This is a genomic window from Variovorax sp. FW301-JW7 (assembly GCF_058788795.1).
The window spans coordinates 1-55,471 of sequence record NZ_JBYTBC010000019.1; the positions used below are offsets into that span (position 1 = coordinate 1).

The 55,471-nt window shown below is 70.2% G+C and carries 54 protein-coding genes and 1 pseudogene; 38 read left to right on the forward strand and 17 right to left on the reverse strand.

Annotation, left to right across the window (positions count from 1 at the left end; genetic code table 11):
* From AC3WQM_RS29980 to AC3WQM_RS30000, 5 genes and pseudogenes are all read right to left on the reverse strand, one after another.
* A pseudogene (locus AC3WQM_RS29980) lies at positions 1-154 on the reverse strand (superoxide dismutase [Fe]); the annotation flags it as partial.
* Positions 155-200: 46 nt separating this feature from the next.
* Positions 201-866 carry a helix-turn-helix transcriptional regulator gene (locus tag AC3WQM_RS29985; protein WP_070063058.1) on the reverse strand — a complete coding sequence of 222 codons (666 nt, stop codon included), beginning with the start codon at positions 864-866 and terminating at the stop codon, positions 201-203.
* Positions 867-901: 35 nt separating this feature from the next.
* Positions 902-2,344: an efflux transporter outer membrane subunit gene (locus AC3WQM_RS29990; RefSeq protein ID WP_492683597.1), complete on the reverse strand. Its 1,443-nt coding sequence runs from the start codon at positions 2,342-2,344 to the stop codon at positions 902-904.
* Positions 2,345-2,356: 12 nt separating this feature from the next.
* Positions 2,357-5,455, reverse strand: a complete 3,099-nt coding sequence (locus AC3WQM_RS29995) for a MexW/MexI family multidrug efflux RND transporter permease subunit (RefSeq protein ID WP_492683598.1) — start codon at positions 5,453-5,455, stop codon at positions 2,357-2,359.
* The gene (locus AC3WQM_RS30000) at positions 5,452-6,558 is read right to left on the reverse strand and encodes an efflux RND transporter periplasmic adaptor subunit (RefSeq protein WP_492683599.1); all 1,107 of its coding nucleotides are present in this window, start codon (positions 6,556-6,558) and stop codon (positions 5,452-5,454) included. The genes AC3WQM_RS29995 and AC3WQM_RS30000 overlap by 4 nt, the downstream gene beginning before the upstream one ends.
* A 287-nt stretch (positions 6,559-6,845) precedes the next feature.
* On the opposite strand from AC3WQM_RS30000, the gene AC3WQM_RS30005 reads away from it, so the two are divergent.
* Positions 6,846-7,172: an ArsR/SmtB family transcription factor gene (locus AC3WQM_RS30005; RefSeq protein ID WP_062473861.1), complete on the forward strand. Its 327-nt coding sequence runs from the start codon at positions 6,846-6,848 to the stop codon at positions 7,170-7,172.
* 37 nt (positions 7,173-7,209) lie between these two features.
* Here AC3WQM_RS30005 and AC3WQM_RS30010 read toward each other — a convergent pair whose 3' ends face one another.
* On the reverse strand, positions 7,210-7,623 hold the full coding sequence (locus AC3WQM_RS30010; protein WP_492683600.1) for a DsrE family protein: 414 nt from the start codon (positions 7,621-7,623) through the stop codon (positions 7,210-7,212).
* A 156-nt stretch (positions 7,624-7,779) separates the two neighbouring features.
* Here AC3WQM_RS30010 and AC3WQM_RS30015 point away from each other — a divergent pair, with 156 nt between their 5' ends.
* The 22 genes from AC3WQM_RS30015 to kdpE all read left to right on the forward strand — a co-directional run bounded on the left by AC3WQM_RS30015 (position 7,780) and on the right by kdpE (position 27,703).
* Positions 7,780-8,694: an MBL fold metallo-hydrolase gene (locus AC3WQM_RS30015; RefSeq protein WP_492683601.1), complete on the forward strand. Its 915-nt coding sequence runs from the start codon at positions 7,780-7,782 to the stop codon at positions 8,692-8,694.
* Positions 8,691-9,164, forward strand: a complete 474-nt coding sequence (locus tag AC3WQM_RS30020; RefSeq protein WP_492683602.1) for a thioredoxin fold domain-containing protein — start codon at positions 8,691-8,693, stop codon at positions 9,162-9,164. The genes AC3WQM_RS30015 and AC3WQM_RS30020 overlap by 4 nt, the downstream gene beginning before the upstream one ends.
* Before the next feature lie 144 nt (positions 9,165-9,308).
* The gene (locus AC3WQM_RS30025) at positions 9,309-9,626 is read left to right on the forward strand and encodes a c-type cytochrome (protein ID WP_101491419.1); all 318 of its coding nucleotides are present in this window, start codon (positions 9,309-9,311) and stop codon (positions 9,624-9,626) included.
* A gap of 19 nt (positions 9,627-9,645) precedes the next feature.
* Positions 9,646-11,010, forward strand: a complete 1,365-nt coding sequence (gene soxC / locus AC3WQM_RS30030; protein ID WP_492683603.1) for a sulfite dehydrogenase — start codon at positions 9,646-9,648, stop codon at positions 11,008-11,010.
* Positions 10,994-12,037, forward strand: coding sequence for a c-type cytochrome (locus AC3WQM_RS30035; RefSeq protein WP_492683604.1), 1,044 nt, complete (start codon positions 10,994-10,996; stop codon positions 12,035-12,037). Before soxC ends, AC3WQM_RS30035 begins: the two co-directional genes overlap by 17 nt.
* A gap of 19 nt (positions 12,038-12,056) precedes the next feature.
* On the forward strand, positions 12,057-12,515 hold the full coding sequence (soxY, locus tag AC3WQM_RS30040; protein WP_492683605.1) for a thiosulfate oxidation carrier protein SoxY: 459 nt from the start codon (positions 12,057-12,059) through the stop codon (positions 12,513-12,515).
* Between the two features lie 45 nt (positions 12,516-12,560).
* A complete protein-coding gene (gene soxZ / locus AC3WQM_RS30045) occupies positions 12,561-12,872 on the forward strand; it encodes a thiosulfate oxidation carrier complex protein SoxZ (protein WP_172438442.1) in 312 nt (103 codons plus the stop codon).
* A 75-nt stretch (positions 12,873-12,947) separates the two neighbouring features.
* Positions 12,948-13,751: a sulfur oxidation c-type cytochrome SoxA gene (gene soxA / locus AC3WQM_RS30050; RefSeq protein ID WP_062473848.1), complete on the forward strand. Its 804-nt coding sequence runs from the start codon at positions 12,948-12,950 to the stop codon at positions 13,749-13,751.
* A gap of 12 nt (positions 13,752-13,763) precedes the next feature.
* A complete protein-coding gene (gene soxX / locus AC3WQM_RS30055; protein ID WP_095747116.1) occupies positions 13,764-14,417 on the forward strand; it encodes a sulfur oxidation c-type cytochrome SoxX in 654 nt (217 codons plus the stop codon).
* 19 nt (positions 14,418-14,436) lie between these two features.
* Complete coding sequence (gene soxB / locus AC3WQM_RS30060; protein WP_492683606.1) at positions 14,437-16,161, forward strand: thiosulfohydrolase SoxB; 1,725 nt, start codon at positions 14,437-14,439, stop codon at positions 16,159-16,161.
* A gap of 42 nt (positions 16,162-16,203) precedes the next feature.
* Positions 16,204-17,319, forward strand: coding sequence for a YeeE/YedE family protein (locus AC3WQM_RS30065; RefSeq protein ID WP_492683607.1), 1,116 nt, complete (start codon positions 16,204-16,206; stop codon positions 17,317-17,319).
* Between the two features lie 184 nt (positions 17,320-17,503).
* Positions 17,504-18,499, forward strand: coding sequence for a DUF3829 domain-containing protein (locus AC3WQM_RS30070; RefSeq protein ID WP_492683608.1), 996 nt, complete (start codon positions 17,504-17,506; stop codon positions 18,497-18,499).
* Between the two features lie 8 nt (positions 18,500-18,507).
* On the forward strand, positions 18,508-18,855 hold the full coding sequence (locus AC3WQM_RS30075; protein ID WP_492683609.1) for a hypothetical protein: 348 nt from the start codon (positions 18,508-18,510) through the stop codon (positions 18,853-18,855).
* 113 nt (positions 18,856-18,968) lie between these two features.
* Complete coding sequence (locus AC3WQM_RS30080) at positions 18,969-19,109, forward strand: hypothetical protein (protein WP_169805043.1); 141 nt, start codon at positions 18,969-18,971, stop codon at positions 19,107-19,109.
* The gene (gene kdpF / locus AC3WQM_RS30085) at positions 19,106-19,204 is read left to right on the forward strand and encodes a K(+)-transporting ATPase subunit F (protein WP_056576794.1); all 99 of its coding nucleotides are present in this window, start codon (positions 19,106-19,108) and stop codon (positions 19,202-19,204) included. The genes AC3WQM_RS30080 and kdpF overlap by 4 nt, the downstream gene beginning before the upstream one ends.
* 1 nt (position 19,205) lies before the next feature.
* Entirely contained in the window at positions 19,206-21,005 is a 1,800-nt protein-coding gene (gene kdpA / locus AC3WQM_RS30090) for a potassium-transporting ATPase subunit KdpA (protein WP_492683610.1), read from the forward strand.
* 13 nt (positions 21,006-21,018) lie between these two features.
* Complete coding sequence (kdpB, locus tag AC3WQM_RS30095) at positions 21,019-23,127, forward strand: potassium-transporting ATPase subunit KdpB (RefSeq protein WP_492683611.1); 2,109 nt, start codon at positions 21,019-21,021, stop codon at positions 23,125-23,127.
* 13 nt (positions 23,128-23,140) lie between these two features.
* The gene (gene kdpC / locus AC3WQM_RS30100) at positions 23,141-23,740 is read left to right on the forward strand and encodes a potassium-transporting ATPase subunit KdpC (protein ID WP_492683612.1); all 600 of its coding nucleotides are present in this window, start codon (positions 23,141-23,143) and stop codon (positions 23,738-23,740) included.
* Between the two features lie 53 nt (positions 23,741-23,793).
* Positions 23,794-24,111, forward strand: a complete 318-nt coding sequence (locus AC3WQM_RS30105; RefSeq protein WP_492683613.1) for a hypothetical protein — start codon at positions 23,794-23,796, stop codon at positions 24,109-24,111.
* A complete protein-coding gene (locus AC3WQM_RS30110) occupies positions 24,101-24,232 on the forward strand; it encodes a hypothetical protein (protein ID WP_255221096.1) in 132 nt (43 codons plus the stop codon). Before AC3WQM_RS30105 ends, AC3WQM_RS30110 begins: the two co-directional genes overlap by 11 nt.
* 13 nt (positions 24,233-24,245) lie before the next feature.
* Complete coding sequence (locus AC3WQM_RS30115; RefSeq protein WP_492683614.1) at positions 24,246-26,993, forward strand: DUF4118 domain-containing protein; 2,748 nt, start codon at positions 24,246-24,248, stop codon at positions 26,991-26,993.
* A gap of 8 nt (positions 26,994-27,001) precedes the next feature.
* Positions 27,002-27,703, forward strand: coding sequence for a two-component system response regulator KdpE (kdpE, locus tag AC3WQM_RS30120; RefSeq protein WP_062480698.1), 702 nt, complete (start codon positions 27,002-27,004; stop codon positions 27,701-27,703).
* Between the two features lie 70 nt (positions 27,704-27,773).
* Here the strand turns inward: kdpE and AC3WQM_RS30125 are convergent, their stop codons facing one another.
* From AC3WQM_RS30125 to AC3WQM_RS30140, 4 genes are all read right to left on the reverse strand, one after another.
* A complete protein-coding gene (locus AC3WQM_RS30125; RefSeq protein WP_492683615.1) occupies positions 27,774-28,895 on the reverse strand; it encodes a zinc-binding dehydrogenase in 1,122 nt (373 codons plus the stop codon).
* Positions 28,896-28,984: 89 nt separating this feature from the next.
* Positions 28,985-29,212 carry a tyrosine-protein phosphatase gene (locus AC3WQM_RS30130; protein WP_492683616.1) on the reverse strand — a complete coding sequence of 76 codons (228 nt, stop codon included), beginning with the start codon at positions 29,210-29,212 and terminating at the stop codon, positions 28,985-28,987.
* A gap of 307 nt (positions 29,213-29,519) precedes the next feature.
* Positions 29,520-30,020 (reverse strand): hypothetical protein, encoded by a 501-nt coding sequence (locus AC3WQM_RS30135; RefSeq protein ID WP_307637607.1) that lies wholly within the window; start codon positions 30,018-30,020, stop codon positions 29,520-29,522.
* Entirely contained in the window at positions 30,017-31,159 is a 1,143-nt protein-coding gene (locus AC3WQM_RS30140) for an MGDG synthase family glycosyltransferase (protein WP_492683617.1), read from the reverse strand. Before AC3WQM_RS30140 ends, AC3WQM_RS30135 begins: the two co-directional genes overlap by 4 nt.
* A 165-nt stretch (positions 31,160-31,324) precedes the next feature.
* Here AC3WQM_RS30140 and AC3WQM_RS30145 point away from each other — a divergent pair, with 165 nt between their 5' ends.
* The 5 genes from AC3WQM_RS30145 to AC3WQM_RS30165 all read left to right on the forward strand — a co-directional run bounded on the left by AC3WQM_RS30145 (position 31,325) and on the right by AC3WQM_RS30165 (position 35,849).
* A complete protein-coding gene (locus AC3WQM_RS30145; RefSeq protein ID WP_492683618.1) occupies positions 31,325-32,149 on the forward strand; it encodes a pseudouridine synthase in 825 nt (274 codons plus the stop codon).
* A gap of 10 nt (positions 32,150-32,159) precedes the next feature.
* Positions 32,160-33,272 (forward strand): winged helix DNA-binding domain-containing protein, encoded by a 1,113-nt coding sequence (locus tag AC3WQM_RS30150; protein ID WP_492683619.1) that lies wholly within the window; start codon positions 32,160-32,162, stop codon positions 33,270-33,272.
* Between the two features lie 86 nt (positions 33,273-33,358).
* On the forward strand, positions 33,359-34,015 hold the full coding sequence (locus AC3WQM_RS30155; RefSeq protein WP_062480678.1) for a response regulator: 657 nt from the start codon (positions 33,359-33,361) through the stop codon (positions 34,013-34,015).
* Complete coding sequence (locus tag AC3WQM_RS30160; RefSeq protein ID WP_492683620.1) at positions 34,012-35,370, forward strand: sensor histidine kinase; 1,359 nt, start codon at positions 34,012-34,014, stop codon at positions 35,368-35,370. The genes AC3WQM_RS30155 and AC3WQM_RS30160 overlap by 4 nt, the downstream gene beginning before the upstream one ends.
* Before the next feature lie 140 nt (positions 35,371-35,510).
* A complete protein-coding gene (locus AC3WQM_RS30165) occupies positions 35,511-35,849 on the forward strand; it encodes a hypothetical protein (protein ID WP_492683621.1) in 339 nt (112 codons plus the stop codon).
* 24 nt (positions 35,850-35,873) lie between these two features.
* Here AC3WQM_RS30165 and aqpZ read toward each other — a convergent pair whose 3' ends face one another.
* Together aqpZ and AC3WQM_RS30175 are read right to left on the reverse strand one after the other, a co-directional pair.
* On the reverse strand, positions 35,874-36,578 hold the full coding sequence (gene aqpZ, locus AC3WQM_RS30170; RefSeq protein WP_095747097.1) for an aquaporin Z: 705 nt from the start codon (positions 36,576-36,578) through the stop codon (positions 35,874-35,876).
* Positions 36,579-36,766: 188 nt separating this feature from the next.
* Positions 36,767-37,780: a zinc-dependent alcohol dehydrogenase family protein gene (locus AC3WQM_RS30175; RefSeq protein ID WP_492683622.1), complete on the reverse strand. Its 1,014-nt coding sequence runs from the start codon at positions 37,778-37,780 to the stop codon at positions 36,767-36,769.
* A 101-nt stretch (positions 37,781-37,881) separates the two neighbouring features.
* Between AC3WQM_RS30175 and AC3WQM_RS30180 the strand changes: the two genes are divergently transcribed.
* Together AC3WQM_RS30180 and AC3WQM_RS30185 are read left to right on the forward strand one after the other, a co-directional pair.
* Positions 37,882-38,790, forward strand: coding sequence for a LysR substrate-binding domain-containing protein (locus AC3WQM_RS30180; RefSeq protein WP_492683623.1), 909 nt, complete (start codon positions 37,882-37,884; stop codon positions 38,788-38,790).
* Between the two features lie 57 nt (positions 38,791-38,847).
* Positions 38,848-39,897, forward strand: coding sequence for an ABC transporter substrate-binding protein (locus tag AC3WQM_RS30185; RefSeq protein ID WP_492683624.1), 1,050 nt, complete (start codon positions 38,848-38,850; stop codon positions 39,895-39,897).
* Positions 39,898-39,933: 36 nt separating this feature from the next.
* Here AC3WQM_RS30185 and AC3WQM_RS30190 read toward each other — a convergent pair whose 3' ends face one another.
* A complete protein-coding gene (locus tag AC3WQM_RS30190) occupies positions 39,934-40,428 on the reverse strand; it encodes a DUF3761 domain-containing protein (RefSeq protein ID WP_492683625.1) in 495 nt (164 codons plus the stop codon).
* A gap of 224 nt (positions 40,429-40,652) precedes the next feature.
* Between AC3WQM_RS30190 and htpG the strand changes: the two genes are divergently transcribed.
* From htpG to AC3WQM_RS30230, 8 genes are read left to right on the forward strand one after another with little or no spacing between them, the layout of a single operon-like run.
* Complete coding sequence (gene htpG, locus AC3WQM_RS30195; protein ID WP_492683626.1) at positions 40,653-42,689, forward strand: molecular chaperone HtpG; 2,037 nt, start codon at positions 40,653-40,655, stop codon at positions 42,687-42,689.
* On the forward strand, positions 42,686-43,240 hold the full coding sequence (locus AC3WQM_RS30200; protein ID WP_492683627.1) for a hypothetical protein: 555 nt from the start codon (positions 42,686-42,688) through the stop codon (positions 43,238-43,240). Before htpG ends, AC3WQM_RS30200 begins: the two co-directional genes overlap by 4 nt.
* Positions 43,241-43,298: 58 nt before the next feature.
* Positions 43,299-44,645 carry an SWIM zinc finger family protein gene (locus tag AC3WQM_RS30205; protein WP_492683628.1) on the forward strand — a complete coding sequence of 449 codons (1,347 nt, stop codon included), beginning with the start codon at positions 43,299-43,301 and terminating at the stop codon, positions 44,643-44,645.
* Positions 44,642-46,201, forward strand: coding sequence for a DUF5691 domain-containing protein (locus AC3WQM_RS30210; protein WP_492683629.1), 1,560 nt, complete (start codon positions 44,642-44,644; stop codon positions 46,199-46,201). Before AC3WQM_RS30205 ends, AC3WQM_RS30210 begins: the two co-directional genes overlap by 4 nt.
* Positions 46,198-47,277 (forward strand): AAA family ATPase, encoded by a 1,080-nt coding sequence (locus AC3WQM_RS30215; RefSeq protein ID WP_492683630.1) that lies wholly within the window; start codon positions 46,198-46,200, stop codon positions 47,275-47,277. Before AC3WQM_RS30210 ends, AC3WQM_RS30215 begins: the two co-directional genes overlap by 4 nt.
* 13 nt (positions 47,278-47,290) lie before the next feature.
* Positions 47,291-49,639 (forward strand): DUF5682 family protein, encoded by a 2,349-nt coding sequence (locus AC3WQM_RS30220; protein WP_492683631.1) that lies wholly within the window; start codon positions 47,291-47,293, stop codon positions 49,637-49,639.
* Entirely contained in the window at positions 49,636-50,841 is a 1,206-nt protein-coding gene (locus tag AC3WQM_RS30225; protein WP_492683632.1) for a VWA domain-containing protein, read from the forward strand. Before AC3WQM_RS30220 ends, AC3WQM_RS30225 begins: the two co-directional genes overlap by 4 nt.
* Positions 50,838-51,845 carry a Bug family tripartite tricarboxylate transporter substrate binding protein gene (locus AC3WQM_RS30230; RefSeq protein WP_492683633.1) on the forward strand — a complete coding sequence of 336 codons (1,008 nt, stop codon included), beginning with the start codon at positions 50,838-50,840 and terminating at the stop codon, positions 51,843-51,845. The genes AC3WQM_RS30225 and AC3WQM_RS30230 overlap by 4 nt, the downstream gene beginning before the upstream one ends.
* Before the next feature lie 5 nt (positions 51,846-51,850).
* Here the strand turns inward: AC3WQM_RS30230 and AC3WQM_RS30235 are convergent, their stop codons facing one another.
* Genes AC3WQM_RS30235 through AC3WQM_RS30250 form a run of 4 tightly spaced genes read right to left on the reverse strand, consistent with a single transcriptional unit; the run spans position 51,851 to position 55,455 of the window.
* Entirely contained in the window at positions 51,851-52,999 is a 1,149-nt protein-coding gene (locus tag AC3WQM_RS30235) for a CaiB/BaiF CoA transferase family protein (protein WP_492683634.1), read from the reverse strand.
* Positions 52,996-53,442, reverse strand: a complete 447-nt coding sequence (locus tag AC3WQM_RS30240; RefSeq protein WP_492683635.1) for a PaaI family thioesterase — start codon at positions 53,440-53,442, stop codon at positions 52,996-52,998. The genes AC3WQM_RS30235 and AC3WQM_RS30240 overlap by 4 nt, the downstream gene beginning before the upstream one ends.
* 16 nt (positions 53,443-53,458) lie before the next feature.
* On the reverse strand, positions 53,459-54,427 hold the full coding sequence (locus AC3WQM_RS30245; protein ID WP_492683636.1) for a tripartite tricarboxylate transporter substrate binding protein: 969 nt from the start codon (positions 54,425-54,427) through the stop codon (positions 53,459-53,461).
* A 38-nt stretch (positions 54,428-54,465) separates the two neighbouring features.
* Positions 54,466-55,455, reverse strand: a complete 990-nt coding sequence (locus tag AC3WQM_RS30250; RefSeq protein WP_492683637.1) for a Bug family tripartite tricarboxylate transporter substrate binding protein — start codon at positions 55,453-55,455, stop codon at positions 54,466-54,468.
* Between the last annotated feature and the right edge of the window lie 16 nt (positions 55,456-55,471).

Here is a 55,471-nt window from a genome sequence, read left to right on the forward strand (position 1 = left end):
TCATCGCTTCGAACTCGGTGCCCTTTTGCAGGTTGTTCAGGTTCACCACGTAGGCGTTGTGGTGCTTGCCGTGGTGGTACTCGAGCGTTTCCTTCGAATACTCGGGAGCCAGCGCGTCGATGGCGTACGGCAGCGGGGGAAGGGTGTGTTCCATGGTGGAGTCTTTCTTTCTAGTTGGTGGATAAAAACAAAAGGATGGCTCAGGCGCGGGCCTTGGGCACGATGCGGTAGGCGCAGCGCCGCGCGCCCGCGAGCACGTGCTCGACACGGCTCACGTCGGCCTCGGGCCCCAGCACCTCGTCGAAGAGCTGCAGCTCGCTGCGGCAAAAGCCCGTGCAGGCCTGCGCCGCGGTGCAGATGGGGCAGTGGTTCTCGATGAAGAGAAAGCCGTCGCCCTCGGCGCGGTACTCGGCCATGTAGCCCTCGCGGCTGCGGATGTCCGCGAGCCGCTCGAGCCGCGTCTCGAGGTTGCGCGCGCCGCGCATGGCCTCGGTGTAGGTGGCGCGCATCGTGGCTTCGCGCGCGCCGATGAGCTGGTCCATGCCCTTTTCGCCGAACACGCTGATCACGGCGCTGATCATCTGCACCGTCATCTCGGCGTGCGTGTCGGGAAAGCGCCTGTGGCCCTCGCCGGTGAGCCGCCAGATCTGGGTCGGACGGCCGCGGCCGCTGGAGCGGCTCTCGGCGTCCACCAGCCCTTCGGTCTCGAGCTTGGACATCTGCTGGCGCACCGCCTCGACCGTCACGTGCAGCACCTTGGCGATGTCGGGGATGCCGAGCGCGCCACGGGTCTTCAGCGTGGAGAGGATGCGGTCTGCCGGCTGGTGCGGCATCCAGGTGGGCTTGGTGGCATCGGGGGCGGACATGGCAGCTTCGGTCGTGGGGAAAAACAGCGTCATTGTCAGGTGGTTGGGCCTCCCCTCACATCTGTGGGCGCTTGCCACCCTCCGCCGAGCGCTTTGTAAAGCGCGACGAGGCTGGTGAACGAAGCGGTTTCGGCCTCGGCCACGGCATCCTGCGCGCGCAGCAGGGTGCGCTGCGCGTCGAGCACGCTCAGGTAGGGTGCGGCGCCTTCGCGGTAGCGCACTTCGGCCAGCTCGGCGGCGCGGCCGCTGCGGGCCGAGGCCTCCAGCAGCCGTTGCAGGCGCAGCTGGTTCTGGCCGTAGCCGGTGAGGGCGCTTTCGACGTCCTCGATGGCGCGCAGCACGGTCTGTTCGTAGACGGCGCGCTCGCCCTCGGCACGGGCCTCGGCGCCGCGCAGGCGGGCCTTGACCGAGCCCAGCCGCCACGCGGGCCAGCTCACGCCGGGCGTGACGCTGAAGGCGCGGCTCGACGAACTGCCCAGGTCGGCCCCGCGCAGCGCGATGAAGCCCAGGAAGCCGCCGATGTCGACGCGCGGGTACAGCTCGGCCGTGGCCGCGCCCACGTCGGCGGTGCTGGCGGCCAGGCCGCGCTCGGCGCGCAGCACGTCGGGCCGGCGGCGCAGCAGTTCGCCCAGGTCGCCGATGGGCAGGCGCTTGTCGAGCACGCGCAGCGGGTGCGGCTGGAGCATGGGCGCCAGCTCGGCCGGGCGCAGGCCCGCCAGCACGGCGACGCGGTGCGCGGCCTGGCGGCGCGTGGTCTCGAGCGCGGGCAGCTGGCTCTCGGTGCTGGCCAGGTTGGCCTGCGCGCTCGCCAGGTCGCCTTCGAGGCCGCGCCCGGTGCGCACCTGCGCCTCGGTCACGCGCAGGCTCAGGCGCAGGCTCTCGAGGGTGCGCTGCGTCACGGCCAGGCGCTGCTCGGCGCCACGCATCTCGTAGTAGTTGCGCGCCAGTTCGGCCACGGCCACGATGCGCACCTGTTCGAGGTCGGCCGCGCTGGCCTGGGCGCGCGCGGTGGCGGCTTCGTCGAGGCGCTGCAGGCGGCCGAACAGGTCGATCTCCCAGCCGGCGTCGAAGCCGGCGCGGCTGCTCTGGGCCAGCGTGCGGGCGTCGGCCGGCACACCGTTGCCCTGGGCGATGCTGCGCGTCTTGCTGGCGCCCAGCGTCACCACGGGCAGGCGGTCGAGCTCGGCCTCGGTCTGCATCGCACGCGCTTCCAGCAGCCGTGCGTGGGCGATGCGGATGTCGTGGTTGCCGGCCAGTGCGCGTTCGATGAGCGCGTCGAGCTGCGGGTCGTCGAGCTGGCGCCACCAGTCGCGCTGCACTGCGTCGGGCGCGAACAGCGCGCGCTCGGGGGCGGCGATGGCCACCGGCGCGTCGTTCGGCGCGGCGTACTTCGGCCCGACCGCGCAGCCGGCCAGCACCAGCAGGCTGAGGGCGAACGGTGCAGCGTAGGAGAAGGGTCTTCTTGTCGTCATGGTCATGCTCCCGGTGTCTCAGACGGTGTCGCCCGCGGGCTCGCGCGCCACCAGCGCCTCGAGTTCGGCGGCACGCTGCGAGCGGCCCACCGTGCGGTGGTCGCGCGCCAGCAGCGTGTACATGGTGGGCAGCACGAACAGCGTGAACAGCGTGCCCACCAGCATGCCGACCACGATCACCAGTCCGATGCTGAAGCGGCTGTTGGCGCCCGCGCCGCTGGCGAACAGCAGCGGCACCAGGCCCACCACCATCGCGGCCGTGGTCATCAGGATCGGGCGCAGCCGGATGCGCGCGGCCTGCTCGATGGCGGCGCGGCGCTCCAGGTTCAGGCGCTCCTGGATCTCGTTGGCGAACTCCACCATCAGGATGCCGTGCTTGCTGATGAGCCCGATGAGCGTCACCAGCCCGATCTGCGTGTAGATGTTGATGGTGGCAAAGCCCAGCGCCAGCGGCACCAGCGCGCCGCAGATCGACATCGGCACGCTGACCAGGATGATCAGCGGGTCGCGCAGGCTCTCGTACTGCGCGGCCAGCACCAGGTAGATCACCACGATCGCGAACACGAAGGCCATCACCAGGGCAGAGCCTTCCTGCGTGAACTGGCGCGCGTCCGACTGCCAGTCGTAGCTGAAGCCGGCCGGCAGCTTCTTCGCCTCTTCGCTCAGGAACGCCACGGCGTCGCCCATGGTCACGCCCGGCATCGGAATGGCCTGGAAGGTCGCGGCGTTGAGCTGGTTGAACTGCGTGAGCTTGTTGGGCCCGACGCTGGTCGACAGCGTCACCAGGTTGGCCAGCGGCACGGGCTGGCCGCTCGCGCTCTTCACGAAGTAGCGCGACAGAGCCTCGGCCGTGAGCCGCTGGTCGCGCGGCGACTGCGGGATCACGTCGTACGAGCGGCCGTCCATGCCGAAGCGGTTGACGTAGTTCTCACCCACCAGCACGGCCAGCGTGTCGCCGATGGCCTTCATGGTCACGCCCATGCTGTTGGCCTTGGCGCGGTCCACGCGCACTTCGGTCACGGGGTTGTTGAACTCCAGGTCGCTGTCGACCACGGCGAACTTGCCGCTCTCGCGCGCCGCCTTCTTCAGCGTCTCCATCGCCTCGAACACGCTGCGGTGGTCGCCCGCGCTGCGGATCACCATCTGCACCGGAAGCCCACCGGTCGAACCGGGAAGCGACGGCAGCTGAAAGGCGAACACGCTGCTGCCCTCGACCTCGTTCATGCCTCCCTGCACGTCGCCCTGGATCTGGTCGGCGTTGCGCTGGCGAGCGTTCCAGTCGGACAGCTGCACGCCGCCGATGCTGTTGGAGACGCCGTCCGAGCCGTTGATGAGCCAGCGGCCGGTGTTCTCGGGCAGCTTGGCCAGCACCTCGTCCCACTTCTGGCCGAACTTTTCGACGTAGTCGATGTTGGCGTGCTGCGGCGACTTGATGACGGTCATCACCATCGCCTGGTCTTCGCCCGGCGCCAGTTCGCGCTGCGCCGCGTTGTACAAAAAGGGCAGGCTCACGAGCACGGCCGCGGCCAGCAGGCCCGTGACCCAGCGGTGGTGCAGCGACACGTCGAGCAGCCGCCCGTAGGCCGTGGCCAGCTTGTGGAAGAAGGCCTCGGCATAACGCGCCATGCGGCCTGCCGTGGCGTCCTGCGGCAGCAGGAACGAGCTCATCACCGGCGACAGCGTGAGCGCGATCACGCCCGACACCACCACCGCGCCCGCCAGCGTGAAGGCGAACTCCTTGAACAGCGACCCCGTGAGCCCGCCCATGAGGCCGATGGGCGCGTACACCGCGGCCAGCGTGAGCGTCATCGCGATCACCGGGCCGGCCACTTCGCGCGCGCCGATCAGCGCGGCCTGCACGCGCGACTTGCCTTCTTCGATGTGGCGGTGCACGTTTTCGACCACCACGATGGCGTCGTCCACCACCAGGCCGATGGCCAGCACCATCGCCAGCAGCGTGAGCAGGTTGATGCTGAAGCCGAACAGCAGCATCAGCGCCGCCGCGCCCAGCATCGACAGCGGAATCGTCACCACCGGAATGAGCACCGCGCGCAGCGAGCCCAGGCACAGGAAGATCACCAGCACCACGATGGCGATGGCTTCGAGCAGCGTCTTCTGCACCTCGTCGATCGAGGCCTCGATGAAGCGCGCCAGCTCGAAGGGCAGCTGCACCTCCACGCCCGGCGGCAGGTTCTGCTTGATGCCGGGCAGCAGGTCGCGGATGCGCTTCACGATCACCAGCGGGTTGCCGTTGGGCGCGGCCTGCAGGCCCAGGTAGATGGCCTTGTCGCCGTCCATGGTCGCGCTGCTGTCGGCGCTGGCCGCGCCGAGCTCTACCGTGGCCACGTCGCCCAGGCGCACGATGGCATCACCGTCGCGCTTGATGACCATGTCGCGGAACTCGGCCACGTTCACCAGGTCGGTGTTCACGCGGATGTTCGACACCACGTACAGGCCCTTCACCTGCCCGGGTGCGGCCTGCACGTTGTTCTGGCGCAGCGCGTCGGCCAGCTCGCCGGCCGAGATGCCGCGCGCGGCCATGCGGTTGGCGTCCAGCCACACGCGCATCGCCAGCGTCTGCCCGCCCGACACCTCGACGCCCGAGACGCCCTCGATCGACGCGAACTGCGGCTGCACCACGCGCGAGAGGTAGTCGGTGAGCTGCGGCACGGGCATGGTCTTGCTCGAGAAGCCCACGTACGCGACGGCCGTGGCCTCGCCCGCCGACTTGAGGATCACCGGGTCGAAGGCCTCGGCCGGCAGCCGGTACTTCACCTGGCTGACCTGCGCCATCGCCTGCGTGAGCGCCTGGTTGGCGTCGGCGTTGAGCTTCATGCGCACGCTGATCACGCTGCGGCCCAGCGTGGACGACGACGAGAGGTAATCGACGTTCTCGATGGTCGCCACCGCCTGCGCGATGGGCTGCGTGACGAAGCCCTGCATCAGCTCCGGCGAGGCGCCGGGGTACTGCGTGGTGATGGTGAGCGTGGTGCTCTCGGTGAGCGGGTACTGGCGCACCGGCAGGTCGCCCAGCGCACGCGCGCCGAGCAGCAGGATGAGCGTGCTCACCACCAGCGCCAGCACGGGCCGGCGCACGAAGAGGTCGGTGAACTTCATGACTTCGGCTCCGTGAGGGCCAGCGTGTCCTTCGCTGCCGGGGCCACGGCCGCGCCGTTGTACAGGCGCAGCTGGCCCGAGGTGACGACCTGCTCGCCGGCCTTCAGGCCTTGCTCGACAACCACCAGGCCATCTTGCCGCTCGCCGGTCTTCACGAACACCTGCTGCACCGAGAAGCCGTCGCCCTTGTCGCCGGCGCGCACCACGAACACCGAGTCGCCGTGCGTGCTGTAGGTGATGGCGGTTTCAGGCACCGCGATGGCGTCGGCGCGCGCGGGCAGCGCCACCTTGGCGTTGACGTACATGCCGGGCGTGAGCGCGCCGTCGGCGTTGTCGACCGTGGCCTGCAGCCGCACGGTGCGCGTGTCGCTGCCGATCATGGGCTCGATGGCGCTGAGCTTCGCGGGGAACACGCGGCCCGGGTAGGCATCGACCGCGAGCGCCACCGCCTGGTTGCGCTTGAGCGCCGGCAGCGCGTTCTCGGGCAGCGTGAGGTTGGCGAACAGCGTGCGCGCATCGGTGAGCGACACCAGCGCATCGCCGGCGCGCACGAACTGGCCGAGGTTGACCTTGCGGATGCCCAGCACGCCGTCGAACGGCGCCTTGATGTGCTTCTGCTCGATGAGCGCCTGCACGCGGCGCAGCTCGCCGCTGGCCTGGTCGAAGGCGGCTTGCGCCTGTTCCATCTGCTCCTGCGTGGCGGCCTGCTGCGGCAGCAGGCGGCGCGTGCGTTCGAGCAGAGCCCTGGCATTGGCCTGCTGGGCGCGCAGCCGTTCGAGGTCGCCCTGCTCGGGCGCGTCGTTCAGCTGCACCAGCAGCTGGCCGGCACGCACCTGCGCGCCCGGCGTGAACAGGATCTTCGCGACCCGTCCCTCCACCTCGGCCGGCACCTCGACCTGCCGGTTGGCCTCCAGCGTGCCGATGCCGCCGAGAAAGCGCGCCATCTCGGTCTGCCGTGCGGGGGCCACCGCCACCTTGGCCGGCGGCATGGCGCCGCCCTGTGCATGGGCCGGCTGGAACTTCGCCACGAGCCCGTAGCCCGCCGCGCCCAGCACCGCGACCGTGAGACCGGCGCCGAGCCAGGTCCTGGTTTGTTTGTTCATACGCAACCTGCTTTTTTATCAAAGAAAGTGCTTTGATTATTAGATCGCGTCCGAACGCTGTCGAGAAAGACGTGGCAATGGCCCCGATAGGGCAGGGCTATCTTTGGCGTGGCGTGCATGCGGGGTGCTCCGGGTGGTTGCGCGGGGACATCCCCGCACCCCGAAGACGGGCAGTGCGTCGCTTTTGTGACGCGGCGGGCGCGTGCAATCGCCGTACGGCCGCCGGGACATCGCTCGCTGCGCCAGGCGCCGATGTACATTGCGACCTGCGCATGAACCTATTCAGCATGGCCACCAAACCCCGTAAGAAGTCCGCGGCTGTCACCGAGGACGAGGTCTTCGACATGGCCGCCGACCTGTTCCGGGCCATGGCCGCGCCCATGCGGCTGAAGATCGTGAGCCTGCTGTGCAACGGCGAGAAGAACGTGAGCGAGCTGCTCGCGCAGATCGACACCACGCAGCCCAACATGTCGCAGCACCTGAACACGCTCTACCAAGCGGGCGTGCTCGCACGACGCCGCGACGGCGTGAGCATCTACTACAGCATCGCGAACGAAACCGTGGTGGCGCTGTGCCGCAGCATCTGCGTGCAGATCGCCATCGAACAGGAATAAGAAGAGAAGAAGGCCGGCGTCAGCCGGCTTTCGCGCCTCAGGGCTTCAGGTAGACGTAGCCTTCCTTCGCCTGCAGCCGCGCCACCTCGGCCACGCCCGAGGGCACCACCTTGGTTTCCATCAGCAGCTTGCTCGCGTCGATGTTGCGCGTGGTCAGCGTGTTGTTGCACACCTTGAACTCCACGCCGCGCCCCGCCAGTACGCTCACCGGGCCGCTGAATTCGCGGCCCTTGCTGTCCTTGGCGTCGTTCAGCAGGAAGTCGATGCCGGGGCCGTGCGTGACCACCACGATCTTCGCCTTCGGGTCGGCGTTCAGGTGGTTCGTGATGTTCGCCAGGATGGCGGCGCTGCTCTCCACGCCGGTGTTGACGTGGTAGACCACCTTGGTCTCCTGCGCGCCCGCGAACGTGGCGACCATGGCGAGCAGGAAAGCGATGAATGCGTGTCTCATGGGGAAACCCTCTGGCTGTTGTCGTTGCCCGCAAAATATCATCTTCTGCTTATATTTACAGCCGGGCAAGCCCGCGGCCCTCGCCGCCCAGCCCGCAGGAGACGACCCACGATGTTCCCGTGCCGGCCCACCGCCGTTCGCGCGAAGGCGCTGTTGATGTGCGCTGCGCTCTGGCTGAGCGCCAGTGCCGCGTTCGCCGCGCCCGAGATCCGCCCGCTGCCGGTGGCGCCCGACATCTACTACGTGCAGGGCATCCCCGCGCTGGGCTCGAAGGAGAACCAGAACTTCATCTCCAACGCCGGCTTCGTCGTCACGCGCGACAGCGTCGTGATGATCGACGCGCTCGGCTCGCCCGCCGTCGCCGAGCGCATGGTGGAAGAGATCCGCAAGCTCACGCCCAAGCCGATCAGCCACGTCATCCTCACGCATTACCACGCCGACCACATCTACGGCCTGCAGGTGTTCAAGGCGCTGGGCGCGCAGATCGTGGCGCACGCGCGGGGCAAGAGCTACCTCACGTCCGACACCGCGCGGCTGCGGCTCGAGGCCTCGCGCCAGGAACTCGCGCCGTGGATCGACGAGCGCACGCGGCTGGTGCCGGCCGACGTGTGGATCGACGGGCGCACCGAGCTCACCATCGGCGGCACGCGCTTCGTGATCCAGCCCGCCGGCCCCGCGCACACGCCCGAAGACCTGGCCATCTTTTTGCCGCAGCAGAAGGTGCTGTTCACCGGCGACATCGTGTTCCGCAACCGCACGCCCTACGTGGGCTCGGCCGACAGCCGGCACTGGATCGCGTCGCTCGACGCGCTGCTCGCGCTCGACGCACGCACCATCGTGCCGGGCCACGGCCCCGCGTCGGACGACCCGGCGCAAGACCTGCGGCAGACGCGCGACTACCTCGTCTTCCTGCGCGGCGCGATGCAGAAGGCCGCCACCGAGATGACGCCCTTCGACGAGGCCTACGCCGCCACCGACTGGTCGCGCTTCGAGGCCTGGCCGCTGTTCAAGGTGGCCAACCGCATGAACGCCTACAACACCTACCTGCTGCTGGAGCAGGAGGCGCGATGAGCGGCGACCGCACGCGCCGGCAGCTTCTCGCGGGTCTCGCTGCGTGGTGCGTGGCGCCGGTGGCGGTGCATGCGGCTGAGGTGCAGCAACTGCCCGCGCCCGTCTCGCTGGCCGGTGCGCTCGCCGCGGCGCTGGCCCGCGCGCAACCGCTGGTCGTCATGGCCAGCCTGCACGGCTGTCCCTTCTGCAAGATCGTGCGCGAGCACTACCTCATGCCCGAACTCGCCGCGGGCCTGCCCGTGGTGCAGATCGACTTTCGCGACGCGCGCACCGTGCGCGACTTCGACGGTTCAACACGCACGCACGACGCACTCATCAAGGCGTGGCACGTCAGCGTCGCGCCGACCGTGCTCTTCTTCGGCCGCAACGGCCGCGAGGTCGCCGAGCGCTTGACCGGCGGCGACTCGGACTTCTACGGCGCCTACCTCGACACACGCCTGCAGCAAGCACGCACCGCCGTGCGCGGCTGACGTTATGCATGGCGAAACCGAACGGGTTTCCCCCAAGAGCAAAGCCCTTCCCTTGTTCACGATCGTCCCTAAAATCAATACATAGCGATTTACTTATTTAACGATGAAACCGGCCGCTTCGGGGCGCGTTTCGAGGAGACCGAATTGAAGTTGCTGTTGCCGTCGCTCGCCGTCGCTGTCACCGCCTTGCTGCTGTCGACACCGGCCCTTGCCAACAAGGAACTGGCCCAGAAGAACGCCTGCCTCGCCTGCCACGCAGTCGACAAGAAGCTGGTCGGCCCGGCCTACCTCGACGTCGCGAAGAAGTACACCGGCCAGGCCGACGCGCTCGCCGTGCTCACCGCGAGCATCCAGAAGGGCAGCACCGGCAAGTGGGGCGCCGTGCCCATGCCCGCGCAACCCGCGATGAGCGAGGCCGATGCCAAGGCGCTGGCCGCCTGGGTGTTGGGCGGCGCCAAGTAAGGCCCACGGACGCGACGCGATGAGCGGCAGCATCCAGCAGACCGGGCAGGTGCGCAAGGCACCCGAGAACTTTCTCGACGCGCAAGGCGTGCGCGCCGTCTTCGCCGAAGCCGGCAAGGGGCGGCGCGACTTCATCCGCAACGCCTTCGCAGCAGCCGTTGCAGGCACAGCAGCAACGTCGTCCGCGCTCGCGCAATCGCGCCCTGCCGTGGGCGACGGCGACCCCGCTATCCTGAACCTGCCCGCGCACAGCACGGGCCTCGGCCAGCCGGTGGTCACCGACGGCTATGGCAATCCTTCCAAATACGAGGCCAACGTGCAGCGCCGCCAGAGTCCGGGGCTCACGCCGACCGCGCAGGCCTCGGTGTCGTTCGCGCCGCTGCAGTCGCTGTTCGGCATCGTCACGCCCAGCGGCCTGCACTTCGAGCGGCACCACCAAGGCTGGTGGGACATCGATCCGTCCAAGCACCGCCTGATGGTCAACGGCATGGTGAAGACGCCGAAGGTCTTCACGCTCGACGAGCTGATGCGCCTGCCCTCGGTGTCGCGCTTTCACTTCATCGAATGCGGCGCCAACACCGGCATGGAGTGGGGCAACGTCGCCGTGCCCACGGCCCAGTACACGCACGGCATGCTGTCGTGCAGCGAGTTCACCGGCGTGCCGCTGATCACGCTGCTCGAGATGGCGGGCGCCGATCTGAAGGGCGAGCGCTTCGTGCTCGCCGAAGGGGCCGACGGTTCGTCGATGACGCGCACCATTCCCATGAGCCTCATTCGCTCGGGCGAGGTGCTCGTGGCCTACGGCCAGAACGGCGAGATGCTGCGGCCCGAGCAGGGCTACCCGCTGCGGCTCGTGGTGCCCGGCGTGCAGGGCGTGAGCTGGGTCAAGTACCTGCGCCGCATCGAACTCGGCGACCAGCCCTACGGCGCCAAGGACGAGACCGTGCACTACGTCGACCTCATGCCCGACGGCCAGCACCGCCAGTACACCAGCATCCAGGAATGCAAGAGCGTCGTGACCACGCCCTCGGGCGGGCAGATGCTGCTCGACAAGGGCTTCTACAACATCACCGGCCTCGCATGGTCGGGCCGCGGCAAGGTCAAGCGCGTGGACGTGAGCGTGGACGGCGGGCGCAACTGGCGCACCGCGCGGCTCGAATCGCCCGTGCTCTCGAAGTGCCTCACGCGCTTCAACATCGACTGGGTGTGGGACGGCACGCCCGCCATCATCCAGAGCCGCGCGATGGACGACACCGGCTACGTGCAGCCCAGCTACAAGCAGCTGCGCGCGGTGCGCGGCACGCGCTCGATCTATCACAACAACGCCATCCAGTCGTGGCAGGTGCAGGCGAACGGGGAGGTGGCGAATGTCCAGCTTTCCTAAGCGCGCGCTGCTGTTGCTGGTCCTCGCTTGCGGCGCAGCCGCATGGGCACAGCCCAAGACGGCAGGCTACGCCGGCATCGGCCGCGACGCCACGCCCAAGGAAGTGGCCGCGTGGGACATCGACGTGCGCCCCGACTTCAAGGGCCTGCCGCCCGGCTCGGGCTCGGTCACGCGCGGGCAGGACCTGTGGGAAGGCAAGTGCGCCTCGTGTCACGGCGTGTTCGGCGAATCGAACCAGGTGTTCAGCCCCATCGTCGGCGGTACCACGGCCGAAGACATCAAGAGCGGCCACGTCGCGCGCCTGAAAGACCCGGCGTTCCCGGGCCGCACCACGCTGATGAAGGTCACGAGCCTGTCGACCGTGTGGGACTACGTGTACCGCGCCATGCCGTGGAACCAGCCCAAGTCGCTGACGCCCGACGACGTGTACGCCGTCACCGCCTACATGCTGAACCTCGGCGGCATCGTGCCCGACGACTTCACGCTGTCCGACAAGAACATCCGCGAGGTGCAGGCCCGCATGCCCAACCGCAACGGCGGCACCACCGCGCACGCGATGTGGCCCGGCAGCGAGTTCGGCCGCGCGGCCAAGCCCGACGTGTCGGCGGTGGCCTGCATGCGCGACTGCGTGCCGGCGGCGTCGTCCGTCGCGCAACTGCCGCCGCATGCGCGCGGCAGCCACGGCAACCTCGCCGACCAGAACCGGTTGGTGGGCGCGCAGCGCGGCATCGCCACCGCGGCGCCCACCGCCGTGAAGACCAGCGCACCGGCCGCGGCACCGAAAGTGCCCGTGGCGCTGCTCGAGAAGAACAGCTGCACCGCCTGCCACGGCATGACGCAGAAGCTCGTCGGCCCCGCCTTCTCGGACATCGCGAAAAAGTACCCCGGCCAGACCGACCACTTGCTGCAGAAGATCAAGGCGGGCAGCACCGGTGTCTGGGGGGCGATCCCGATGCCGCCGCAGACCCTCGGCGACGATGATGCCAAGGCCATCGCTCGCTGGCTCGCCGACAGCGCCGGACCATGATTCGACAGGAGACAACCCCATGAAAAACCGCAGACAGATGCTCACGCAGTCCGCCGCCCTCGCAGGCCTGGCGGCCGCCGCCGGCTGGCTCCCCGCCACCGCCCTCGCGTATTCGAAAGACGCCTTCGACGCCAAGAGCGTGGCCGATGCGCTCAAGGCCGTCGGCGTCACCGGCGCGCCCACCGAGAGCAAGGACGTCACCATCACCGGCCCCGACATTGCCGAGAACGGCGCCGTGGTGCCGCTCAGCGTGGCCACCGCCTTGCCCGGCGTGAAGCAGCTCATGCTGCTGGTCGAGAAGAACCCCAACGCCGTGGTCGCGATCTTCAACACCTCGGAGTTCGTCGAGTCGAACTTCACCACGCGCGCCAAGCTGGGCCAGTCGTCCGACGTGTACGCGATCGCGGTCATGAACGACGGCAAGGCGCTCTTCGCCAAGAAGGAAGTCAAGGTCACGCTCGGCGGCTGCGGCGGCTGAGCGACGGCTTCACACACAGAACACGACGAGAAGAAGGAGACCACCATGGCAGATCCCATGCGCATCCGCGCCCAGGCCGCGGGCGACAAGACGACCGTGCGCATCCTCATGGCGCACGAAATGGAAACCGGCCAGCGCAAGGACGCCGCCGGCAAGACCATCCCCGCCTGGTTCATCCAGGAGGTCACGGCCTCGCTCAACGGCAAGACCGTGCTCACGGCCGACTGGGGCCCGGCGGTGTCGAAGAACCCCTTCATGCAGTTCACGCTGAAGGGCGCGAAGGCCGGCGACAAGATCGCCGTGACCTGGAAGGACAACCGCGGCGACACCCGCACCGACGAAGCCACCGTCAGCTGACGCTTTCTTCGACCACGCGAGCGATCGATTGATCGTTCGCGTGTTGTGTTCCCCACGAGAAAAAAAGGCGGCCCCATGAGGACAACCACATGCCTGAGCCTGCTGGTGCTGGCCGGCAGCATCGCACTGCCCGCCGCGGCGCAGAAGACCACGGCCGAAGGCATCGCCGAGTACCGCGCGCTGCTGCAGGACGGCAACCCCGCCGAACTGTTCGAGGCCAAGGGCGAAGACCTCTGGAAACAGAAGCGCGGCCCCAAGGCCGCGTCGATGGAGAAGTGCGACCTCGGCAAGGGCCCGGGCGTGGTGAAGGGCGCGTTCGCCGAATTGCCGCGCTACTTTCCCGACACCGGCCGCGTGCAGGACATGGAGTCGCGCCTGCTCACCTGCATGGAAACGCTGCAGGGCTTCGACGCCGCCGCCATCGCCAAGACGCCGTTCGGCCAGGGCGAGCAGAAGAACCTCGAGGGGCTGGTGGCATGGATCTCGGCCGAATCGAAAGGCCTGCCGCTGAACCTGCCGCAGTCGCATGCGAGCGAACGCCGCGCCTACGAAGTGGGCAAGCGCCTGTTCTTCCTGCGCGCCGGCCCGCACGACTTTGCCTGCGCCACCTGCCACGGCGCCGACGGCAAGCGCATCCGCCTGCAAGACCTGCCCAACCTCACGAAGAACCCCGGCGCCGGTGAAGGCTTCGGCGCCTGGCCGGCCTACCGCGTGTCGTCGGGCGAGCTGTGGGGCATGCAGCGCCGTCTCAACGACTGCTTCCGCCAGCAGCGCTTTCCGTACCCGGGCTACGCCAGCGACGTGACCGTGGCGCTGGCCGTGTACATGGGCGTCAACGGCAAGGGCGGCAAGACCACCGCGCCGGCCATCAAGCGCTGAAGGAGCCACGCCATGAAGTCTGATCATTTCTTCGGCCTGGCCGCCGTGGCTTGCGCGCTCACCGTGTTCGGTTGCGCGTCCGTCGACAGCGCCGCCGAGCTCGACAAGCTCACCGCCGATGCGCTGCAGCGTTCCTTCCGCGACCAGGGCATCGCCAAGGTCGACCGCCTCGTGCAAGACCCGGCCAACCTCGCGTGCAGCGAAGCCGAGGCCAGCGGCAAGCCACTCGATGAGCAGCGCACCAAGGAGATCGAGGCCGCCAACATGAAGACCGTGCGCTGGCCTTCCGATGGCAAGTTCGTCGGCGACTGGCGCGAGGGCGAGAAGATCGCGCAGAACGGCCGCGGCCTCACCTGGACCGACGCGGCCAACGCCGCCAACGGCGGCAATTGCTACAACTGCCATCAGATGTCGAAGGAAGAAATCTCCTTCGGCACGCTCGGCCCGAGCCTGTACCACTACGGCAAGCTGCGCGGCGTGAGCGACCCGGCCAGCGCCGCGTCCAAGCCCATCGTCGAATACACCTGGGGCAAGCTGTGGAACGCGCGCGCCTACAACGCCTGCTCGAACATGCCGCGCGTCGGCCACTCCGGCATCCTCAACGAGAAGCAGATCCGCGACGTGATGGGCTTGCTGCTCGACCCCCAGTCTCCCGTCAACCGCTGAACGCCCGGCCTCTCTCTTCATGAACCTTTCCAAGCGCGAGTTCGTCCAGATGCTCGGTGCCGGCGCTGTCGCCGGCCTGGGCCTGGGTCGCCACGGCAGCAGCGTGGCCGCCGGCCTCGACGGCATGTACACCGTGCCGGCCTTCGGCAATGTATCGATGCTGCACATGACCGACTGCCATGCGCAGCTCAAGCCGCTGTACTTCCGTGAACCGGGCGTCAACATCGGCGTGGGGAACATGCGCGGCAAGGTGCCGCACCTCGTGGGCGAGCACCTGCTGAAGGCCGCCGGCGTGAGGCCCGGCACGCGCATGGCACATGCGCTCACCTACATCGACTTCGACAAGGCCGCGCAGCGCTACGGCAAGGTCGGCGGCTTCGCGCACCTGGCCACGCTGGTGAAACAGCTCAAGGCCAGTCGCCCCGGCGCGCTGCTGCTCGACGGCGGCGATACCTGGCAGGGCTCGGCCACCTCGCTGTGGACCGATGCACAGGACATGGTCGACGCCTGCAAGCTGCTCGGCGTCGACGTGATGACCGGGCACTGGGAGTTCACCTACGGCATGGCGCGGGTCCAGCAGATCATCGAGAAAGACTTTGCGGGCAAGGTCGAGTTCGTGGCGCAGAACGTCAAGACCGCCGACTTCGGCGACCCGGTGTTCAAGCCCTATGTGATGCGCGAGATCAACGGCGTGCCCTGCGCTATCGTCGGCCAGGCCTTTCCCTACACGCCCATTGCCAACCCGCGCTACATGGTGGCCGACTGGACCTTCGGCATCCAGGACGACAACCTGCAGCGCGTGGTGAACGAGGCGCGCGGCAAGGGCGCGCAGGTGGTGGTGGTGCTGTCGCACAACGGCATGGACGTCGACCTGAAGATGGCCAGCCGCGTCACCGGCATCGACGCCATCCTGGGCGGCCACACGCACGACGGCACACCCATGCCCACGCTCGTGAGCAACGCGGGCGGCAAGACCATCGTGGTCAACGGCGGCTCCAACGGCAAGTTCCTCGGCGTGATCGACTTCGACGTCAAGGGCAAGAAGGTGAGCGACTTCCGCTACCGCCTGCTGCCCGTGTTCTCCGACCTCATCCCGGCCGACAAGGAGATGGACGCGCTCATCACCCGCGTGCGCGCACCCTACGAAGCCAAGCTGGCCGAAACCCTGGCGCACACCGACGGCGCGCTGTACCGGCGCGGCAACTTCAACGGCACGGGCGACCAGCTGCTGCTCGACGCGCTCATGGAAGTGCAGGACGCACCCATCGCCTTCTCGCCCGGCTTCCGCTGGGGCACCTCGCTGCTGCCCGGCCAGGCGATCACGCGCGAGTGGCTGATGGACATGACGGCCACCACATACTCGTACGCCACCGTCACGCAGATGACCGGCGAGACGCTCAAGACCGTGCTCGAAGACGTGTGCGACAACCTCTTCAACCCCGACCCCTACTACCAGCAGGGCGGCGACATGGTGCGCGTGGGCGGGCTGCAGTACACCTGCGACCCGACCGCCGCCATGGGCCAGCGCATCCAGGACATGCGCCTGGGCGGCAAGCCCATCGACGCCAGCCGCAGCTACAAGGTCGCGGGCTGGGCGCCCGTGAGCGAAGAGGCGCGCACGGCCGGCAACAAGCCGGTGTGGGAGGTCATCGAGCCGTGGCTGAAGTCGCGCAAGGTGGTGACCACGCGCCGGCTCGACGAACCCGTGCTGAAGAACATCGCGCCGAACCCCGGCCTGGGCTGAATGGGGCCCCGCACGCGCGGGGTCGCTCCCTAGAATCGGGGCATGTCCATCGCGCAGCTTTCCCTTCTCACCACGCTCGCGCTCGTGGCGGCCTTCGTGCTGTCGGCGGTGTTCGGCGCCGTCGCGCGCGCCACGCGCTTTTGCACCATGGGCGCGATCAGCGACGTGGTGGCGCTGGGCGACTGGACCCGCGTGAAGCAGTGGGCCGCGGCCGGCGGCGTGGCGCTCATCGGCTTCTCGGCGCTCGTGTCCGCGGGGCTCGTCGATGCCGACCGCACGCTCTACGCCTCGCACCAGATCCTCTGGCTCGCCGCGCTGGTCGGCGGCCTGCTGTTCGGCGTGGGCATGGTGCTGTCCTCGGGCTGTGGCAACAAGACGCTGGTGCGCCTGGGCGGCGGCAGCCTCAAGGCGCTGGTGGTGCTGGTGCTCATGGGCGTGTCGGCCTTTGCCACGCTGAAGGGCATCACCGCGGTGCTGCGCGTCGCGACCGTCGATGCGGTGCACATCGACCTGGCGATGAATGCGTCGCTGCCTGATGTGCTGGCCGCGTCTTTCCAATTGAACGCAGCCTCGCTGCGCCTCGCGCTCGGCCTGGTGCTCGGCGGCGCGCTGCTCGTGTGGGCCGCATGGGGCCGCGAGACGCGCGACGTGCGCAGCCTCGTCGGCGGCATGCTGATCGGCGCGCTGGTCGTCGGCGCGTGGTGGCTCAGCGGCCACTGGGCGGTGGTCGAGGAGCATCCGCTCACGCTCGAGCATGTGTTCCTCGCCACCAACTCCGGCCGCGCCGAAGCGCTGAGCTTCGTCACGCCGGTGGCCTACGCGCTCGACTGGCTCATGTTCTACAGCGACGCCAACAAGCGGCTCACGCTGGGCATCGTGTCGGTGGCCGGCGTGGTGGCGGGCGCCGCGCTGCATGCGCTGTGGTCACGCGAATTCCGCTGGGAAGGCTTCGCCGGCACCGGCGATCTCGCGCACCACGCGACGGGCGCCGTGCTCATGGGCATCGGCGGCGTCACGGCCATGGGCTGCACCATCGGGCAGGGCCTGAGCGCGCTGTCGACGCTGAGCATCGCGAGCCTGCCGGCCATCGCGGGCATCGTCATCGGTGCGGTGGTAAGCCTGAAGTACCAAAGCTGGCAGCTCGAACGCACGCTCTGATTTCCAGCGCCGTGCGTTGAAGCGAATCCTCACAATTTAGTGCGGTGCACGGGGCGTTTTTCGCGCGTTCGCGACGATCGGACGCGGTGGCGCTGGCTATCATTTTCCGCACCTGATGCCGCTGCGAACGATGGCCTTCATCGACGGGCGCGGCACCGAACAACCACAACCGAGGGAGAGCGCCATGACCGCGCACAACAACCGATCGGCGCGCACGCGCCTGTTTGCCTTGAGCCTTTGCTTCTGCGCCGTGCTCGCGGCCTGCAAGGAAGACAGCAAGCCGACGCCGGCGGCAGCCTCGCCATCGCCGTCCGCATCGGGCAAGACCCAGCCCGCCAAGGACCCGGCCCGCGTGCAGGCCGCGGCCCGCACCACCTACAGCCAGGGCTACAACCGGCTCATCGACGACAACCGCAGCGTGGGTGCCAAGTACAAGAGCTACGTGCAGATGAACGTGAACGGCAAGTCGCCGAGCGGGAACTCGTTCTATGGCAGCCCTTCCGATGTGCAGTCCATCGTGGACGACCTGAAGAAGGCACGCGCCGACGGTTCGGGCGACGCGGCGCTCGACGCGGCCGTCGACGGCGTGGTGGCCACGGGCGAGAAGCTCGTCGCCGTCTGGACGCCGATGGACCCGTACTACCGGTCCAAGAGCTTTCTCGAAGACAAGTGGGTCAAGGCCCGCGCGGCCGACGCCGACATGAACGCCGGCTTCAAGGGCCTGCTGGCCAGCATCGACAAGCTGGGCAGCGAGCTGGACCGCGTGCAGGAGGCGTCGCGCACCGAACGCATGGCCAAGCTCAAGGCCGAGGGCGACATGCTCAACTACCACACGCTGGCCTCGATGGCGGTGGCCAAGAAGTTCGTCAACGGCCTCGACCAGATCGACGGCCTGAAGAACAAGGACGCCGTCGCCAAGGTCGATGCAGCGGCCAGCGAGTTGCAGGCTTCCCTGGAAGAACTCTCCAAGGCGCTCGAAGAAGCCAAGGCCGCAGCCAAGGCCAAGGGGGAAGCAGGCAAGGCGCCCAACTACAACTACGAGTCGCTGCACGGCAGCCTGCTGAACATGATCGGCCAATGGCGCACGTTCAAGGACAGCAAGTTCCCGTCGACATACAAGAACATCGTGAGCTACTACAACTCCGCCGTGGGTTCGTACAACCGCGGCTTCGGCCGCTGACCCGGGCCATGGGCGCCGCGCAGGTTCTTTCGCGCGGCCGCGTCGCGGCCTTTGTGGTCGCGGCGCTTCTCGTTGCGACGGGGTTGGCGGGATGCGGCAGCGCCCGCGAGACGCAGCAGATTCCCGTCACCGCGTTCCGCAACTACGGCGCGTCGCCGCTGCAGCACACCTTCTACATCGGCTCCGACGCGCGCTTCCACCGCTTCCAGTGGTCCAACGGCAAGCAGGGTGGCACCTGGCTGATCGCGCGCGCCGAGATGGACATCGTCAACGAAAAATCAGCCGACGACCCGCGCGCCGCCCGCGCCGGTTACTTCGTCAGCCGGCGTGACGACGGGCGGTGGATGGCGCACTGAGCCTGCGCCAGCGCCGCGTTTTTACGCTTTCTTTACGCCCCCCCACTCACTCTTTCCCCCGGTTTTACGCACGCCTGCCGAGACTCCTTTCATCTTGTTTGCAGGAGTGATGAATGGACATCGTCTGGATGGGCGCCTTGCTGGCGCTGTGGGTCGTGGTGGCGGCCATGGTCGTCGGGTTGAACCGGCTCGAAGGGCCGCAAAAGCCGCACGCGGGCGTTGAGACAACACGCACGCCGGGGGATGCATCGTGATCGGCCTCGAAGTCCTGTACGGCTTCGGCGCGCTGGTCGCCGTGGTCCTGTTCGCGTACCTGGTGTTCGCGCTGATCTGTGCCGAGGAGTTCTGACATGGAAACCTCGGCCTGGGTCTTGCTGGCCCTTTTCCTCGGCGCGCTGCTGGTGCTGGCCTGGCCGCTGGGCAAGCTGCTGGCCGCGCTGTGCGCCGAGCGCGTGCCGCGCTGGATGCAGCGCGTCGAAGCACCGCTGTACCGGCTCGCGGGCACGCAGCCCGAGCAGTCGATGCACTGGCTGCGCTACGCGCTGGCGCTGCTCGCGTTCAACGCCATCGGCGCGATCTTTCTCTATGCCCTGCAGCGCCTGCAGGGCGGGCTGCCGTTCAATCCGGCGGGCATGGGCGCGGTGTCGCCCGACTCGGCCTTCAACACGGCGGTGAGCTTTGTCGCCAACACCAACTGGCAGGGCTACGCCGGCGAGTCGACCATGAGCTACCTCACGCAGATGCTCGGCCTGGCGGTGCAGAACTTCCTGTCCGCCGCCACCGGCATCGCGGTCGCCTTCGCACTGGTGCGCGGCTTCGCGCGCCGGGGTGACGGCAAGGGCCTGGTCGGCAACTTCTGGGCCGACGTGACGCGCGTCACGCTGTGGGTGCTGCTGCCGATCTCGTTCGTGCTCGCGCTGTGCCTGGCAGGGCAGGGCGTGATCCAGAACTTCGACGCCTACAAGAGCGTGCAGACGATCGAAGCCACGGCCTTCCAGCAACCGAAGAACGGCCCCGACGGCCAGCCGCTGAAGGACGACAAGGGCGCGCCCGTGATGGAAGACGCCACCACCCCCACGCAGACGCTGGCCATGGGCCCGGTCGCTTCGCAGGAAGCGATCAAGATGCTCGGCACCAACGGCGGCGGCTTCTTCAATGCCAACTCGGCGCACCCCTACGAGAACCCGACGGCGTTCAGCAACCTGCTGGAGATGCTGGCGATCTTCCTGATCCCCGCGGCGCTGTGCTTCGCCTTCGGCCGCGTGGTCGGCGACCTGCGCCAGGGCTGGGCCGTGCTCGCGGCGATGACGGTGCTGTTCGTGGTGGCGGTGCTGGTCGCCACGCCCGCCGAGCAGGCCGGCAACCCGCTGCTGGGCCCGCTGGGCGTGGACCAGGTGGCCAGCGCGCTGCAAAGCGGCGGCAACATGGAAGGCAAGGAAGTGCGCTTCGGCATCGATGCCTCGGCCCTCTTCGCCGCCGTGACCACCGCGGCCTCGTGCGGCGCAGTGAACGCCATGCACGACTCGCTCACGCCCATCGGCGGCATGGTCCCCATGGTGCTGATGCAGCTGGGCGAGGTCGTCTTCGGCGGCGTCGGCAGCGGCCTGTACGGCATGCTGGTGTTCGCCATGCTCGCGGTGTTCATCGCGGGCCTGATGATCGGTCGCACGCCCGAGTACCTCGGCAAGAAGATCGAGGTGCGCGAGATGAAGCTGATCTCCATCGCCATCCTGGTCACGCCGGTGCTGGTGCTGGCGGGCACGGCGCTGGCGGTGAGCGCGGGCGCGGGCAAGGTCGGCATTGCCAACCCCGGCGCGCACGGTTTCTCGGAGGTGCTGTATGCGCTGACCTCGGCCGCCAACAACAACGGCAGCGCCTTCGCGGGCCTGTCGGCCAACACACCGTTCTACAACGGCCTGCTCGGCCTGGCGATGTGGCTCGGGCGCTTCGCGATGATCGTGCCGGTGCTCGCCATTGCCGGCGCGCTGGCCGCCAAGAAGCGCCTGCCCGTCACCAGCGGCACGCTGCCCACGCACGGCCCGCTGTTCGTCTTCCTGCTGATCGGCACCGTGCTGCTGGTCGGCTTGCTCAACTACGTGCCGGCGCTGGCCTTGGGCCCGATCGTCGAACACCTCGTGCTCTGGAAATAAGAAGGAGCGCACCATGACTGTCAAAACCAAAACCTCTCTCTCGCTGTTCGATGCAGCACTGGTCAAGCCCGCGCTGTGGGGTGCCTTCGCCAAGCTGAACCCGCGCACCCAGTGGCGCAACCCGGTGATGTTCATCGTCTACATCGGGAGCATCCTCACGACGCTGCTGTGGGTGCACGCGCTGAGCTTTCCGGGCGACACCGGCATGCAGCCCGCTTTCGTGCTGGCCGTGACCATCTGGCTGTGGTTCACCGTGCTGTTCGCCAACTTCGCCGAAGCGCTGGCCGAAGGCCGCAGCAAGGCGCAGGCGGCCTCGCTGCGCGGCCTGCGCAAGGACACCTGGGCCAAGAAGTTGAAGGACCAGCAGCAGCCGCACCACGGCGCGCCGTGGCTGCCGGAGCAGGCGCCCAACCTGCGCAAGGGCGATGTCGTTCTGGTCGAAGCCGGCGACGTGATCCCGCTCGACGGCGAGGTCATCGAAGGCGTGGCCTCGGTCGACGAAAGTGCCATCACCGGCGAATCGGCGCCCGTGGTGCGCGAATCGGGCGGCGACTTCTCGGCCGTCACCGGCGGCACGCGCGTGCTGTCCGACTGGCTGGTGGTGCGCATCTCGGTGAACCCAGGCGAGTCGTTCCTGGACCGCATGATCGGCATGGTCGAAGCGGCCAAGCGGCACAAGACGCCGAACGAGATCGCGCTGACCATCCTGCTGGTCGCGCTCACCATCGTGTTCCTCATGGTCACCGTCACGCTGCTGCCGTTCTCGGTGTTCAGCGTCGAGGCCGCGGGCGCGGGCACCGTGGTGTCGCTCACCGCGCTGGTCGCGCTGCTCGTGTGCCTGATCCCGACCACCATCGGCGGCCTGCTCTCGGCCGTCGGCGTGGCCGGCATGAGCCGCATGATGCAGGCCAACGTGATCGCCACCTCGGGCCGCGCGGTGGAAGCCGCCGGCGACGTCGACGTGCTGCTGCTGGACAAGACCGGCACCATCACGCACGGCAACCGCCAGGCCAGCGCCTTCCTGCCCGCGCCCGGCGTGCCCAAGGGCCGCCTCGCACGCGCCGCCATGCTCGCCTCGCTGGCCGATGAAACGCCCGAGGGCCGCAGCATCGTCGAGCTGGCACGCCGCGACGGCCTGGAAGCCGCCTCTGTCGACGTGCTGCGCTACGTGCCGTTCACCGCGCAAACCCGCATGAGCGGTGTCGACCTCCCGGCCGCAGCCAACAGCCTGGACACCGATGCCATCGTGCTGCGCAAGGGCGCGGTCGATGCGGTGCGCCGGCATGTCGAATCGTTCGGCGGCACCATGCCGGCCGAGATGCTGCGCGCCGCCGAAGAAACGGCACGCCGCGGCAGCACGCCGCTGGCCGTGGCCGAAGGCAACCGCGTGCTCGGCGTGGTCGAGCTCAAGGACATCGTCAAGACCGGCATCAAGGACCGCTTTGCCGAGCTGCGCCGCATGGGCATCAAGACCGTGATGATCACGGGCGACAACAAGCTCACGGCCGCCGCCATCGCGGCCGAGGCCGGCGTGGACGACTTCCTGGCCGAGGCCACGCCCGAGGACAAGCTCGCGCTGATCCGCAAGTACCAGGCCGAAGGCCGGCTGGTCGCGATGACCGGCGACGGCACCAACGACGCCCCCGCGCTCGCGCAGGCCGACGTGGCCGTGGCCATGGGCAGCGGCACGCAGGCCGCGAAGGAGGCCGGCAACATGGTCGACCTGGACTCCAACCCGACCAAGCTGCTCGAGGTGGTGGAGACCGGCAAGGCGCTGCTCATGACGCGCGGCTCGCTCACCACCTTCTCGATCGCGAACGACGTGGCGAAGTACTTCGCGATCATTCCGGCGATCTTCGTGTCGACCTACCCGCAGCTCGGCGCGCTCAACGTGATGCGCCTGGCCAGCCCGTCGTCGGCCATTTTGTCGGCGGTGATCTTCAACGCGCTCGTCATCGTGTTCCTGATTCCGCTGGCGCTCAAGGGCGTGCGCTACCGGCCGGTGGGCGCCGCTGCGCTGCTGCGCCGCAACCTCGCCATCTACGGCCTGGGCGGTTTGCTCGTTCCCTTCATCGGCATCAAGTTGATCGACTGGCTGCTGGTTGCAGTCCATCTGGTCTGAGGAGCTCTTCATCATGAAAAACAACAACGGCAGCATCGTCCGCCCCGCGCTCGTGCTCTTCGCGCTGCTGAGCGCATTCACCGGCCTGCTCTACCCGGCGGCCGTCACCGGCGCCGCGCAGGCGCTGTTCCCCGCGCAGGCGGCGGGCAGCCTGGTTATGCGCGACGGCAAGCCCGTGGGCTCCGCGCTCATCGGCCAGAACTTCAGCGACCCGAAGCACTTCTGGGGCCGCCCGTCGGCCACCGCACCGCAGCCCTACAACGCGAGCGCCTCGGGCGGCTCCAACCAGGGCCCGCTGAACCCCGCGCTGGCCGATGCCGTGAAGGCACGCGTCGAGGCGCTGCGCGCGGCCGACCCGGGCAACACCGCGCCGGTGCCGGTGGACCTCGTCACGGCCTCGGCCAGCGGGCTCGACCCCGACATCAGCCCCGCCGCCGCGCACTACCAGGCTGCCCGTGTGGCGCGTGAACGCGGCGTGCCGATCGATCAGGTGAACGTGTTGATCGTGCAGAACACCCAGAAGCCGCTGTGGGGCGTGCTGGGCGAATCGCGCGTCAACGTGCTGGCGCTGAACCTGGCGCTCGATGCTTCGACTTCTTCGACGGTGCGTTGAGGAGAAAGACAACCATGGCCTATGCCGCCTACCGTGAACATCCGGTCGCTGTCGTGCGAAGTCCGATCGCGCCGCGCACGACGCAGTTCCACGTGCTCGACGTGACCGTCTGCTGCGCCGACGCGCTGCGCGTGCGCCGCAGCATCGCAGCCTGCGCCGAGGCCGGCGTGGTGCGCTGCGAGCCGCTGCTGCATGCCTGCAGCTCGCAGGAGAGCGACGCGCCCTGCGTGCGCCTGATGATCCGTTTTCCGACCGCGCGCTATGCCGAGGTGCTGCACCGCCTCATCGAATGCGTGCCTTCGGGCGAGATCGGCCGGCTCATGAGCTGGCGCGATCACCTCGCGCGCTGCGGCCTGCGCCATGGTCACTGACCTGCTGCACGCGCTGCTGGCCATGGCGGCGCTGTTCGTGCCACTGGGCTTCGCCTGGTGGGTGCTGTCGCGCACCGCACGCCGGCATGAACGGCGGCGCAAGAACGGGCCGATGCGCTAATCTGCACTCCCCCATGCCCGAGACCCGCCCCGACCCCGACGCCCTGCTCGCGCAACTGCGCAGCGACGAGGCGCGCGCGCTGCGCGGCAAGCTGCGCATCTACTTCGGTGCCAGCGCGGGCGTGGGCAAGACCTGGGCCATGCTCAGCGCCGCCCGGCGCGAGCGCGAGGCCGGGCGCGACGTGCTCATCGGCGTGGTCGAAACGCATGGCCGCAGCGAGACCGCCGCGCTGCTGACAGGGCTCGATACGGTGCCGTTGCGCGAGCTGCCCTACCGGGGCCGCACGCTCGCCGAGTTCGACCTCGACGCCGCCTTGGCGCGCAAGCCCGCCGTGCTGCTGGTCGACGAACTGGCCCACACCAACGCACCCGGCTCGCGCCACGCCAAGCGCTGGCAGGACGTGCAGGAGCTGCTGGCCGCCGGCATCGAGGTGTGGTCGGCGCTCAACGTGCAGCACCTGGAAAGCCTCAACGGCACCGTCGGCGCCATCACCGGCGTGCGCGTGCACGAGACCGTGCCCGACACCGTGCTCGACGAAGCCGACGAGGTGGTGCTGGTCGACGTCACGCCCGACGAACTCACGGCGCGGCTCGCGGCCGGCAAGGTCTACCTGCCGCAGCAGGCCGAGCGCGCCGCACAGAATTTCTTCCGCAAGGGCAACCTGATCGCGCTGCGCGAGATCGCCCTGCGCCGCACCGCCGAACATGTCGAAGACGATGTGCGCGGCTGGCGTGTCGAACAGTCGGGCCCCGGCGGCAACGGGCAGGGCGGCGCCGCGTTGCAGGCCTGGAACACCTCGGGCGCGATCCTGGCCTGCGTCGGCCCGCACGAGGGCGCGGCGCAGACCGTGCGCACGGCGGCGCGGCTCGCGGGCCAGCTCAATGTGCGCTGGCATGCCGCGTATGTCGAGACGCCGCGGCTGCAGCGCCTGGATGCCGCGCAGCGCGACCGCATCCTCGCCGTGCTCAAGCTCGCCGAGGAACTGGGCGCGGCCACGGCGGTGCTCACCGGCGCCGACGTGGCGGAGCAACTCTCCGAACAGGCGCGGCGCCTCAATTGCGCGACGCTGGTCATCGGGCGATCGGAGCCCGTGCGCGGATGGCAGCGCGGGTGGGGCGCGTCCGCGGTGCCGCTGGCGCGCGCACTGGCGCAACAGGCGCCGGCACTCGACATCCTCGAGGTCGGCCGCGCCGACAGCGCACGTCGCCTGTCGCAGGCGCCGTTCGCGGCGACCCGTGCCGACGACGAGGACGACGAGCGCGCGCAGTCCCGCTGGCCCGGCTACGCCTGGGCGGCTGCCACCAGCATCGCGCTCACGCTGCTCTGTGCGCCGCTGGCCAATGTGCTGGAGCTGACCAACATCGTCATGCTGTTCCTGCTCGGCGTGGTGGGCGTGGCGATGCGCTTCGGGCGAGGGCCTTCGGCGCTCGCGGCCATGCTCAACGTGGCGGCCTTCGACTACTTCTTCGTCGCGCCGCGCCTGTCCTTCGCGGTCAGCGACGTGCAGTACCTGCTGACCTTCGCCGTGATGCTCGGCGTGGGTCTGCTGGTGGGCCAGCTCACGGCCGGGCTGCGCTTCGCGGCCGGCGTGTCGACCAGCCGCGAGCGCCGTGCGCGTTCGCTGTTCGAGCTCACGCGCGAACTCTCGGCCGCGCTCGAAAGCACCCAGGTCGTCGCGCTCGGCGCCGCCGCCGTGCAGGCCCATTTTGGCGGCCATGCGCGCGTGCTGGTCACCGACGCCGCCGACCAGCTCGTGCCTCCCGTCGACCCGCCGCCCGGCTTCGACGCACAGGTGGCCGACTGGGCCTTCCGCCACGGCCAGCCCGCCGGCCTGGCCACCGCCACGCTCGCCGCCCAGCCCTGGCACTACGTGCCGCTGCGCGCGCCCATGCGCGTGCGCGGCGTGCTCGCGCTGTGCCCGGCCCGCCCGCGCTGGCTGCTCATTCCCGAGCAGGCGCAGCAGCTGGACACGCTGGCGCGCCAGATCGCCATCGCGCTGGAGCGCGTGCACTACGTCGAAGTCGCGCAGCGCGCCGTGGTCGAGATGGAATCGGAGCGCCTGCGCAACGCGCTGCTCGGCGCCATCTCGCACGACGTGCGCACGCCGCTCACCGCGCTCATCGCATTGGCCGAATCGCTGCAGACCCTGCCGACCGAAGAACACGGCGAGGCCGCGCGCGCCATCGTCACGCAGGCCCACGCGCTGCATGCGCTCGTCAGCAACCTGCTCGACATGGCGCGCCTCGAAAGCGGCGTGGCCGGCGGCGCGGTCAACCTGCGGCGCGACTGGCAGTCGGTCGAAGAGGTGGTGGGCGCCGCCATCCGCGCCGCCCGCCCCGCGCTGCGCGGCATGACCGTGCAGACCGCGTGGGACCCTGAGCTGCCGCTGGTCGAGTTCGACGCCGTGCTCATCGAGCGCGTGCTCGTCAACCTGCTGGAGAACGCCGCCAAGTACGGCGCCGCACCCATCGAGGTGGGCGCACGCGCCGAGCCCGGCACGCTGGTGCTCACGGTGCGCGACCACGGCCCCGGCCTGCCCGCCGCGCTGCACGGCCGCGAGCAGACCCTGTTCGACAAGTTCACGCGCGGCGAGGCCGAATCCGCCACGCCCGGCGTCGGCCTTGGCCTGGCCATTTGCCGCGCTGTGGTGAGCGCGCACGGCGGCGAGATCAGCGCGGCGAATGCGCGCGACGGCGGTGCAGAATTCACCGTCACCTTGCCGCGCCGCGAGCCACCCGAACCCGCTGAAGCCCAGCTCTGAAACCCGTCATGCCATCCCCCACCGCCATCGTGATCGAAGACGAGCCGCAGATCCGCCGCTTCGTGCGCGGCGCGCTCGAGGCCGAAGGCTGGCAGGTGCACGAGGCCGGCACCCTGCGCGACGGCCTGGCCGCCGCCGGCACGCGGCAACCCGACCTGCTGGTGCTTGATTTGGGCTTGCCCGACGGCGATGGCGTGTCGCTGATCCGCGATGTGCGCGGCTGGTCGCAGGTGCCGATCATCGTGCTCTCGGCCCGCACCGACGAAGCCGACAAGATCGCCGCGCTCGACGCCGGCGCCGACGACTACCTCACCAAGCCCTTCGGCACCGGCGAACTGCTCGCCCGCGTGCGCGCCAACCTGCGCCGACCGCGTGCCGCGGGCGGCAACGGCGATGAGCCGGCCGCAGAGGCCGTGTTCCGCTTCGGCGAGATCGAACTGGACCGCGCCGCACGCATCGTGCGCCGCGCCGGCGCCGAGGTGCACCTCACGCCGACCGAGTACCGGCTGCTGTCGGTGCTGGTGGCCAACGCCGGCCGCGTGCTGACGCAGCGGCAACTGCTGCGCGAGGTGTGGGGCCCGTCGCACACGGATCAGAGCCACTATCTGCGCATCTACATGGGACATCTGCGGCAGAAGCTGGAGGCCGATCCGGCGCAGCCGAAGCATCTGTTGACGGAGACGGCGGTGGGGTACCGGCTGGTCGTCTAAACAGAAACAGAAAAGAAAAAACGAGGGGCGGGGCCGACCGCGCCGCGCCGCCTGTCGGGCGCGCTCCCGATCAGCCCTTGTTCGGATTCAGCAGGAATTTCTCCCCGGTCGCCTGCTTCCCATACACCCCGATCGCATCCAGCTGCAGCGCCTCGACCAGCGACACCTCCCGCGTGTAGTGGCTCGCAAACGTCGTCTTCAACTCAGCCACCACGCGCGAACGCAGCCGCTGCGTGCCTTCATCGCCCAGCTTCTGCAGGAACGGGAACAGCAGCCAGCCGCCCATGCCCCAGGCCATGCCGAAGTTGCGCACGAACTCGGTCGGGCTGCGGTCCAGGCCGCCGTAGATGTAGACCTGCTTGTGCGTGGTCGAGCCGTAGCGGCTGTATTCCTTGGCGGTGCGGTTCAGCGCCGCTTCCATGCAGCCGAGGATCTGGCCGGCCAGCTTGCCGCCGCCCGTGGCGTCGAAGGCCAGCGTGGCGCCGGTGGCGACCAGGGCGTCGGTCAGTTGTTCGAGGAAGTCCGGCGAGCTGGCGTTGCACACGTACTTCGCGCCGATGCCGCGCAGCAGCGCTTCCTGCTCGGGCTTGCGCACGATGTTGACGAGGTCGATGCCGTCCTTCTGGCAGATCTTGTTGAGCATCTGGCCCAGGTTGGAGGCCGCCGCCGTGTGCACCAGCGCCTTGTGGCCTTCGCGCTTCATGGTCTCGACCATGCCCAGCGAGGTCAGCGGGTTCACGAAGCACGACGCGCCCTCGGCCGGCGTGGTGCCCGCCGGCAGCTCGAGGCACATCTGCACGGGCACCGCGCGGTACTGCGAGTACATCGCGCCGCCGATGGCCGCCACGGTCTTGCCCAGCAGCGCCTGCGCGGCCGGCGACGAGCCGGCCTTGACCACCACGCCCGCGCCTTCGTTGCCCACCGGCATCGACTGGTCGAGCCGCGCCGCCATCGAGGCGCGCGCGCGTTCGGGCACCGTGGCGGTGACGACCGGGCGATCGGCGGTGCCGGAGGCCACGGCGGTGCTCATGTCGGCGGCGCCGAAGAGCAGGCCCAGGTCCGACGGGTTCATCGGCGAGGCCTCGACGCGGATCACCACCTCGTGGGCCTGCGGTTCGGGCACCGGGTCGTCGTGCAGGGAGAGTTCGAGTTCGCCGTTGGAACGGACGAGGGAGCGCAGTTGGAGTGCCATGGGAAAGCCCCTGTGAAAGGTCGTTCGGAGATGGCCATCGGCCACGGGGCGGCCAGTATAGGAGCGGGTGCGCGCGCCTGCTGGCGCCTTCAAGACACCCTGGGCATCACCGGGGCATGGGCCAGCGCATGGCGCATCCGCAGCGGGTCGAGCCGCTCGATGTAGCGCGGAATGTTGCGCCACAGCGTGTGGTACCCATAGCCGCCGCGCAGCATCTCCTGGCGCGCGCTGTCCTTGTCCCAGTCCTGCACGGCCATGCGGTAGACGGCCGCCACCACGCCCGTGCGGTCGGCGCCGTGCATGCAGTGGATGAGCACCGCCCCTGCTTTTCGGCCTCGCGCATCGCGACCAGCGCGCGCAGCACCTTGGCGTCGTCGATGGCCCAGGTGTTGATCGGCACGCGCACCAGCCGGATGCCGCTGCCCGCAAACACCTTCCGGTCGTCGTTGAAGGAACGCAGGCTCACGACGGTGCGGATGCCCAGCGACTGCAGCGCCGCCACGTTGGCGCGCCGCGGCTGCGCGCTGCGGTACAGCGTGGGCGTGATGCGGTGCAGGTTCTCGACCTGCAGGGCGTCGAGCGGATCGGCCCAGTGATCGGGGCGCAGGTCGGCGGTGTCTTGCTTCATCGTGCGCGGCGAGGCCAGTGGCGACGCACCAGGATCAGCAGCGCCACCGCGAGCCCGCCCCAGTAGTCGACCGGCGCGCCCCACAGCCAGTGCTTGTGCCAGAAGGCCTTCACGGGGTTGAAGTTCTCGAAGCCGAAGGCCGGGTTGATGAGAAACCACAAAAAGTCTTCGCAGACCCAGAACACGATCAGCCCCGCGAGCGCCAGCCCCCAGTCGCGCAGCGTCCAGCGCCCCTGGAAGGCCAGCGGCGAGAAGAACACGAGCATCATGAAGGTGAACACCCAGGCGTGGTACCCCGTCATCGCGCGCCCGCCCCAGAACAGGTCGAGCCAGATGTTGTTCTCGATGCGCCAGGTGGGCAGCGAGGTGGCCCAGCCGGCGCCGCCTTCGATCTGGATCTCGGCGTTGGCGAAGAAGAATGCCATCGTCACGACCCACGCGAGGTAGACCAGCGTGCGGCCGATGTGCGGCCGTGGCTCCGTAGCGTTGCCGCTCATTCGGCAACGCCCAGCACGCGCTGCAGCACCGCGCGCGCGGCCTGCGGCTTGCCCAGGGCGCGGCTGCGCGCGGCCATGGCCGCGAGCTTGGCGGGGTCGGCCATGAGGCGCGCGACCTTGTAGTCCAGGCCGATGGCGTCGTAGGCCAGCCAGGCGGCGCTTTCTTCCATGAGGAAGCCGGCGTTGTGTTCTTCCTGCCCCGGAATCGGCGAGATCAGCAGCATCGGCTTGCCCAGCGCCAGGCACTCCGACACCGTGAGGCCGCCGGGCTTGGTCACGACCAGGTCGGCCGCGGCCATCATCTTGTGCATCTCGTTCGTGAAGCCGACGGCCACCACGCGGCCCGGATGGCGCTGCGACAGCGCCTCGAGCCGCGCATGGGCATCAGCGTTACGGCCGGCCACCGCGATGACCTGGAAGGGCGTGTCGCCGCCCAGCGCCAGCACGCGCTCCACCATGCTCGGCAGGTCGCCCACGCCGGCACCGCCCGAGGCCATCAGCAGCACCGGGCGCGCGGGGTCCAGGCCCAGCGCACTGGCGCAGGCCGCGTGCGCGAGCTCGGGTGCATCGGGCTCGGAAAAGGCCGGCATCACCGGAATGCCGGTGACATGGACGCGCTCGGGCGGAATGCCGCGCGCGCGCAGCCGGAAGGCGACTTCTTCCGTGGCCGCGAGGTAGCCCGTCATGCCCGGCACCAGCCACATGTTGTGCAGGTCGTAGTCGGTGATCTGCAGCCACACGGGGCATTCGATGCGGCCCCGGTTGCGCTCGCGCATCAGCAGCTCGGCCGGCAGGAAGTGGGTGCAGATCACGGCGTCGGGCTTGGCGCGGCGGATCTCGCGCACCAGCGCCCCGGTGCTCAGGCGCTCGATGCCGCGGCGCAGCCGCTGCGAGGGCGCGTGGTGCGGCGTGACGTCGGTGCGCTGGTGCAGGTACGACCACAGCTCGGGCGCGCGGTTCACCAGCTGCAGGTACCAGTCGGTGTACACCTTGCGAAAGCCCGCCGGCACGTGGGCCATGGCGTCGACGTGCACCGCGGTGTGCGGCGCAAACGACTGGGCGAGGGTGGCTTCGAGCGCCTGGGCGGCGCGCACATGGCCGTTGCCGGCGCTCACACTGAGGATCAGGAGGTGGGTCATGCAGTAGGGGTGCCGGCGGCGTGCCGATTGGCGCGCATTATCGCCACGCATTGCGACACATCGGCCCCGGGCATGGCGCGGCGCCCGCCATCGGCGAAAATGTCACGGGACGCCCCGTCCCGCGGGCTGTGCACCGCCACCCCGCCAGCCGCAACCATTGCTCCCATGACCGACACCGCTCCCGCCCCGATCCGCCTCAACAAACGCATGGCCGAACTCGGCCTGTGCTCGCGCCGCGAGGCGGACGACTGGATCGCGCAGGGCTGGGTGCGCGTCAACGGCAAGCCCGCCGAGATGGGCGTGAAGGTCACGCCCAACGACCGCATCGAGGTCGACAAGGCCGCCAAGGGGCAGCAGGCGAACCAGGTCACGATCCTCATCAACAAGCCCATCGGCTACGTGAGCGGGCAGGCCGAGGACGGGCACGAGCCGGCGGTCACGCTGTTCACGCCGCAGAACCGCTGGGTGGAAGACAACGCGCGCTTCTTCTTCGGCCCGCAGCAGCTGCGCGGCCTGGCGCCGTGCGGGCGGCTGGACATCGACTCCACCGGCCTGCTCGTGATGACGCAGGACGGCCGCATCGCGCGCCAGCTCATCGGCGAAGGCTCGACGATGGACAAGGAATACCTCGTGCGCGTGGCCTACCACGGCCTGGACCAGCCCGCGCCCACCGGCCAGCTGGTGCGCCTGGACGACGACGACCCGGTCACCACCAACGTGCAGGCGGTGTTTCCGCCCGCCATGCTGGCCCGGCTGCGGCACGGCCTGAGCCTGGACGGCCAGGCGCTCAAGCCGGCGCGCGTGGAGTGGCAGAACCCCGAGCAGCTGCGCTTCGTGCTGACCGAAGGCAAGAAGCGCCAGATCCGCCGCATGTGCGAGCTGGTCGGCCTGAAGGTGGTGGGCCTGAAGCGCGTGCGCATCGGCAAGGTGATGCTGGGCAACCTGCCGGTGGGCCAGTGGCGCTACCTGGCGCCGCACGAGAAATTCTGACGACCCGCCCATGGCCGCGGTGCTGAGCCGTCGCGCGCTGAACCGGGCCACGCTCGCGCGGCAGATGCTGCTGGCGCGGCGCAAGGCGAGCGTCGTGCAGGCCATCGAGAAGCTGGCCGGGCTGCAGGCGCAGGCCCCCAACCCGCCCTACATCGGCCTGTGGAGCCGGCTCGAAGGCTTTCACCGCGCGCAGCTGACCGACGCGCTGAAGAACCGCCGCATCGTGCGGATGTCGACGCTGCGCGCCACCCTGCACCTGATGACCGCCCCGGACGCGTGGGCCTGGCGGCCATTGCTCGAACCCGTGCACCAGCGCGGCCTGTCGGGCCTGCATGCGCGGGCCCTCGAAGGCGTCGACCGCGCGGCCGTGGTGAAGGCGGGCCGTGCACTGCTCGGCGACGGGCCGCTCACCGGCACCGCCCTCGGCCAGGCGCTCGCGGCGCGCTGGACAGACCACGCGCCGGCCTCGCTCGCCGCGCTCATCCGAAACAATGTGCCGCTGGTCCACCTGCCGCCCGCGGGCAGCTGGAACTCGCACCAGAACGCGCTGCTGCAGCCGCTCGGCGATTGGCTGGGCGATGCCACTGCCAAGATCGCCACCGCCACGCAGGACGACCTGCTCCTGCGCTACCTCGCCGCCTTCGGCCCCGCGACGCTGGCCGATGCCGGCGCGTGGTCGGGCCTCACGGGCTGGAAGGCCGCGGCCGAACGGCTGAGGCCGCAGCTGCGTGTGTTCACCGGCGACGAGGGCCAGGAGCTCTTCGACCTGCCGCGCGCGCCGCGCCCCGACCCCGACACGCCCGCGCCGCCGCGCCTGGTCGCCGAATGGGACAACCTGCTGCTCTCGCACGCCGACCGCCGCCGCGTGCTCGACGAGGCGTACCGCGCGCGCGTCTTCACCATCAACGGCATCGTGCGCGGCACGGTGCTGCTCGACGGCTTCGTGGCGGGCACCTGGAAGATCGAGCGCGCGGCGCAGGCGGCCACCGTCGTTCTGGAGCCCTTCACGCGCTGGTCGGCGGCCGACCGGCGTGGTGTGGAAGAAGAGGCGCTGCGGCTGCTGGCCTTTGCCGCGGACGCAGAGGGCGAGCGGCACGCGGTCCGCGTCCTAAGCCCCGTCTAAGTCTTCGCGCCTACGCTGCGCCGAGGCGCAGGGCCCTGACGATCATCCCGGTCGCGTGCTACCTTGCGCGCAAAGGAGTCGCCGCGATGCGCGTGCTGCTGGTGGAAGACGACGAAATGATCGGGCGCAGCCTGAAGCAGGCGCTCGAGGGCGCGGGCTGGTCGGCCGACTGGGTGCGCGACGGCGAGCTGGCGCACAGCGCGCTCGGCGATGGCGGCTACACCTGCGTGCTGCTCGACCTGGGCCTGCCCCGCCAGGATGGCACCGAGGTGCTGCGCCGCGCGCGCGAACGCGGCGACGCCACGCCCGTGCTGGTGCTCACCGCGCGCGACGGCCTGGACGACCGCATCCACAGCCTGGACCTGGGCGCCGACGACTACCTGCTCAAGCCCTTCGAGTTCCGCGAGCTGCTCGCGCGCATGCGCGCCGTGGTGCGCCGCCGCGACGGCGCCGCGCATTCGCTGATCGGCACCGCCGCGCTGCAGCTGGACCTCACGACGCGCGAGGTGGCCGTGAACGGCGTGCGCGAGGCGCTCACCGCGCGCGAGTTCGCGCTGCTGCATGCGCTGCTGGAGCGGCCCGGCGCCATCCTCTCGCGCGAGCAGCTCGAGAACCGCATCTACGGCTGGGGCGACGAAGTGACCAGCAACGCGATCGACGTGCTGATCCACGGCATGCGCCGCAAGCTCGGCGCCGACGCGATCCGCAACGTGCGCGGGCTGGGCTGGCGAGTGGCGGCATGACCGGTGACCGCCGCTGGTGGCGCCCGCGTTCGCTGCGCACCCAGCTGCTGCTGTGGCTGGTCACGCTGCATGTGGTGGCGGCGGTGCTCACGGCGTGGTTCTCCTTCCTGGCCTACGGCAACCTCGTGCACAACGCACTCGACGACCAGATGCGGCTGGTGGCCGAGTCGTACGCGGGCAACGACCCGCCCAAGACCCCGCGCGCGATGGACGGCGAGGCGGCCTTCTCGCGCGGCGCCTTCGTGGTGCAGCTGTGGAGTGCCGATGGCGCCACCTTGCGCGCGAGCTCGTGGCCCGCGCTGTCGGTGCCGCTGCAGCCCGGCAGCGGCTTCAGCGACGTGCACGCCGAAGGGCCCGCGCATTCGCGCTGGCGCGTGTTCACGGCCGAGCCCGCGCCGCATGCCGACGCACCGCGTGTGCAGGTGCTGCAGAACGAGGACTACCGCCATCGCCGCGCGCTGCGCCGCGCCCTGCTCGAAGGCCTGCCGATCGCGCTGCTGCTGCCGGCGGCGCTGCTGGTGCTGTGGCTCATCGTGTCGGCCGCCTCGCGCTCGCTGCGCGGCGTGGCGCGCGACGTGGCCTCGCAGGACGAGCGCCGCCCCACCGAGCTGTCGCTGGCGCGCGTGCCCGACGAGATCGCGCCGCTGGTGGGCGCCTTCAACCACCTGCTGTCGCGCGTGCGCAGCGCCTTCGCCACGCAGCGGCGCTTCGTGCAGGACGCGGCGCACGAACTGCGCACGCCGATGGCCGCCATCGGCCTGCAGATCGAGAACCTGCGCGCGCACGTGCCGGCCGGCGAAGCCACCGAGCGCTTCAACCAGCTCGAGGCCGGCGTGACGCGCGCGCAGCACCTCATCGAGCAGCTGCTGCAGCTGTCGCGGCAGGACGCGCCGCCCTCGGATGCGCCGGGCGAGCGGGTCGACATCGAGGCGCTGCTGCGCGAGAGCCTGGGCCAGCGCATGGTGCTGGCCGATGCGCGGCGCATCGACGTGGGCTTCGAAGGCCTGACCGGTGCGGTGGTGACTGCGCCGGCCGCCGAGCTGCGCAGCGTGTTCGACAACCTGATCGACAACGCGCTGCGCTACGCGCCCGAAGGCGGCGTGGTCGATGTGCGGCTGCACCGGGTCGACGGGCAGGCGGTGGTCGACGTGCTCGACAACGGACCGGGCATTCCGCCGGCCGAACTGGAGCGCGTGTTCGACCGCTTCTTTCGCGTGCCGGGCGCGGCGGCGGGCGGCAGCGGGCTGGGCCTGGCGATCGCGCGCACGGCGGCCGAGCGGCATGGCCTGCGCATCGAGCTGCGCAACCGGGACGACGGGCCGGGGCTGAGGGCGCGGGTGCTGCTGCCGACGTAGTCGTCGTGGTGCTCACTCCCCGCTCATTCTTCGCTCACGCTGGCCTCAGTCAGGCTGCCTAGAGTGGCTGCAGGCCCTGCTGCGCGCGGTCCGCGCGACGGCACCGGACCGGAGACAACCTGCCCTCAGGAGAACACACCATGCGCACTTCGTTCCAACTTCTTGCCGTTGCTTCCTTCGCCGCGTTCGCGGCGCTGGGCACGGTCAATGCCTCCGCCGAAACCACCGACGGTTCGGACTTCCACCCGCTGCAGATGAATTCGCCGGAGAACCCGGAGGTGCAGGCCGGCGCGATGGCGGCGGCACGTCCGAGCGGCACGGAGCCCATTGGCCAGTCGACGTCGGCGCCGGCAGTCAGTGCGATGACCCCGGTGTCCGACATCCAGGCCGGCGCCTATGCGGCCTCGCACCCGACGGGCACCGAGCCCATCGGGCAATCGACTTCACTGCCGATGGTGAAGTCGGGCAGCGGAAGCTGATTCCGCTGCGGGGGACTTGCAAGCTCAGTCGTCGTTGCTGCTGAGCAGTGCGCGGTAGATCACCGCGCCGATGATCGCGCCCACGATCGGGGCGACCCAGAACAGCCACAGCTCCGACACCGCATACGACGGGCCGAACAGCGCCGGGCCGGTGCTGCGTGCCGGGTTCACCGAGGTGTTGGTCACGGGGATCGACACCAGGTGGATCAGCGTCAGGCACAGGCCGATGGCCATGCCCGCGAAGCCGGCCGCCGCGCGCTTGGCGGTGGCACCCAGGATCACGATCAGGAACACGGCGGTCATCACCACTTCGCTGATGAGTGCGGCCGTCATGCCGTACTTGCCCGGCGAGTGCTCGCCGTAGCCGTTGGTGGCAAAGCCGCCGATGTCCGCGCCCGGCTTGCCGGTGGCAATCAGGTACAGCACGCCGGCTGCGGCGATGGCGCCCAGCACCTGCGACACGATGTAGCCCGGCAGCTGCCCGGCCTTGAAGCGGCCCGCGGCTGCGAGGCCGATCGACACGGCCGGATTGAAGTGGCCGCCCGAGATCGGACCGAGCGCATAGGCGCCGGTGACCACCGTCAAACCGAAGGCCAGCGAGACGCCGAGCAGGCCGATGCCGACGCCCGGAAAGGCCGCCGCCAGAACTGCGCTTCCGCAGCCTCCGAGCGTGAGCCAGAAAGTACCAATGAATTCTGCAGACCACTTTTTGTAGGTACTGTGTTCCATAACGCTCCATCCTGAAGTTGAGAAAGCACGCTCGGCGGGGGCCGAACGCGGGCCGCATTCTAGGAACGGGAAATGGAGGCGTCGAGCAAACCGGCGCGCTTAGCGGCAACTGTTCACGAATGCTGTGGATTTGTGCCCTGCAGCATTTGCAAATGGTCGGGCGAAGGCGAGGCCGCGTCACATCGTCGTCATGCCATCGTCACGACGACCTTGCCGAACGCGCCGCGTTCCAGGTGGTCGAGCGCGGCGGGCAGCGCGTCGAAGCCGTAGCGCGCGGCGATCACCGGCTTGAGCGCATTCGCATCGACCGCGCGCACCAGCTCTTCGAGCGCGCGCCGGTGGCCGACGCCGATGCCCTGCACCGTCACGCGGCCGAGCACCATCGCGTAGAACGACGCGCTCAGCGTGTCGCCGCCGAGCATGCCGATGATCGACACGCGCCCGCCCTGCTTCACGGCCTGCAGCGAGCGGTCGAGGTCGGGGCCGCTGGAGAGTTCGAGCACGTGGTCGGCGCCGCGCCCGTGCGTGAGCCGGCGCACTTCGGCGGGCCAGTCGCTGTCGCGCGCCAGAACGTGCGTGGCGCCGAGCGCGCGCGCCGCGGCCTGCTTGTCGGCGCTGCCCGTCACCACGATGGCCTGCGCGCCATGCAGCCGCGCGAGCTGCAGGCCGAACAGCGCGACGCCGCCGGTGCCGTGGACCAGCACCGTCTCGCCCGCGCGCAGGGCGCCGGTTTCCACCAGTGCGAACCACGCCGTGAGGCCGGCGCAGGGCAGCGTGCTCGCTTCCTCGAGGCTCAGCGTGGCGGGCGCGGCCACGGCCCAGTTCGCATCGATGCACACGTGCGAGGCCAGCATGCCCGGTCCGGGGCCGCCGAGCAGTGTGGTTTCGGCGTGCCAGTGGCTGTCGGTCCAGCCGCCCCAGAAGGTGTTGATCACGCGGTCGCCCACGGCAAAGCGGCGCACGCCGGGGCCCACGGCCACCACGGTGCCCGCCATGTCCGAGCCGGGCGTGAAGGGCAACTCGAGCGCCATGCCCATGCCGTCGCGCACCATGAGCAGGTCGCGGTAGTTGAGCGCCACCGCGCCCACGCGCACGAGGATCTGGCCCGCGCCGGGCGAGGGCATCGGCGCTTCGGCCTGTGCGAGGTGGGCGCGGCCCAGTCGGGGAAGCTGCCAGCGGCGCAGCACATCGGGTTCTTGCATCGGAAAAGGCTCCATCGGAAAAGATCGGCCTCGATGCTATTGACGATGAAAACGATCCGGTGGTGGATAATTTTCCGAAGAATGGTGCTTGAAAGTCTCCAATGAGCCAACGCCTGCAAGGCATCGAGGAGTTCGTCGCGGCGGTGGAGGCGGGCAGCTTCGCGCTCGCCGCGCAGCGCCTGCACGTCACCCGCTCGGCCGTCGCCAAGAGCATCGCGCGGCTCGAGGCGCGGCTGGACACGCGCCTGTTCCTGCGCACCACGCGCAGCCAGAGCCTCACCGAGGAGGGGCACGGCTACTACGAGCGCTGCCGCCGCGCGCTGGCCGAGCTGGAAGCGGCCGAGGCGCTCACCGACGCCGCGCGCCACACGGCCACCGGCCTCGTGCGCCTGAGCATGCCGGCGATGCTCGGGCGGCTCAAGGTCGGGCCGCTGCTGCTCGCATTGGCGCGCCAGCATCCGCAGCTGTCGCTGGAGCTGGCCTTCAACGACCGGCGCGTCGACCTCGTGGAAGAGGGGCTCGACCTGGCCATCCGCAGCGGCGAGCTCGACGACAGCGCCGGCCTCGTGGCGCGGCCGGTCGGCGTGCAGTGGATGCTGCTGTGCGCCGCGCCCGCGTACCTGGCCGAGCGCGGCCATCCGCGCGATCTGCGCGCACTGGTCGCGCCGCACGAGGCCGTGTACTACGCCCGCGACGGGCAGGTCTCGCCCTGGCGTTTTCGCGAAGGCGACGCGGAGGTGGAGGCCGCGCTGCCCTCGCGGCTGCGCTGCGACAGCGCCGAGGTGCTGCTGGAGGCCGCCCTCGGCGGCATGGGCCTGGCGCGGCTGCCGGCCTGGCTGGCGGCCGACGCGCTCGCGGCCGGCACGCTGGTGCGCGTGTTCGACGAGCCCGAGCCTTTCGGTTTTCCGCTGCACGTGATCCGCACGCCGAGCCGCTACCTGCCGCTGAAGACGCGCGTGGTGATCGACTGGCTGGTGGAGCATCTGCCGCCGCTGCTGGCTGCGCGCTGAGCCCATCCACGCCGACGGGCGCTATCCTGCGCTTTCAAACAACGAGGAGACCTGCGCATGCCTTCATTCGCCCCGCCACACACCGTGCGTGCCCTGGCCACCGCCTGCCTGGGCACGGCGCTCCTGCTCGGGGCGCCGCTGGCCGCTGCGCAAGGCACCGTCAACGCGCTGTGCAGCACCGACGTGGGCTGGTGCGAGGCGGCCGCCACGGCCTTCACGCGCGAGACCGGCATCAAGGTGCAGCAGGCCCACAAGGGCACCGGCGAAATCGGTGCACAGCTGCGCGCCGAAGCCGCCAACCCCAAGACCGACCTCTGGTGGGGCGGCACCGGCGACCCGTTCCTGCAGGCCGCCGAACAGGGCCTGCTCGAGCCCTACCGCCCGGCCTACATCAACGACCTGCACGACTGGTCGGTGCGCCAGTACGCCATGTCGCAGAACATGGTGGGCGGCTTCTACACGAGCGCCATGGGCTTCGGTTTCAACACCGACCTGCTGAAGAAAAAGAAGCTCGCCGAGCCGAAGTGCTGGGCCGACCTCATCAAGCCCGAGTACAAGGGCGAGATCGAAATCTCGCACCCCGCCACCAGCGGCACGGCCTACACCATCATCGCGGGCCTGGTGCAGCAGATGGGCGAGGAGCCCGCGTTCGACTACCTGAAGAAGCTGCATAAAAACGTCACCAGCTACACGCGCAGCGGCCAGGCCCAGGCGCCCAACGTGGCCAAGGGCGAGGTGGCCATCGGCGTGAGCTTCATCTTCGGCTTCGAGCGCTGGCGGCACGACAAATTTCCGGTGAAGACCGCCGCGCCCTGCGAAGGCACGGGCTTCGAGATCGGCGGCATCGCGCTCGTGAAGGGCGCGCGCAACAAGGAGAACGCCAAGCGCTACTACGACTGGCTCATGAGCCCCGCGGGCCAGTCCATCGGCGCCAAGGCCGGCAGCCTGCAGTCGCCGGCCAACAAGACCTTCAAACCCGATCCGCGCATTCCGTCGATGGAGAGCGTGAAGCTCATCAAGTACGACTTCGAGAAGTACGGCAAGGCGGCCGAGCGCAAGCGGCTCATCGACCGCTGGACGCGCGAAGTCGAGTCGCAGCCCCGGTAGCCCGTCGCCGGACTCCGGGGACGCAACAGGCGTGCCTTACGAGCAGGCCTTATTGTGCGAGGCGTGCATGCCCTTGGCCTTGGCATCGGCCTCCGTCAGGTACTCGCCCTTCTTGGTCTTGCCGTAGTAGCGGTCGCCCATGCAGTGGTAGACCTTGGTCTGGTCGTTGGCCCAGACCTTGCCGGCACCGCCACCGGGTGCGGCGGCCATCTTCGAGGGGTCGGATGCGCCGGGCGCCTTGGCGCCGGCGGCGGTCGGGGCCGGCGTTGCCGGGGCGGCGGGGGCAGCCGCAGGCGTGGGGGCGGTTGCGGGTGCCGCAGCGGCTGCCTTGGCCTCCTTGCCGTACCAGGTCTGGATGCCCTTGTGGCCGCGGCAGGCGCCCGACTTCGTGTCCGGCGAGGCATAACTGCCGTCCTTGCACTGCACCGTGGTGCCCGCCGGTGCATCGGCCGGCACCTGGGCCTGGGCCGACAGGGCGGTGAAGGCCAGGCCCGCGCAGGCCAGGAACAGGGCGTTGAAATTTGTCGTCATGAGAATCCCTTCGGGGGCAGGTGGTAAGGCGGCCGAGCTTCCGCGTCCGATCCCAGCAGCACCTGACTTGCGGTGCCATCGGGGGCCGCGGCGTGAACTGCGCCACGGATGGGGAAGAATGCTGCTTTCCCGTGCCCGGCCGGCCGCTTGCCAAGCGGGCGATCCGGGCGTGCCGCCGAGGCGACCCGGCTTAGAATTTTTCGGCTCCGATATCCTTCTTTCCCATGGCTGATTCCTCCAATACCAAACTCCCGTTCCAGGCTGAAGTCGCGCAACTGCTGCACCTCGTCACGCATGCGCTGTACTCCAACAAGGAAATCTTCCTGCGCGAGCTGATCTCGAACGCGTCCGACGCGTGCGACAAGCTGCGCTTCGAGGCGCTCGACCACCCCGAGCTCTACGAAGACCAGCCCGATCTCGACGTGCGCCTGTCGTTCGACAAGGCCGCGCGCACCCTCACCATCACCGACAAGGGCATCGGCCTGTCGCGCCAGGAAGCCATCGACAACCTGGGCACCATCGCCAAGAGTGGTACCAAAGACTTCATGAGCCGCCTGAGCGGCGACCAGAAGGCCGACGCACAGCTCATCGGCCAGTTCGGCGTGGGCTTCTACTCGGGCTTCATCGTGGCCGACAAGATCACGGTCGAGTCGCGCCGCGCGGGCCTGCCCGCCGACCAGGGCGTGCGCTGGGTGAGCGGCGGCGCCGGCGACTTCGAGGTGGCCGACATCACGCGCGCCGCGCGCGGCACGAGCATCACGCTGCACCTGCGCGACGACGCCGACGAGTACCTCAACGCCTGGAAGCTCAAGCAGATCGTCGGCAAGTACTCCGACCACATCTCCCTGCCCATCCTGATGGAAAAGGAAGAGTGGAAAGACGGCGAGAACGACCAGCCCGGCGACATGGTGAAAACCGGCGAGTGGGAAACCGTCAACAAGGCCAACGCCCTGTGGAGCCGCCCCAAGAAGGACATCACCGCCGAGCAGTACGAAGAGTTCTACAAGAGCATCAGCCACGACTTCGAGGCGCCGCTGGCCTGGAGCCACAACCGCGTCGAAGGCAGCACCGAGTACACACAGCTCTTGTACATCCCGTCCAAGGCCCCGTTCGACCTGTGGAACCGCGACAAGAGCGCGGGCGTCAAGCTGTACGTCAAGCGCGTCTTCATCATGGACGACGCCGAGGCGCTGCTGCCCAACTACCTGCGCTTCGTGAAGGGCGTGATCGACTCGGCCGACCTGCCGCTGAACGTGAGCCGCGAGCTGCTGCAGGAAAGCCGCGACGTGAAGGCCATCCGCGAAGGCAGCACCAAGCGCGTGCTGTCGATGCTCGAAGACCTGGCCAAGAAGCAGAAGACCGCGCCCGACAGCAACGAAGGCAAGACCGACGTGGGCTCGGGCGAATCGGTGCCGGCCCCCGAGCCGACCGAAGGTGTGACGGACGTGGTCGACAAGAACACGCCCACGGCCGCTGAAACGGCCGCCGCAGCCGCCGACGAATCGGGCAAGTTCGCCAAGTTCTACGCCGAGTTCGGCGCGGTGCTCAAGGAAGGCCTGGGCGAGGACATGGGCAACCGCGACCGCATCGCCAAGCTGCTGCGCTTTGCCTCCACCACGAGCGACGTCGCGAGCGTGAGCTTCGCCGACTACAAGGCGCGCATGAAGGAAGGCCAGGACGCCATCTACTACATCACGGCCGACAACCTCGCCGCCGCCAAGAACAGCCCGCAGCTCGAAGTCTTCAAGAAGAAGGGCATCGAGGTGCTGCTCATGACCGACCGCGTCGACGAGTGGGCGCTGAACTACCTCAACGAGTTCGACGGCACGCCGCTGCAGAGCGTGGCCAAGGGCGCGGTCGACCTGGGCAAGCTGCAGGACGAAGCCGAGAAGAAGGCCGCCGAGGAAGCCGCCGAATCGTTCAAGCCGCTGCTCGAGAAGCTGAAAGAAGCGCTCAAGGACAAGGCCGAAGACGTGCGCGTGACCACGCGCCTGGTCGACTCGCCCGCCTGCCTCGTGGTGGAAGACGGCGGCATGAGCACGCAGCTCGCGCGCATGCTCAAGCAGGCCGGCCAGCCCGCGCCCGACCTCAAGCCCGTGCTCGAAGTCAACGCCGAGCACCCGCTGGTGAAGAAGCTCGAAGGCTCCGCGCATTTCGACGACCTCGCGAACATCCTGTTCGACCAGGCCCTGCTGGCCGAAGGCGGCCTGCCGGCCGACCCGGCCGCCTACGTGAGGCGCGTCAACGCGCTGCTGGTGTGAACGCCCGGCCGCGCATCGTTCGTCGCGCAGCGGCTGCCACCTCGGCGCTGCTGCTGTTGCTTCTGGTGGGCGGCTGTTCGCACTATCACATCGGCATTCCGATCGTGCCCGGGCTCTCGCTCGGGCTCGGTGCCACGAAGGACGGCAATTTTTCCGTCGGCCTGAACACCGGCTGGGGCCCGCTCGGCGCGGGCGTGTCCCTGCACGACAACGGCGCCGTCACCGGCTCGGCCGGTGTCGGCGTGGGGGTCGGCGTCGGGCCGGTCGGCACCGGCGTGGGCGTCGGCAAGAGCGTGGTGCTGCACAACCCGTACGAGGCCGCGCCGGCCGCGCCCGGGCAGGCCACGCCGGCCGTGGTGGTGCCTGCCGGCACACCGCCCGCCACGCCCGTCACCGTCACCAAGGCCGGCGTCACGCGGCCGATGTCGCCGTCGCCACCGATCGCCGCCGCACCTGTGCCAGCGGCCCGCGTGTCCTACCGCGCGCCTGCCGCGACCACCGCCGTCGCGGCCGGCGAAGCAGGCACGCCCGGCAACCCCATCGCGCCCTGATGGTCGCGCCCCTCCCACCCCTGACCGCGCCGCGGCCCGGCGCGAGGCTGCCCTTTCCATGAGTCTCAGTACCGAAGCCGTCCTCGCGCTCGCGCCGGACGACGCCTCCGCGAAGGCCGCCAAAGGCCTGCTCGCGCCCGCCAAGTGGCCCACGCTCGGGCATTCCGACGACGCCGTCTGGGGCGAATGCCAGGGCAGCGGCAGCAAGCCCTACCAGACGCAGGTCGACCTGTCGGGGCCGGTGTTCCGCTGCTCCTGCCCGAGCCGCAAGTTCCCCTGCAAGCACGGCCTGGCGCTGATGCTGCTGCGCGCGCAGAGCGAAGCCAGCTTCACCGCCGCCGCGCCGCCGCCCTGGGTGGCCGACTGGCTCGCCTCGCGCCGCGACAAGGCCGAGAAGAAAGAAGCCCGTGCCGCCGAACCCGCTGCCGCGCCCGATCCTGCTGCCGCCGCCAAGCGCGACGCGCAGCGCTGGAAGCGCATCGAGGCCGGCGTGCAGGAGCTCGCGCGCTGGCTCGACGACCAGACCCAGCGCGGCCTGGCCGCGCTCGGCAGCGAGCAGGCCGAAGGCTGGGCCGCCATGGCCGCGCGCATGGTCGACGCGCAGGCGCCGGGGCTCGGCCAGCGCATCACGCAGGCGGCCGAGCTGATCGGCGCCGGCGAGGGCTGGCCCGCGCGGCTGCTCGACCGGCTGGGCCGGTTGCAACTGATCGTCGATGCGGTGCCGCGCCGCGACAGCCTGTCGCCCGCCACGCGCGCCGACCTGCGCGCCGCGCTCGGCTGGCCGCAGGACCGCGAGGCGCTGCTGGCCGACGGCGAACGCGTGAACGACCACTGGCTCGTGCTGGGCCAGTGCCTGGACGAGCGCGACACCAAGCTGGTCGAGCGCCATGTGTGGCTGCAGGGCCGCGCGAGCGGACGCCGCGCGCTGCTGCTCGACTATTCGCACGGCGGACGCGGCTTCGAGACCGGCTGGGTCAGCGGCAGCGAACGCACGGCCGTGCTGTGCTTCTATCCCGGCCACGCCTCGCAGCGCGCGGTGGTGGCTGAGCTGCCGGCCGAGGCCGCGTCGACTGCTGCGCCTGTCGCGCTTCATGACGAAGCTGGTGAATGGCAACGCATGGCGCAGCAGATCGCGGCCAATCCGTGGCAGCCGCTGCTGCCGTTGGTGTGGGCCGATGCCGTGCCCGCGCGGCACGGCGACCAGTGGTGGCTGCGCCTGGGCGCCGCGTCGCAAGCGCTGCCGATGCAGCTGGCCGCTGCGGAAGCCTGGCAGCTGCTGGCGCATTCGGGCGGCGCGCCGCTGCGCGTGTTCGGCGAATGGGACGGCGAGCAGTTCGCGCCGCTCACCGCGTGGGCGGCTGAGGGTGGAACACCCGTCTGGACCTTGAGCGGAGCACGCGCATGAGCCACTGGAACACCTTGCTGCAGACCGCGCTCGTCGGCACCGCACGCCAACCCGTGCCGGCCGCCGACGGCATGGCCGGCGATTTCGGCGCGCTGCTTCAGGCGCTGCAACAACCCACCGACACCGCGCAAGGCGTGCTGCTGCGCGTCGCGGGCGCCGTGGCCGTCGGCCGCCGTGCGGGCTTCGTCGCGCCGGGCCTGCCCGCCGACAACGCACCGCCTGCCGCCAACGACACCTGCCCCGCGCTCGGCGATCCCGCCTTGCTCGCCGTGATCGCCGATGCCCTCGCCAGCGGCCCGCAGCGCCTGCAGCACGAGGTGCTGGCCGTGCTCGCCGCCGCCGGCTGGCGCCTGCCGCCCAGCCTGCTGCCCGCTGCGCTCGATGCCGGCCGCCGCGACACCGCGCTGCGGCCCGCCGTCGTGCTCGCGCTCGGCGAGCGCGGTCGCTGGCTGGCCGCGCGCAACGACGACTGGCGCTACGCCGTCGGCGCCAGCGCGCAGGCCGACACGCAGACCCGCTGGGACGAAGGCAGCATCGACCAGCGCCGCGCCGTGCTCGCCGAGCAACGCCGCGACGACCCGGCCGGCGCGCGCGAACGCCTCGCCGCCGAACTGCCGCAGCTGCCCGCGAAGGAACGCGCCGTGCTGCTCGGTGCGCTGGCCGAGAACCTCGGCCCCGACGACGAAGCGCTGCTCGAAGCCCAGCTGAAAGACCGCGCGCGCGACGTGCGCCAGACCGTGGTCGAGCTGCTGCAGCGCCTGCCGGCCAGTGCGCACGTGCGGCGCGTGGAGGCCTTCCTCGCGCCGCTGCTGTCGTCGCAAGGCGCGACGTGGCAACTCAACGCCCCCGAGGCCGCCGACCCGCGCTGGAAGGACGACGCCATCGACGCCGCGCGCCCCACGCACGACAGCCTCGGCGAGCGCGCGTGGTGGCTCTACCAGCTCGTGCGCCAGATGCCGCTCGCGTGGTGGACCGCGCGCACCGGCCTGACACCCGCTGCATTGCTCGACTGGGCCGCCCAGGGCGACTGGCACGACGCGCTGCTGCGCGGCTGGAACGAGGCCGTGCTGGCCGCGCCCGATTTCGACTGGTGCGACGCGTTGCTCGACCGCCCGCGTGCCCACCGCGGCGGCGTGGGCCCGCTGCTGGCGCTGCTGCCGCGCGAGCGCCGCGAGCGCCACTGGGCGACGCAACTCGGCGATGCCGGGCAAGGCGTGCAGGACGTCGTCGCCTTCGCCGACCAGGCCTGCGCGCCCGGCGACACGCCGTCGGCCGCGCTGTCGCTGCGCATCGCCCAGGCGCTGCGCATGCGCGTCGAGCGCGGCGACCTCGTCAACGACTACGTGCTGCGCCAGGTGCTCGGCACCGCCGCCGCGCTGCTGCACCTGGATGCACTGGCGCTGCTGGCCGACCTGCCGCGCGCGGCCGAGGAAAGCCCCGGCCTCGCCAACGCACTGGCCGACACCGCGCGCATCGTGCGCGCGCGCCGGCTGGTCGCCACGCTTCCTTCTTCCCCTTCTTCCTCACTTTCAACCTCTTCCCAAGGCCGTCCATGAGCAATGTCCTGCGCCAGCATGCCGAACAGCAATTCGCCGAAGAACTCGAAGCGCTCCAGAAGGTCGACGACCGCCAGCGCCCGGCCAACTGGAAGCTCTCGCCCTGGGCCGTGCTCACCTACCTGATGGGCGGCAAGCTGGCCAACGGCTTCGAGGTCAGCCCCAAGTACATCGGCAATTCGCGCCTGATGGAAATCGCCGTGTCCACGCTCGCCACCGACCGCGCGCTGCTGCTGTACGGCGTGCCGGGCACGGCCAAGTCGTGGGTGTCGGAGCACCTGGCCGCCGCCGTGAGTGGCGACTCGACGATGCTGATCCAGGGCACCGCCGGCACCAGCGAAGAGCAGCTGCGCTACGGCTGGAACTACGCCGAGCTGCTGGCCCACGGCCCGTCCGAGAAGGCGCTGGTGCCGAGCCCGCTGGTGCACGCCATGCGCCTGGGCAAGATCGCGCGCGTCGAAGAGCTCACGCGCATCCCGGCCGACGTGCAGGACTCGCTGATCACCGTGCTGTCGGAAAAGACCCTGCCCGTGCCCGAGCTCGGCACCGAGGTGCAGGCCACGCGCGGCTTCTCGGTCATTGCCACCGCGAACAACCGCGACAAGGGCGTGAACGAACTGTCGAGCGCGCTCAAGCGCCGCTTCAACACCGTGGTGCTGCCGGTGCCGTCGAGCGAGGCCGAGGAAGTGCAGATCGTCGTCAAGCGCGTCGGCGAACTGGGCCGCACGCTCGCACTGCCGGCCGAGCCGCCCGCGCTGCAGGAAGTGCGCCGCGTGGTGCAGATCTTCCGCGAGCTGCGCAACGGCCAGACCGAAGACGGCAAGACGCGCATCAAGTCGCCCACCTCCACGCTCTCGACCGCCGAGGCCATCTCGGTCATCAACAGCGGCATGGCGCTGGCCGGCCACTTCGGCGACGGCGTGCTGCGCTCGGCCGACGTGGCCTCGGGCCTGATCGGCGCGGTCATCAAGGACCCGGTGCAGGACCAGGTGGTGTGGAAGGAATACCTGGAGACCGTGGTGAAGGAACGGGCCGACTGGAAGGACCTGTACCGCGCCTGCCGAGAACAACTCTGACGCGAGCCGGCGCATGAGCACGAGCGCGGCGCCTTCGCCGCTGCACTACTTCGGCATCCGCCACCACGGCCCCGGCTGTGCGCGCAGCCTGCTGCGCGCCTTCGAGTCGCTGCAGCCCGACTGCATCCTCGTCGAGGGCCCGCCCGAGGCCGAGCCGCTGCTGTCCTTCCTCGCGCATGCCGACCTGCAACCGCCGGTGGCGGTGCTGATCCACGCGAGCGAAGACACCGGCCTGGCCGCGTTCTATCCCTTCGCCACCTTCTCTCCCGAGTGGCAGGCGCTGCAATGGGGCGCCGCGCGCGGCGTGCCCACGCGCTTCATCGACCTGCCGCAGGCGCATCGCATGGCGATCGAGCAGGCTGCGCGTGTGGCCGACGAGGCCAAGGCGGCAGAACCTGTTGACACACCACTCGACGATGACGAGACCGACACGGTGCCCGTCGCCGAAACGGTCGAAGCGCCCGAGGAAGAACAAGCGGCGAACACGCTGCCCGACGACCCCTTCGACTGGCTCGCCCACGCCGCCGGCTATGCCGACGGCGAGAGCTGGTGGAACCACATGGTCGAGGAACGCGGCGACGGCGAAGACCTGTTCGGCGCCATCGCCGAAGCCATGACGGCCGTGCGCGCCGAAACGCCCGAAGACCGGCGCGGCGTGCGCGCGATGGAACGCGAGCAGCGGCGCGAAGCCTTCATGCGGCAATCGATCCGCGAGGCCGTCAAGGCCGGTCACCAGCGCATCGCCGTCGTGTGCGGTGCGTGGCACGTGCCCGCGCTGCAGGGCGTGGCCACCGCCAAGGCCGATGCGGCGCTGCTCAAGGGCCTGCCCAAGCTCAAGGTGCTCGCGACCTGGGTGCCGTGGACTTACCGCCACCTCACGAGCGCCAGCGGCTACGGCGCCGGCATCGATTCGCCGGGCTGGTACGAGCACCTGTGGCAGCAGGGGCACGAGGTGGCGGGGCGCAGCACCGGCTGGCTCGCCCGCGTTGCGCGCCTGCTGCGCGAGCACGACCTCGACTGCTCCTCCGCCCACCTCATCGAGGCCACGCGCCTGGCCGACACGCTGGCCGCATTGCGCGAGCGCCCCGCGCCCGGCCTGCCCGAGCTCGACGAGGCCGTGCGCAGCGTGATCTGCATGGGCGAGCAGGCGCCGCTCACGCTCATCCGCGAGCGTCTCACGGTCGGCGACCGCATGGGCCAGGTGCCGGCCGACGTGCCCACCGTGCCGCTGCAGCGCGACCTCGAACAGGCGCAGAAAAGCCTGCGCCTCAAGCCCGAGGCCACCGCCAAGACGCTCGACCTCGACCTGCGCCAGCCCAACGACCTGGCACGCAGCCACCTGCTGCACCGCCTGCGCCTGCTCGACCTGCCGTGGGGCGAGGTCACCGCCGGCCAGCGCGCGAGCCGAGGCACCTTCCACGAGGTGTGGCAGCTGCAGTGGCAGCCCGAGTTCGCACTGCGCGTCATCGAGGCCAGCCGCTTCGGCGCCACCGTGGCGCACGCCGCCAGCGCGCGCGTGATGGAAGGGCTCGCGGCCGAGACCTCGCTCACCGCACTGGCCGAGCAGGTCGACACCGTGCTGCTGGCCGACCTGCCCGTGGCCGTGCAGGCCGTGACCCGCGCGCTCGAAGACCGCGCCGCGCTCACCGGCGACGCCGTGCAGCTCATCGGCGCCGTGCCGCCGCTGGCCAACGTGTTCCGCTACGGCAGCGTGCGCCAGACCGACAGCGCGCTGCTCTCGCACGTGCTCGACAGCCTCATCGTGCGCGGCGCCATCGGCCTGCCGATTGCGTGCGGCGCGCTCGACGCCGAAGCCGCCGAGTCGCTGCGCACCCGCCTCATCGGTGCGCACGACGCCGTGCGCCTGCGCGACGGCGAAGAAACCACCACCGCCTGGCGCAACGCGCTGCGCGCCATCGCCTTCGGCGAAACCGGCGCGCCGCTGCTGCGCGGCGTGAGCTGCCGGCTGCTGCTCGACGATGCGCAGATCGACAGCGACGGCGCCTCGCAGCAACTCGCGCGCAACCTCTCGGCCGGCGCGCCGCCCACCGATGCGGCGGCCTGGCTCGAAGGCTTTCTCAACCGCAACGCGATGGTGCTGCTGCACGACGATGCCGTGTGGTCGCTGGTCGACAGCTGGCTCGCGGGGCTCGGCGAGGAGCACTTCGTGCAGGTGTTGCCGCTGGTGCGGCGCAGCTTCGCGGACTTCTCGGGCGCCGACCGGCGCGCGCTCGGCGAACGCGCGAAACGCGGCGCCGTCGGCGGCACCTTGCCGTCCGCCGTGGCCGCCACCGACTGGGACGAATCACGCGCGGTGCTCGCGCTGCCGCTGCTGCGGGAACTGCTGGGAGTGAAGGCATGAGCGCGAACCCGATGGAAGACGAGACCCTGCCGCCCACCGACCGCCTGCAGCGCTGGCGCCTCGTGCTCGGCAGCGAGGCCAACGCCAGCTGCGGCGCCATCGAAGGCCGCGTGCGCGAGATCGACCAGGCGCTGGCCGCGCTCTACGAAGCCGACGGCCGGCGCGGCCTGGGCCAGGGCGGGCAGCGCGGCGGCCGGGGCGATTCGGCGCCCAGCGTGGCGCGCTGGCTCGGCGACATCCGCAAGTACTTTCCGAGCCAGGTGGTGCAGGTGATGCAGCGCGACGCGATGGAGCGGCTCAACCTGCGCCAGATGCTGCTGCAGCCCGAGATGCTCGAGAACGCGCAGCCCGACGTGCACCTGGTGGCCAACCTCGTCGCGCTGGCGAGCGTGATCCCGGCCGGCACCAAGGACACGGCGCGCGCCGTGGTGCGCAAGGTGGTCGACGAGCTCATGAAGAAGCTCGAGGAGCCGATGCGCAGCGCCGTGAGCGGCGCGCTCAACCGCAGCCAGCGCAACCGCCGCCCGCGCCATTCGGAGATCGACTGGCACCGCACCATCCGCGCCAACCTGCGCCACTGGCAGCCCGAGTACCGCACCGTGGTGCCGCAGACGCTGGTGGGCTACGGGCGCAAGGCGCGCCAGCCGCAGCGTGAAGTGATCCTGTGCATCGACCAGAGCGGCTCCATGGCCGCGTCGGTCGTCTATTCGAGCATCTTCGGCGCGGTGATGGCGAGCCTGCCGGCGGTGTCGACCAAGCTGGTGGTGTTCGACACCGCCGTGGTCGACATGACCGAGCAGCTGCAAGACCCGGTCGACCTGCTGTTCGGCGTGCAGCTGGGCGGCGGCACCGACATCAACGGCGCGGTGGGCTACTGCCAGACGCTGGTGCGCGAGCCGCGCAACACCATCCTGATCCTGATCTCCGACCTGTACGAAGGCGGCGTGGAAGACGGCCTGCTGCGCCGCGCCCACCAGCTGGTGGAGGCCGGCGTGCAGTTCATCGCGCTGCTGGCGCTCAGCGACGAGGGCGCGCCCTCGTACGACCGCGACCTGGCCGCCAAGCTCGCGGCGCTGGGCGTGCCCTCGTTCGCCTGCACGCCCGATGCGTTCCCCGGCCTCATGGCTGCGGCCATCAAGCGCGAGGACGTGTCGACCTGGGCCGCGGGGCAGGGCCTGAAGACCAGCCGGGCCGCCCCGTGACGCAGCGCCGCCTGCCCGACCTGAAGCGACGGCGGCTGGCCGCCTTCCTGGGGCTGGCGGCGGGCGCGAGTGGCTTGGGCGGCACGGTATGGGCGCAGCCCTCCGACGACACCGCGCGCCCGATCCGCTGGATCGTGCCGTTCCCGACGGGCGCGATCGCCGACGTCGTCGCGCGCGCCATCGGCGCCCAGCTCGCCATCGACACGGGCCAGCCGGTGCAGATCGAGAACCGGCCCGGCGGCAACACCGCGCTCGCCGCCCTCGAGGCTGCGCGCGCGCCGGCCGACGGCCACACCGTGCTGTCGGCCGACAACGGCATGTGGGTGTTCAACCCCGCGCTGTACCGCAGCCTGAGCTACAGCCCGTCGCGCGATTTCACGCCCGTCACGCAGCTGGTGCGGCTGCCGATGGTGCTGCTGGTCGGCCCGGCCAGCGGCGTGCGCGATGCGCGTGCCTTCATCGAGGACGCGCGCGCCTTTCCGGGCCGCTTCAGTTTTGCGTCGGCCGGCAACGGCAGCGCGCAGCACCTCGCGATGGCGCTGCTGGCGCGCGAGGCGGGGCTGGAGATGGTGCATGTGCCGTACCGCAGCGCCGGGCCGGCGCTGGTCGAGGTGGCGGGCGGGCAGTTGCCGTTCGCGATGGGCGAGCTCGCCACGGCGCGCCGCTTCATCCAGGGCGGCCGGCTGCGCGTGCTCGCGGTGGCGAACCCCGCGCGCCTGGCCCAACTGCCGGGCGTGCCGACCTTCGCGGAACTGGGCCTGCCGAAGGTCGAGGCCGCGATCTTCCATGGCCTCGTGGCACCGGCGGGCACGCCGCCCGAGGTGGTGGCGCGGCTGCAGCGCGCGGTGGCCAGCGCGCTGCACAACCCGGTGGTGCAGCGCCGCCTCGCCGAGGCCGGCGTCGAGCCGGTGGGCGGCACGCCGGCCGAGTTCGAAACGCTGCTGGCGCGCGAGTCGGCGCGCTGGCATCCGCTGATCCGCGCGCTCAAGCTCTCGCTGGATTGAACAGGTCAGCGCGCTGCGCTGTCGTCGCTCGGCAGGAAGGAATCGCCCGGCGTCAGCGGCGCATGGCGGTAGCTGGCCGGCGTGCGGCTGAGCTTCACGGGCGCGCCGATGCCGCGGTAGCCGCCTTCCATCTCCACCACCATCTCGCGGTGCAGCGTGTGCGGGTGCTGCAGCGCGGCTGCCACCGGCAGCACGGGCGCGGCGGGCACGCCGGCGGCCATCAGCTGGTCGACCAGCGTGCGGCCGTCGAAGGCGGCGAGCGCGGCTTCGAGCTGTTGCTTGAGGCCGTCGCGGTTCACCGAGCGCGCGCCGGCGGTGCGGTACAGCGGGTCGTCGGACAGCGCGGTCAGGCCGATGCAGCGGCAGAAGCTCGCGAACTGGCGGTCGTTGCCCACGGCCACGAAGATCGGGTCGGTGCCCGTGGCCAGCGCATCGTAGGGATAGATGTTGGGGTGCGCGTTGCCGGTGCGGCGCGGCGCCGTGCCGTCCATGAACCAGTTGGCCGCGTGCGGGTGCAGCAGCGAGAGGCCGCTGTCGTACAGCGCCGCTTCGACGAACTGGCCGCGTCCGCTGCGGTTGCGCTCTTGCAGCGCGAGCAGCACGCCGATCACCGCGTTGAGCCCGGTCACCATGTCGACCACCGGCAGGCCCACGCGCAGCGGGCCGCCGTCGGCCTCGCCGTTGATGCTCATGATGCCGGTCATGGCCTGCACGGCGGCGTCGTAGCCCGGCAGCGCGCCCAGCGGGCCGTCGGCGCCGAAGCCCGACACGCGGCACCACACCAGGCGCGGAAAGCGCTGCGACAGCGCCTCGTAGCCGATGCCCCAGCGCTCCATCGTGCCGGTCTTGAAGTTCTCGATCAGCACGTCGGCCTCGGCCACCAGCGCCAGCAGCGCCTCGCGGCCTTCCTCGGTCGAGAAGTCCAGGTGCTGCACGCGCTTGTTGCGGTTCAGCCCGTGGTAGTACGAAGCCACGCCCTCCTTGAAGGGAGGGCCCCAGGTGCGCGTGTCGTCGCCCTGCGGCGGCTCGACCTTGAGCACGTCGGCACCATGGTCGCCGAGGATCTGGCCGCAGTAGGGGCCGCCGAGGATGCGCGAGATGTCGAGCACGCGGATGCCCGCGAGGGCGCCGGTCGAAGGGGAAGCGGTGGTCATGGGGTGGACTCGGAAGAAGGAGAAGCGGTGCGCGGCTCCAGCTTGAAGGTGCCGGTGGCCAGCGCGAGCAACTCGCCGTCGGCGTTGCGCGCTTCGCCGCGCGCGAAGTACATCGCACGGCCGCGCCGCTCGCACACGGCGGTGGCGATCACGTCGCCGGCGCAGGGCGCGGTGTAGTGCACCGTGATGTCGACGGTGACCACGCCGAAGGCCGTGGGCGCGTGCGAACGCACGGCGCTGGAGAGCGCGCAGTCGAACAGCACGGCGATCGCGCCGCCGTGCACGTCGCCGCGGCTGTTGGTGTGGTCGGCGCTGTAGGGCATGCGCACGCGCGCGTGCTCGTCGCCGATGGCCTCGCCGCGCAGCGCGAAGGCGCGGGCCATCGGCATGGGCAGGCCGAACAGCACGCCGGGCGGCTCGTCGATGAAAGCGGGGTCCTGCATGCGGCGCACTCCGTGGTCAGTCGAGCAGGCCGCGCTGGCGCAGGCGCGCCACGCGCTCCTTCTCACGCGCGGTGGTGGCCAGCGCGTAGCGGCGGTACTGCTCGGGGTCCATCGCGTTGGCCTGCTGGTTCAGCTGCTCCAGCACACGCAGGCCGGCGGGCGATGCCAAGGCTTTGCGGAAGGCGTCGTGCACGGTCTTCACGCGGGCCGGGTCCATGCCGGCGGGGCCGGCGATGCCGTAGGGCGAATCGATGACCGCGTCCACGCCCTGTTCGCGCAGCGTGGGCACCTGCGGGTAGCGCTTGACGCGCTGCGGCGTGAGCATCACGAGGTAGCGCATCTTGCCGGCGTCGATGTGCGGCACGGCCACGCCCGAGAGCGGCGCGGCGTCGATGTGGCCGCCGAGGATGGCGTTGGTGACTTCGGCGTCGCCCTTGAAGGGCACCATGTTGAGCTGGACCTTCGCCATCTCGGCGGCTTCGTCCATCACGATGCGTGGCGTGCCCACGGCGCCGGTGGCGCCGACATTCAGCTTGCCGGGGCGGCGCGCGGCATCGGCCGCGAAGTCCTGCCAGGTCTTCCACGGTGCGTCGGCCTTCACGGCGAGGCCGAAGGTGTAGTCGGACAGCATCACCACGTACGAGAAGCTGCGCGCCGGGTCGAAGGCCACCTTGTTGATGAAGGGCTCGCGGTACACCGAGGCCGGCAGCACGGCCAGCGTGTAGCCGTCGGGCGCGGCGCGCACCAGCGCGGCGGCGCCGTTGGTGCCGCTCGCGCCGGGGCGGTTGTCGAGCACCACGGGCTGGCCGAGGGCCTTGCCGGCCTCATCGGCGACGGCGCGCAGGTGCTGGTCGGTGGGCCCGCCCGCGGCGTACGGAACGATCAGCGTGACGGGGCGTTGCGGGTAGGTCTCTGCGGTGGCGGCGCCGGCTGCGGCGAACAGCGCGGTCACGGCGATCAGGCGTGACAGCAGGTGCGTCTTCATCTTCTTGTCTCCTTATTTTTTCTTGTGCGTCGTGGCGGTCAGTCGAGCTGCGCGCCGGACTTCTTCACCACGTCCTTCCACTTGGCCGTTTCGCTGCCGATGAACTGCGCGAGCTTCTGCGGCGAGGTGTCCGCCGTGGCTTCCAGGCCCTGCGCGGCGAACATCTGCTTGACCTTCGGCGAGTTGAGCACCTCGGCGAACGCGTGGTTGAGCTTGGTCACGCGGTCGGCCGGCGTGCCGGCCGGCGCGACGATGCCGAAGAACACGCTCACGTCGTAGGGCTTGTGCAGCTGCTCGGTGAGGGTCGGCACCTCGGGCAGCGCCTGCGAGCGCGCCGAGGTGGCCACGCCGAGCGCGCGCAGCTTGCCGGCCTTGACGTAGGGCAGCGCGGTGAGGATGTCGGTGAAGGTCATGCTGACCTGGTTGCCCAGCAGGTCGTTGAGCGCCGGACCCGTGCCCTTGTAGGGCACGTGCAGCAGGTCAGTGCCGGCCACCGAGTTGAACAGCACGCCCGCCAGGTGCGACGAGGCGCCGTTGCCCGACGAGGCGTAGCTCAGCTTGCCCGGGTTGGCCTTGGCATAGGCGACCAGCTCGGCCACGTTCTTCACCGGCAGGGCCGGGTTCACCACCAGGATGTTCGGCAGGTAGCCGACCTGGATCACGGGCGCGAAGCTCCTGGTCGGGTCGTAGCTGATCTTGCGGTACAGGCTCACGTTGATGGCCAGCGGGCCCGAGGTGCCGAACAGCAGCGTGTGGCCGTCGGCCTCGGCGCGCGCCACGTAGTCGGCGCCGATGTTGCCGCCCGCGCCCGCGCGGTTCTCCACGATCATGGGTTGGCCGAGCTTGTCGCGCAGCTCGGCGGCGAGCGTGCGCGCCATCGCGTCGGTCGGGCCGCCGGGCGGGAAGGGCACGACCAGCGTCATGGGCTTGGTCGGGAAGGCGCCGGGCTGGGCCTGCGCGGCGGGCGTGGCTGCCAGCAGCAGCGCGGCGCAGGCGGTGCCCAGGAGGAGGCTGAGTCGTTGTCGCATGGGGTCTTGTCTCCGT

Coding starts and splice junctions, on each gene's coding strand:
- AC3WQM_RS30080 (WP_169805043.1), top strand. CDS start 18,969: ATGGACATCGTCTGGATGGGCGCCTTGCTGGCGCTGTGGGTCGTGGTG.
- AC3WQM_RS29985 (WP_070063058.1), bottom strand. CDS start 866: ATGTCCGCCCCCGATGCCACCAAGCCCACCTGGATGCCGCACCAGCCG.
- kdpB (WP_492683611.1), top strand. CDS start 21,019: ATGACTGTCAAAACCAAAACCTCTCTCTCGCTGTTCGATGCAGCACTG.
- AC3WQM_RS30185 (WP_492683624.1), top strand. CDS start 38,848: ATGCCTTCATTCGCCCCGCCACACACCGTGCGTGCCCTGGCCACCGCC.
- AC3WQM_RS30075 (WP_492683609.1), top strand. CDS start 18,508: ATGGGCGCCGCGCAGGTTCTTTCGCGCGGCCGCGTCGCGGCCTTTGTG.
- AC3WQM_RS30175 (WP_492683622.1), bottom strand. CDS start 37,780: ATGCAAGAACCCGATGTGCTGCGCCGCTGGCAGCTTCCCCGACTGGGC.
- AC3WQM_RS30210 (WP_492683629.1), top strand. CDS start 44,642: ATGAGCCACTGGAACACCTTGCTGCAGACCGCGCTCGTCGGCACCGCA.
- aqpZ (WP_095747097.1), bottom strand. CDS start 36,578: ATGGAACACAGTACCTACAAAAAGTGGTCTGCAGAATTCATTGGTACT.
- AC3WQM_RS30070 (WP_492683608.1), top strand. CDS start 17,504: ATGACCGCGCACAACAACCGATCGGCGCGCACGCGCCTGTTTGCCTTG.
- soxZ (WP_172438442.1), top strand. CDS start 12,561: ATGGCAGATCCCATGCGCATCCGCGCCCAGGCCGCGGGCGACAAGACG.
- soxA (WP_062473848.1), top strand. CDS start 12,948: ATGAGGACAACCACATGCCTGAGCCTGCTGGTGCTGGCCGGCAGCATC.
- AC3WQM_RS30010 (WP_492683600.1), bottom strand. CDS start 7,623: ATGAGACACGCATTCATCGCTTTCCTGCTCGCCATGGTCGCCACGTTC.
- AC3WQM_RS30160 (WP_492683620.1), top strand. CDS start 34,012: ATGACCGGTGACCGCCGCTGGTGGCGCCCGCGTTCGCTGCGCACCCAG.
- AC3WQM_RS30115 (WP_492683614.1), top strand. CDS start 24,246: ATGCCCGAGACCCGCCCCGACCCCGACGCCCTGCTCGCGCAACTGCGC.
- AC3WQM_RS30035 (WP_492683604.1), top strand. CDS start 10,994: ATGTCCAGCTTTCCTAAGCGCGCGCTGCTGTTGCTGGTCCTCGCTTGC.
- AC3WQM_RS29990 (WP_492683597.1), bottom strand. CDS start 2,344: ATGACCATGACGACAAGAAGACCCTTCTCCTACGCTGCACCGTTCGCC.
- kdpA (WP_492683610.1), top strand. CDS start 19,206: ATGGAAACCTCGGCCTGGGTCTTGCTGGCCCTTTTCCTCGGCGCGCTG.
- soxY (WP_492683605.1), top strand. CDS start 12,057: ATGAAAAACCGCAGACAGATGCTCACGCAGTCCGCCGCCCTCGCAGGC.
- AC3WQM_RS30190 (WP_492683625.1), bottom strand. CDS start 40,428: ATGACGACAAATTTCAACGCCCTGTTCCTGGCCTGCGCGGGCCTGGCC.
- AC3WQM_RS30205 (WP_492683628.1), top strand. CDS start 43,299: ATGAGTCTCAGTACCGAAGCCGTCCTCGCGCTCGCGCCGGACGACGCC.
- AC3WQM_RS30165 (WP_492683621.1), top strand. CDS start 35,511: ATGCGCACTTCGTTCCAACTTCTTGCCGTTGCTTCCTTCGCCGCGTTC.
- AC3WQM_RS30000 (WP_492683599.1), bottom strand. CDS start 6,558: ATGAACAAACAAACCAGGACCTGGCTCGGCGCCGGTCTCACGGTCGCG.
- AC3WQM_RS30245 (WP_492683636.1), bottom strand. CDS start 54,427: ATGAAGACGCACCTGCTGTCACGCCTGATCGCCGTGACCGCGCTGTTC.
- AC3WQM_RS30005 (WP_062473861.1), top strand. CDS start 6,846: ATGGCCACCAAACCCCGTAAGAAGTCCGCGGCTGTCACCGAGGACGAG.
- AC3WQM_RS30020 (WP_492683602.1), top strand. CDS start 8,691: ATGAGCGGCGACCGCACGCGCCGGCAGCTTCTCGCGGGTCTCGCTGCG.
- AC3WQM_RS30015 (WP_492683601.1), top strand. CDS start 7,780: ATGTGCGCTGCGCTCTGGCTGAGCGCCAGTGCCGCGTTCGCCGCGCCC.
- AC3WQM_RS30065 (WP_492683607.1), top strand. CDS start 16,204: ATGTCCATCGCGCAGCTTTCCCTTCTCACCACGCTCGCGCTCGTGGCG.
- AC3WQM_RS30180 (WP_492683623.1), top strand. CDS start 37,882: ATGAGCCAACGCCTGCAAGGCATCGAGGAGTTCGTCGCGGCGGTGGAG.
- AC3WQM_RS30220 (WP_492683631.1), top strand. CDS start 47,291: ATGAGCACGAGCGCGGCGCCTTCGCCGCTGCACTACTTCGGCATCCGC.
- soxX (WP_095747116.1), top strand. CDS start 13,764: ATGAAGTCTGATCATTTCTTCGGCCTGGCCGCCGTGGCTTGCGCGCTC.
- AC3WQM_RS30145 (WP_492683618.1), top strand. CDS start 31,325: ATGACCGACACCGCTCCCGCCCCGATCCGCCTCAACAAACGCATGGCC.
- AC3WQM_RS30140 (WP_492683617.1), bottom strand. CDS start 31,159: ATGACCCACCTCCTGATCCTCAGTGTGAGCGCCGGCAACGGCCATGTG.
- kdpC (WP_492683612.1), top strand. CDS start 23,141: ATGAAAAACAACAACGGCAGCATCGTCCGCCCCGCGCTCGTGCTCTTC.
- AC3WQM_RS30125 (WP_492683615.1), bottom strand. CDS start 28,895: ATGGCACTCCAACTGCGCTCCCTCGTCCGTTCCAACGGCGAACTCGAA.
- AC3WQM_RS30150 (WP_492683619.1), top strand. CDS start 32,160: ATGGCCGCGGTGCTGAGCCGTCGCGCGCTGAACCGGGCCACGCTCGCG.
- soxC (WP_492683603.1), top strand. CDS start 9,646: ATGAGCGGCAGCATCCAGCAGACCGGGCAGGTGCGCAAGGCACCCGAG.
- AC3WQM_RS30235 (WP_492683634.1), bottom strand. CDS start 52,999: ATGACCACCGCTTCCCCTTCGACCGGCGCCCTCGCGGGCATCCGCGTG.
- AC3WQM_RS30110 (WP_255221096.1), top strand. CDS start 24,101: ATGGTCACTGACCTGCTGCACGCGCTGCTGGCCATGGCGGCGCTGTTC.
- htpG (WP_492683626.1), top strand. CDS start 40,653: ATGGCTGATTCCTCCAATACCAAACTCCCGTTCCAGGCTGAAGTCGCG.
- AC3WQM_RS30135 (WP_307637607.1), bottom strand. CDS start 30,020: ATGAGCGGCAACGCTACGGAGCCACGGCCGCACATCGGCCGCACGCTG.
- AC3WQM_RS30155 (WP_062480678.1), top strand. CDS start 33,359: ATGCGCGTGCTGCTGGTGGAAGACGACGAAATGATCGGGCGCAGCCTG.
- AC3WQM_RS30250 (WP_492683637.1), bottom strand. CDS start 55,455: ATGCGACAACGACTCAGCCTCCTCCTGGGCACCGCCTGCGCCGCGCTG.
- kdpE (WP_062480698.1), top strand. CDS start 27,002: ATGCCATCCCCCACCGCCATCGTGATCGAAGACGAGCCGCAGATCCGC.
- AC3WQM_RS30215 (WP_492683630.1), top strand. CDS start 46,198: ATGAGCAATGTCCTGCGCCAGCATGCCGAACAGCAATTCGCCGAAGAA.
- AC3WQM_RS30240 (WP_492683635.1), bottom strand. CDS start 53,442: ATGCAGGACCCCGCTTTCATCGACGAGCCGCCCGGCGTGCTGTTCGGC.
- AC3WQM_RS30225 (WP_492683632.1), top strand. CDS start 49,636: ATGAGCGCGAACCCGATGGAAGACGAGACCCTGCCGCCCACCGACCGC.
- AC3WQM_RS29995 (WP_492683598.1), bottom strand. CDS start 5,455: ATGAAGTTCACCGACCTCTTCGTGCGCCGGCCCGTGCTGGCGCTGGTG.
- soxB (WP_492683606.1), top strand. CDS start 14,437: ATGAACCTTTCCAAGCGCGAGTTCGTCCAGATGCTCGGTGCCGGCGCT.